Annotated in this window: 51 protein-coding genes (1 of these 51 only partly in view); 19 read left to right on the top strand and 32 right to left on the bottom strand. The window is 72.5% G+C overall.

The window, feature by feature from the left end; genetic code table 11:
- Positions 1-1,491: the 3' portion of an AAA family ATPase gene (locus AB0G28_RS34605; RefSeq protein ID WP_361099010.1), read on the top strand. Its footprint begins 1,332 nt before the window's first position; 1,491 of the gene's 2,823 nt are visible here — the last part of the coding sequence; its start codon lies off the left edge, out of view; the stop codon is at positions 1,489-1,491.
- A 210-nt stretch (positions 1,492-1,701) separates the two neighbouring features.
- Complete coding sequence (locus tag AB0G28_RS34600; RefSeq protein ID WP_361099007.1) at positions 1,702-2,940, top strand: SLC13 family permease; 1,239 nt, start codon at positions 1,702-1,704, stop codon at positions 2,938-2,940.
- A 7-nt stretch (positions 2,941-2,947) separates the two neighbouring features.
- Here the strand turns inward: AB0G28_RS34600 and AB0G28_RS34595 are convergent, their stop codons facing one another.
- The 4 genes from AB0G28_RS34595 to AB0G28_RS34580 form a co-directional block, all read right to left on the bottom strand.
- Positions 2,948-4,690 carry a hypothetical protein gene (locus tag AB0G28_RS34595; RefSeq protein WP_361099004.1) on the bottom strand — a complete coding sequence of 581 codons (1,743 nt, stop codon included), beginning with the start codon at positions 4,688-4,690 and terminating at the stop codon, positions 2,948-2,950.
- A gap of 198 nt (positions 4,691-4,888) precedes the next feature.
- Positions 4,889-6,025, bottom strand: a complete 1,137-nt coding sequence (locus AB0G28_RS34590) for a bifunctional RNase H/acid phosphatase (RefSeq protein WP_361099001.1) — start codon at positions 6,023-6,025, stop codon at positions 4,889-4,891.
- A complete protein-coding gene (locus AB0G28_RS34585; RefSeq protein WP_361098998.1) occupies positions 6,022-6,759 on the bottom strand; it encodes a C4-type zinc ribbon domain-containing protein in 738 nt (245 codons plus the stop codon). The genes AB0G28_RS34590 and AB0G28_RS34585 overlap by 4 nt, the downstream gene beginning before the upstream one ends.
- Positions 6,760-6,769: 10 nt before the next feature.
- Positions 6,770-7,633, bottom strand: coding sequence for a Nif3-like dinuclear metal center hexameric protein (locus AB0G28_RS34580; RefSeq protein WP_361098995.1), 864 nt, complete (start codon positions 7,631-7,633; stop codon positions 6,770-6,772).
- Between AB0G28_RS34580 and AB0G28_RS34575 the strand changes: the two genes are divergently transcribed.
- From AB0G28_RS34575 to AB0G28_RS34555, 5 genes are all read left to right on the top strand, one after another.
- Positions 7,632-8,198, top strand: coding sequence for a chorismate mutase (locus AB0G28_RS34575; protein WP_361098992.1), 567 nt, complete (start codon positions 7,632-7,634; stop codon positions 8,196-8,198). The genes AB0G28_RS34580 and AB0G28_RS34575 overlap by 2 nt on opposite strands.
- A gap of 292 nt (positions 8,199-8,490) precedes the next feature.
- A complete protein-coding gene (locus AB0G28_RS34570) occupies positions 8,491-8,952 on the top strand; it encodes a low molecular weight protein-tyrosine-phosphatase (RefSeq protein ID WP_361098989.1) in 462 nt (153 codons plus the stop codon).
- 82 nt (positions 8,953-9,034) lie between these two features.
- A complete protein-coding gene (locus AB0G28_RS34565; RefSeq protein ID WP_361098986.1) occupies positions 9,035-10,435 on the top strand; it encodes a ricin-type beta-trefoil lectin domain protein in 1,401 nt (466 codons plus the stop codon).
- Between the two features lie 96 nt (positions 10,436-10,531).
- Positions 10,532-11,368 (top strand): SURF1 family cytochrome oxidase biogenesis protein, encoded by an 837-nt coding sequence (locus AB0G28_RS34560; RefSeq protein WP_361098983.1) that lies wholly within the window; start codon positions 10,532-10,534, stop codon positions 11,366-11,368.
- A 50-nt stretch (positions 11,369-11,418) separates the two neighbouring features.
- On the top strand, positions 11,419-12,036 hold the full coding sequence (locus AB0G28_RS34555; RefSeq protein ID WP_361098980.1) for an FMN-binding negative transcriptional regulator: 618 nt from the start codon (positions 11,419-11,421) through the stop codon (positions 12,034-12,036).
- Between the two features lie 531 nt (positions 12,037-12,567).
- Here the strand turns inward: AB0G28_RS34555 and AB0G28_RS34550 are convergent.
- Both AB0G28_RS34550 and AB0G28_RS34545 read right to left on the bottom strand, forming a co-directional pair.
- On the bottom strand, positions 12,568-13,458 hold the full coding sequence (locus AB0G28_RS34550) for a cobalamin biosynthesis protein (RefSeq protein ID WP_361098977.1): 891 nt from the start codon (positions 13,456-13,458) through the stop codon (positions 12,568-12,570).
- A 41-nt stretch (positions 13,459-13,499) separates the two neighbouring features.
- On the bottom strand, positions 13,500-14,213 hold the full coding sequence (locus tag AB0G28_RS34545) for an FCD domain-containing protein (protein WP_361099062.1): 714 nt from the start codon (positions 14,211-14,213) through the stop codon (positions 13,500-13,502).
- A gap of 93 nt (positions 14,214-14,306) precedes the next feature.
- Between AB0G28_RS34545 and AB0G28_RS34540 the strand changes: the two genes are divergently transcribed.
- The 4 genes from AB0G28_RS34540 (at position 14,307) to AB0G28_RS34525 (ending at position 17,105) form a co-directional block, all read left to right on the top strand.
- Positions 14,307-14,804, top strand: a complete 498-nt coding sequence (locus AB0G28_RS34540; RefSeq protein ID WP_361098974.1) for a gluconokinase — start codon at positions 14,307-14,309, stop codon at positions 14,802-14,804.
- Positions 14,801-16,168, top strand: coding sequence for a gluconate:H+ symporter (locus AB0G28_RS34535; protein WP_361098971.1), 1,368 nt, complete (start codon positions 14,801-14,803; stop codon positions 16,166-16,168). The genes AB0G28_RS34540 and AB0G28_RS34535 overlap by 4 nt, the downstream gene beginning before the upstream one ends.
- An 86-nt stretch (positions 16,169-16,254) precedes the next feature.
- A complete protein-coding gene (locus tag AB0G28_RS34530) occupies positions 16,255-16,596 on the top strand; it encodes a metalloregulator ArsR/SmtB family transcription factor (RefSeq protein WP_361098968.1) in 342 nt (113 codons plus the stop codon).
- The gene (locus tag AB0G28_RS34525; RefSeq protein ID WP_361098965.1) at positions 16,593-17,105 is read left to right on the top strand and encodes an SRPBCC domain-containing protein; all 513 of its coding nucleotides are present in this window, start codon (positions 16,593-16,595) and stop codon (positions 17,103-17,105) included. The genes AB0G28_RS34530 and AB0G28_RS34525 overlap by 4 nt, the downstream gene beginning before the upstream one ends.
- Before the next feature lie 45 nt (positions 17,106-17,150).
- On the opposite strand, the gene AB0G28_RS34520 is transcribed toward AB0G28_RS34525, so the two are convergent.
- The 6 genes from AB0G28_RS34520 to AB0G28_RS34495 form a co-directional block, all read right to left on the bottom strand.
- Positions 17,151-18,119 carry a BadF/BadG/BcrA/BcrD ATPase family protein gene (locus AB0G28_RS34520; RefSeq protein ID WP_361098962.1) on the bottom strand — a complete coding sequence of 323 codons (969 nt, stop codon included), beginning with the start codon at positions 18,117-18,119 and terminating at the stop codon, positions 17,151-17,153.
- Positions 18,116-19,381, bottom strand: coding sequence for a 6-phospho-beta-glucosidase (locus tag AB0G28_RS34515; protein WP_361098959.1), 1,266 nt, complete (start codon positions 19,379-19,381; stop codon positions 18,116-18,118). The genes AB0G28_RS34520 and AB0G28_RS34515 overlap by 4 nt, the downstream gene beginning before the upstream one ends.
- Positions 19,378-20,271, bottom strand: a complete 894-nt coding sequence (locus AB0G28_RS34510; RefSeq protein ID WP_361098956.1) for a carbohydrate ABC transporter permease — start codon at positions 20,269-20,271, stop codon at positions 19,378-19,380. The genes AB0G28_RS34515 and AB0G28_RS34510 overlap by 4 nt, the downstream gene beginning before the upstream one ends.
- A 70-nt stretch (positions 20,272-20,341) precedes the next feature.
- Positions 20,342-21,373 (bottom strand): sugar ABC transporter permease, encoded by a 1,032-nt coding sequence (locus AB0G28_RS34505; protein WP_361098953.1) that lies wholly within the window; start codon positions 21,371-21,373, stop codon positions 20,342-20,344.
- The gene (locus AB0G28_RS34500; protein WP_361098950.1) at positions 21,370-22,728 is read right to left on the bottom strand and encodes an extracellular solute-binding protein; all 1,359 of its coding nucleotides are present in this window, start codon (positions 22,726-22,728) and stop codon (positions 21,370-21,372) included. Before AB0G28_RS34500 ends, AB0G28_RS34505 begins: the two co-directional genes overlap by 4 nt.
- A gap of 11 nt (positions 22,729-22,739) precedes the next feature.
- Positions 22,740-23,951 carry an ROK family transcriptional regulator gene (locus tag AB0G28_RS34495; protein WP_361099059.1) on the bottom strand — a complete coding sequence of 404 codons (1,212 nt, stop codon included), beginning with the start codon at positions 23,949-23,951 and terminating at the stop codon, positions 22,740-22,742.
- Positions 23,952-24,439: 488 nt separating this feature from the next.
- On the opposite strand from AB0G28_RS34495, the gene AB0G28_RS34490 reads away from it, so the two are divergent.
- Entirely contained in the window at positions 24,440-24,649 is a 210-nt protein-coding gene (locus AB0G28_RS34490; RefSeq protein WP_361098947.1) for a hypothetical protein, read from the top strand.
- A 19-nt stretch (positions 24,650-24,668) separates the two neighbouring features.
- On the opposite strand, the gene nudC is transcribed toward AB0G28_RS34490, so the two are convergent.
- From nudC to AB0G28_RS34465, 5 genes are read right to left on the bottom strand one after another with little or no spacing between them, the layout of a single operon-like run.
- Entirely contained in the window at positions 24,669-25,688 is a 1,020-nt protein-coding gene (gene nudC / locus AB0G28_RS34485) for an NAD(+) diphosphatase (RefSeq protein ID WP_361098945.1), read from the bottom strand.
- Positions 25,688-27,067, bottom strand: coding sequence for a pitrilysin family protein (locus AB0G28_RS34480; RefSeq protein WP_361098942.1), 1,380 nt, complete (start codon positions 27,065-27,067; stop codon positions 25,688-25,690). The genes nudC and AB0G28_RS34480 overlap by 1 nt, the downstream gene beginning before the upstream one ends.
- Complete coding sequence (locus AB0G28_RS34475; RefSeq protein ID WP_361098939.1) at positions 27,064-28,356, bottom strand: pitrilysin family protein; 1,293 nt, start codon at positions 28,354-28,356, stop codon at positions 27,064-27,066. The genes AB0G28_RS34480 and AB0G28_RS34475 overlap by 4 nt, the downstream gene beginning before the upstream one ends.
- A 9-nt stretch (positions 28,357-28,365) precedes the next feature.
- Positions 28,366-29,913: a DUF2207 domain-containing protein gene (locus AB0G28_RS34470; RefSeq protein ID WP_361098936.1), complete on the bottom strand. Its 1,548-nt coding sequence runs from the start codon at positions 29,911-29,913 to the stop codon at positions 28,366-28,368.
- 47 nt (positions 29,914-29,960) lie between these two features.
- Positions 29,961-31,673, bottom strand: a complete 1,713-nt coding sequence (locus AB0G28_RS34465) for a DUF2207 domain-containing protein (RefSeq protein ID WP_361098933.1) — start codon at positions 31,671-31,673, stop codon at positions 29,961-29,963.
- A gap of 561 nt (positions 31,674-32,234) precedes the next feature.
- Between AB0G28_RS34465 and AB0G28_RS34460 the strand changes: the two genes are divergently transcribed.
- Positions 32,235-33,203 (top strand): neutral zinc metallopeptidase, encoded by a 969-nt coding sequence (locus AB0G28_RS34460; RefSeq protein ID WP_361098930.1) that lies wholly within the window; start codon positions 32,235-32,237, stop codon positions 33,201-33,203.
- A gap of 7 nt (positions 33,204-33,210) precedes the next feature.
- Here the strand turns inward: AB0G28_RS34460 and AB0G28_RS34455 are convergent, their stop codons facing one another.
- A complete protein-coding gene (locus tag AB0G28_RS34455; RefSeq protein ID WP_361098927.1) occupies positions 33,211-34,173 on the bottom strand; it encodes an RDD family protein in 963 nt (320 codons plus the stop codon).
- A 33-nt stretch (positions 34,174-34,206) separates the two neighbouring features.
- Between AB0G28_RS34455 and AB0G28_RS34450 the strand changes: the two genes are divergently transcribed.
- A complete protein-coding gene (locus AB0G28_RS34450; RefSeq protein ID WP_361098924.1) occupies positions 34,207-35,214 on the top strand; it encodes a stage II sporulation protein M in 1,008 nt (335 codons plus the stop codon).
- Between the two features lie 123 nt (positions 35,215-35,337).
- On the opposite strand, the gene AB0G28_RS34445 is transcribed toward AB0G28_RS34450, so the two are convergent.
- From AB0G28_RS34445 to AB0G28_RS34425, 5 genes are read right to left on the bottom strand one after another with little or no spacing between them, the layout of a single operon-like run.
- The gene (locus AB0G28_RS34445) at positions 35,338-36,630 is read right to left on the bottom strand and encodes a DUF58 domain-containing protein (protein WP_361098921.1); all 1,293 of its coding nucleotides are present in this window, start codon (positions 36,628-36,630) and stop codon (positions 35,338-35,340) included.
- A gap of 1 nt (position 36,631) precedes the next feature.
- The gene (locus AB0G28_RS34440) at positions 36,632-37,603 is read right to left on the bottom strand and encodes a MoxR family ATPase (RefSeq protein WP_361098918.1); all 972 of its coding nucleotides are present in this window, start codon (positions 37,601-37,603) and stop codon (positions 36,632-36,634) included.
- A complete protein-coding gene (locus AB0G28_RS34435; protein ID WP_361098915.1) occupies positions 37,600-38,739 on the bottom strand; it encodes a DUF4350 domain-containing protein in 1,140 nt (379 codons plus the stop codon). The genes AB0G28_RS34440 and AB0G28_RS34435 overlap by 4 nt, the downstream gene beginning before the upstream one ends.
- Positions 38,736-39,377 carry a DUF4129 domain-containing protein gene (locus AB0G28_RS34430; RefSeq protein ID WP_361098912.1) on the bottom strand — a complete coding sequence of 214 codons (642 nt, stop codon included), beginning with the start codon at positions 39,375-39,377 and terminating at the stop codon, positions 38,736-38,738. Before AB0G28_RS34430 ends, AB0G28_RS34435 begins: the two co-directional genes overlap by 4 nt.
- Complete coding sequence (locus AB0G28_RS34425) at positions 39,371-40,615, bottom strand: hypothetical protein (RefSeq protein ID WP_361098909.1); 1,245 nt, start codon at positions 40,613-40,615, stop codon at positions 39,371-39,373. Before AB0G28_RS34425 ends, AB0G28_RS34430 begins: the two co-directional genes overlap by 7 nt.
- Positions 40,616-40,865: 250 nt before the next feature.
- Here AB0G28_RS34425 and AB0G28_RS34420 point away from each other — a divergent pair, with 250 nt between their 5' ends.
- Positions 40,866-41,885 carry a neutral zinc metallopeptidase gene (locus AB0G28_RS34420; protein WP_361099056.1) on the top strand — a complete coding sequence of 340 codons (1,020 nt, stop codon included), beginning with the start codon at positions 40,866-40,868 and terminating at the stop codon, positions 41,883-41,885.
- On the opposite strand, the gene AB0G28_RS34415 is transcribed toward AB0G28_RS34420, so the two are convergent.
- The gene (locus AB0G28_RS34415) at positions 41,878-42,309 is read right to left on the bottom strand and encodes a hypothetical protein (RefSeq protein ID WP_361099053.1); all 432 of its coding nucleotides are present in this window, start codon (positions 42,307-42,309) and stop codon (positions 41,878-41,880) included. The genes AB0G28_RS34420 and AB0G28_RS34415 overlap by 8 nt on opposite strands.
- Before the next feature lie 88 nt (positions 42,310-42,397).
- Positions 42,398-43,480, bottom strand: a complete 1,083-nt coding sequence (locus tag AB0G28_RS34410) for a potassium channel family protein (protein WP_361098906.1) — start codon at positions 43,478-43,480, stop codon at positions 42,398-42,400.
- Positions 43,481-43,559: 79 nt separating this feature from the next.
- Here AB0G28_RS34410 and AB0G28_RS34405 point away from each other — a divergent pair, with 79 nt between their 5' ends.
- A complete protein-coding gene (locus AB0G28_RS34405; protein ID WP_361098903.1) occupies positions 43,560-43,934 on the top strand; it encodes a hypothetical protein in 375 nt (124 codons plus the stop codon).
- Positions 43,935-44,079: 145 nt separating this feature from the next.
- On the opposite strand, the gene AB0G28_RS34400 is transcribed toward AB0G28_RS34405, so the two are convergent.
- Together AB0G28_RS34400 and AB0G28_RS34395 are read right to left on the bottom strand one after the other, a co-directional pair.
- A complete protein-coding gene (locus AB0G28_RS34400; protein ID WP_361098900.1) occupies positions 44,080-47,328 on the bottom strand; it encodes an ATP-dependent DNA helicase in 3,249 nt (1,082 codons plus the stop codon).
- Between the two features lie 103 nt (positions 47,329-47,431).
- Positions 47,432-50,605 carry an ATP-dependent DNA helicase gene (locus tag AB0G28_RS34395; protein ID WP_361099050.1) on the bottom strand — a complete coding sequence of 1,058 codons (3,174 nt, stop codon included), beginning with the start codon at positions 50,603-50,605 and terminating at the stop codon, positions 47,432-47,434.
- Positions 50,606-50,767: 162 nt separating this feature from the next.
- Here AB0G28_RS34395 and AB0G28_RS34390 point away from each other — a divergent pair, with 162 nt between their 5' ends.
- On the top strand, positions 50,768-51,091 hold the full coding sequence (locus AB0G28_RS34390; RefSeq protein ID WP_361098896.1) for an MGMT family protein: 324 nt from the start codon (positions 50,768-50,770) through the stop codon (positions 51,089-51,091).
- A gap of 6 nt (positions 51,092-51,097) precedes the next feature.
- On the opposite strand, the gene AB0G28_RS34385 is transcribed toward AB0G28_RS34390, so the two are convergent.
- The 5 genes from AB0G28_RS34385 to AB0G28_RS34365 are packed head-to-tail and all read right to left on the bottom strand — an operon-like array spanning position 51,098 to position 55,683.
- A complete protein-coding gene (locus tag AB0G28_RS34385) occupies positions 51,098-52,207 on the bottom strand; it encodes a hypothetical protein (protein ID WP_361098893.1) in 1,110 nt (369 codons plus the stop codon).
- Positions 52,204-53,274, bottom strand: a complete 1,071-nt coding sequence (locus tag AB0G28_RS34380; protein WP_361098889.1) for a CU044_5270 family protein — start codon at positions 53,272-53,274, stop codon at positions 52,204-52,206. The genes AB0G28_RS34385 and AB0G28_RS34380 overlap by 4 nt, the downstream gene beginning before the upstream one ends.
- A complete protein-coding gene (locus tag AB0G28_RS34375; protein WP_361098886.1) occupies positions 53,271-53,873 on the bottom strand; it encodes an RNA polymerase sigma factor in 603 nt (200 codons plus the stop codon). Before AB0G28_RS34375 ends, AB0G28_RS34380 begins: the two co-directional genes overlap by 4 nt.
- A 27-nt stretch (positions 53,874-53,900) precedes the next feature.
- Complete coding sequence (locus tag AB0G28_RS34370; RefSeq protein ID WP_361098883.1) at positions 53,901-54,722, bottom strand: uroporphyrinogen-III synthase; 822 nt, start codon at positions 54,720-54,722, stop codon at positions 53,901-53,903.
- Complete coding sequence (locus AB0G28_RS34365; protein ID WP_361098880.1) at positions 54,715-55,683, bottom strand: YafY family protein; 969 nt, start codon at positions 55,681-55,683, stop codon at positions 54,715-54,717. The genes AB0G28_RS34370 and AB0G28_RS34365 overlap by 8 nt, the downstream gene beginning before the upstream one ends.
- 63 nt (positions 55,684-55,746) lie before the next feature.
- Here AB0G28_RS34365 and AB0G28_RS34360 point away from each other — a divergent pair, with 63 nt between their 5' ends.
- Entirely contained in the window at positions 55,747-56,142 is a 396-nt protein-coding gene (locus AB0G28_RS34360) for a DUF3224 domain-containing protein (protein ID WP_361098877.1), read from the top strand.
- Between the two features lie 9 nt (positions 56,143-56,151).
- Positions 56,152-57,255 carry a crosslink repair DNA glycosylase YcaQ family protein gene (locus AB0G28_RS34355; RefSeq protein ID WP_361098874.1) on the top strand — a complete coding sequence of 368 codons (1,104 nt, stop codon included), beginning with the start codon at positions 56,152-56,154 and terminating at the stop codon, positions 57,253-57,255.
- The last annotated feature ends 48 nt before the right edge of the window (positions 57,256-57,303 follow it).

The raw sequence follows: 57,303 nt of genomic DNA, 5'->3' as shown, positions 1-57,303 counted from the left end.
CGCGAGACCGCCGCGCACATCGCCTCGGCGATGCTGCTGTCGCTGTGCGGCGGCCAGGACGCCCGGCTCGGGATCAGCGCGGCGGGCCAGATCGCGGCGCGGCTCGACGCCGGCGGCCCCGACGCCGTCTGGCCGCTGCTGTGCATGACCTACCTCGCCGAAGCCGGGAGCAGGCTCGGCCCGCCGCCGGAGTTCCGCGACTTCGAAGAGCAGTGGGCGCCGCTGACCGACCCGGCGGCACAGCGGAGCCGCTCGGCGCTGCTGGCGCTCGACGCGGTCCGCAGCGGCGAGTCGGCGCAGGAGGCGGTCGGGCACTTCGCGGACGCGCTGAGCCAGGCCAAGGACTCCGCCGACCGGAACCCCCGGAGACCCGGCGGCGACGAAGGCGAGCTGTTCGAGCAGCACTACTTCTTCACGCTGGCCACCGCGGTGCTGGCGGACGAGCCGGCACACGTCGACCGGCTGTGCCGGGTCCTCGACGTCGAGCGCGAACCGTGGGACGTGCACGTGCCGCACGGCGCGCTGCCCACCCTGGCCCGCGGCATCGCGCTGCAGGCCAGCGGCGACCTGCAGCGGGCGAGCGTCCACTTCGAATCGCTGCTGCGCCGGTTCGACGAGCGCGGCGGGACGACGACGTGCCCGGTCGGCGTGCTGTGCGCGGCGAAGCTCGTCGAATGCTGGGTGGACCTCGGCCGGTTCGAGGCGGCGACGTCGCTGCTGGACCGGATGGACTTCGTCGCCAGCCAGGGCCTGTTCACCCACACGTACCTGCTGTACGCGCGGGGCCGCCTGCGCGTCGCGACGGGCTACACGCGCTTCGGTTTCGAGGACCTGCTCAGCTGCGGACGCCGGCTCGCGCACCACGGCATGCGGTTCCCGGGTTTCGTGCCGTGGCGCGCGCACGCGGCGCGGGCGGCGCTGGCCCTCGGCCAAGCCGATGACGCGGCGCGGCTGGCCGAAGAGGACATCAACGCCTCGGCCCGCTGGGGCGCGGCCCGCCCGCACGGCACGGCGTTGACGACGCTCGGGCTGGTCCGCGAGGACGACGAAGCGGAGCGCGCGCTGAGCAAGGCCATCACGACGCTGCGGTCGTCACCGGCCCGCCTGCAGCTGGCGACGGCCCTCACCGAGCTGGGCACGCTGCAGGCCCGGCACGGCCAGTCCGAAAAGGCGATCGAAACGCTGCGGCAGGCGGTCGAGCTGAGCGAGCACTGCGGAGCCCGGCCGCTGGCCCGCCGGGCGGCGGAGGAGCTGCGCTCGGCGCGGCGTGCGCTGACCCCGGCGAAGGACAACGAGCACGGCCTGACCCGCCAGGAGAACCGCATCGCGGTGATGGCGGCCCAGGGGTTGACCAACCGCGAAATCGCCACGGCGTTGCACCTGACGCGGCGGACGGTGGAGCTGCACCTGTCGGGGGCTTACCGGAAGCTCGGTATTCCGGGGCGCGCGGAGCTGGGTGGCGCGCTGGCGAAGTCGCAGCGGGGTAACTGAGTCCACTTCGGACGGTGAGTTGAGCCGCCCGCTCGCCGAAGTCGTCCTGAACGACTCGTTCAGGACGTCCGGCGACTTGAACGAGTCGTTCAGGACGTTCGACGAGCTGCGCGGGGTGAGCAGCGCGGCGGAATTGTCGGTGGTCGCCGGTAGAGTGGAAGACGGGGGGCGCCCCCGCGGGGTCGGTGCGGCCGCGGTTAGCGTGCACACGTGAACTTCTGGGCAGGCGCGGGAAGCCTGGTGCTCTTGGCCGGCGTGCTGCTCTTCGCGATCGTCCGGCCGCGGGGCTGGCCCGAAGCGGTCGCCGCCGTGCCGGCTGCCGGCGTCGCCTTGCTGCTGGGGCTCGTCCGGCCCGCCGCCGCGGCGCATCGGGCCGTGGAAATCCTGCCGACGCTGGGCTTTCTGGCCGCCATCCTCCTTTTGTCCTTTTTGGCCAGTGTCGACGGCGTCTTCACCTGGCTCGGCAGCCGGCTCGCCGAGGCGTGCCACGGGCGGCCGCGGCGGCTGCTCGTGCTGACCTTCGCCGCCGCGGCCGGGGTCACCGCCATCCTCAGCCTGGACGCCACCGTCGTGCTGCTCACCCCCGTCGTCCTCGCGACCGCGACGAGCCTGAAGCTGCCCGCCCGGCCGCACGTCTACGCGTGCGCGCACCTGGCCAACTCCGCGTCGACGCTGCTGCCGGTGTCCAACCTGACCAACCTCCTGGCCTTCGCCGCGTCGGGCCTGACGTTCGCCGGGTTCACCGCGCTCATGGCGCTGCCGTGGCTGGTCACCATCGCCATCGAACTGGTCGTCTTCCTGCGGTTCTTCGCCGTCGACCTCCGGCCGCGGGAAACCGCCGAGCCGACGCGGCACCAGGAGCCGCCGATCTTCGCGCTCGTCATCCTGGCGCTCACCCTCGTCGGCTTCGCCGTGGGGCAGCTCGGGCACGTCGAACCCGTGTGGATCGCCGCGCTCGCCGCGCTGATCCTCGGCGTGCGCGCGCTCGCGCAGGGCAAGATCCGGCCGTGGCAGCTGTTCACCGAGGCCGCGCCGCAGTTGTGCCTGTTCGTGCTGGGGCTCGCCGTCGTGGTCGAGGCCGTGTCGGAACACGTCCTCGGCGGCCTGCTGCGCGACCTCCTGCCGACGTCCACCGGCCTCGTCGACCTGCTGGTCGCGGCCGGGGTGGCGGCGCTGCTGGCCAACCTGGTCAACAACCTGCCGGCGACGCTGATCCTGCTGTCGGTGCTGGGCCCGCACCCCGCGCCGGGCGTGCTGCTGGCGGTGCTGCTCGGCGTCAACATCGGCCCGAACGCGAGCTACCTCGGTTCCCTGGCGACGCTGCTCTGGCGCCGCACCCTGCCGGAACACCCGTCGGCGAGGACATTCCACGCCCTCGGCGCCCTCACGACCCCGCTCTGCCTCGCCGCGGCGACCATCGCCCTTTGGCTCGGCCTCGGCCTGACGTAACCGGGACTCAGCCAGGCATCGAGATGGTCTGGCCGGGCTTCATCGTCGGGCCGCAGTCGTCCAGTGGGCCGCCGAAGCGGTCGGCCGCCACCTCGGGGATCGTCTTCGCCGCGTAGTCCTGGGCCGCCTTCAGCTTGGCCTGGTCGGTGACCGCGTCGCGGCGGACCCAGTCGCCGTTGCGGAGGCCCTCGATCGGGGAGCTGTAGATCAGCACGTAGTCGCGGTCGAGGCGCGGGTCCAGCGCGATGCCGTTGCCCGCCGCCCACGGACCCCACGAGTGGATGAACGTCGGCTTCACCGTGTCGAACACGTAGTCGCGCAGGCCCTGCAGGTCGTTGTCGTGCACCAGGTCGGCGATCGGCTTGTTGACCAGGCCCGCCATGTCGACCAGCTCGAGCCTGCTCGTCATCGACGAGCCGCCGAGGTCCGGCAGCAGCAGCGACGCCTTTTGCAGGCCGAGGATGTCGGCGTAGGTGTTGAAGCCGCGGCCGAAGCGGTCGGCCACCAGGCACGCCGTGATGTTCGGGTTCTTCGCGAACTTGTCCGCCGACGCCGCGAACCCGATGCCCGACGGGACGAACGCGCCCAGCAGGACCACGACCACACCGACGCGCAGCAACGCCCGCCGGTGGCGCAGCAGCTCGCCCGCCGACAGCGTGCCCGCGATGACCGCCAGCGGCCAGATCGGGCTGGCGAACCGGTGCTGGTACATCCAGTCGGCGACCATCACGCCGTACGCGACGATCCCGAGCCCGAGCGGCACCAGCAGCGCGATCAGCGGGCGCCGCCACGGCGCCTTGACCAGCGCGAACACGATCACCAGCGCGAGCACGACCACGCCCGCCCAGCCCGCGTAGCCGACCAGCTCGAACGGCCGCTTCACGGCGTCGAACCCGGGCAGGCCCTGCTGCTTCGCCACCGAAGGGTTGGCCAGCAGCCGGCCGAACTCCGCGTGCCGCCAGACGACGTACGCGCCGAACGGCACGGCGAACGCCGCCACCGACAGCAGCGCGAGCCGGAAGCTCTTCCAGAACAGCCCGGACCGCAGCAGGAACAGCGCCGCCAGCGGGTACGCGCCGGCGTAGATCAGCCCTTCCGGCCGGGTCAGCGCGGCGAAGGCCACGATGACACCCGCCCACAGCGCGACCTTCGGCGTCAGCAGCTTGTCCCGCTTCACCGAGACGAACAGCGTCACGCCGAGGGTGACGACCGCGAACGCGAACAGCGAGTTCTCGAGGCCGGACACGACCCAGATGACGTACGACGGGATCGTCGCCAGCGTCAGGCCGACGACCAGCGTCGCGAGCCAGGCGAAACGGGTGAAGATCTGCTTCGCCGCGATGTAGCAGGCGGTCAGGACGCCGCCGGTGAACAGCAGGCCCAGCGCCTTCGGGTACAGCACGTAGTCCGGGATGCCGAACAGCAGGCCGTGGTCGAACAGGCCCACGAGCTTGCCGACGCCGAGCAGCACCATCCACGTCGGGTCGGAGAAGCCCTCGACGGGCGGGGCGCCCGGCTGCAGCACCGGGCCGAGGCCGTCGGCGAAGCTGCGGGCGTAGGAGAACGTGATGGCGGCGTCGTCGACGATCCAGTGGCCGTAGCGGGTGGCGTGGACGGCGACCGCCGCGACGCCGGCGAGCACGGCCAGCACCGGGGCCAGGCGCGCGCCCCAGCCACGGGTGGTCGTGGCGACAGCCGGGTCCTCGGGGACGTCGCTCGGGGAGGTCTCGGTGAGTGCGCTAGCCGTCATGTCCTCGTCACTGTTCCGCCCGCAGGCTTCTGCCGGTGGGATACGCGCGAGCTGGCGCCCCCTTAGTGGACCCGGGAGCCGGGTCCGCCACCGCGGCGACGCGGTCGAGACACTGTAGCCAATACCCCATCCGGGGTCGGCCACGCGTCGGCATTGAGCGTGATCCACCCCACACTTCCCGGAAAATCTCAGCGCCGGTCAGGACAGGTGCGAGGTGTCGTTGACGAGCCGCACCGAAGCGTTCCCGTCCGGGTAGAACTCGACGATCGACAGCGACGCCAGGTCGAGGTGCAGCCGGAACAGCAGCTGCGGGCCCGCGTCGAGGCCCATCCGGAGCAGGGTCTTGATCGGCGTCACGTGGCTGACCAGCACCAACGTCCGGCCGCCGTGCTCGGCGATCAGCTCGTCGCGGGCCTTGCGGACCCGCCGGTGGACGACGTCGAAGCTCTCCCCGCCGGGCGGCGGGACCGAGCTGTCGCCGAGCCACGAACGGTGCAGTTCGGGGTCGCGGTCGGCCGCTTCGGCGAACGTCAGGCCTTCCCACTCGCCGAAGTCGGTCTCGATCAGGCCGGGGTGGGTCTCGACGCGGCCGCCGAGCGCGTCGGCGACGGCCTGCGCGGTCTGCTTCGTCCGGGTCAGCGGCGAGGAGATGATCGGGACGGCCTCGCCGTCGACGACGAGCCCGTCGGTCGCGGCCAGCCGCTTCGCCGCCGCCGCGGCCTGCGCCTGCCCGAGCTCGGTGAGCGGGACGTCGCCACGGCCGGAGTAACGGCGCAGCGCCGACATCTCGGTCTGGCCGTGGCGCAGCAGGAGCAGCCTGGTCGGGGTGCCCTGCGCGCCGGTCCAGGCGGTCGTCGCGCGGTCGGGTTTGCGCGTGGGCAGCTTCGGTTTCGCGGCGGTGCCGGGCCGGCCGGCGGCGGGCTTGCCGGTCGCCGCGTCCATGGCCTCGTTGGCGAGCCGGTCGGCGTGGGAGTTCTGCGCGCGCGGGATCCACTCGTACTGGACGCGGGAGAAGCCGGCGGCCAGCGCCTTGGCCCGCTCGGCCAGCGGCTGCATGTCCGCGTGCTTGATCTTCCAGCGCCCGGACATCTGCTCGACCACGAGCTTCGAGTCCATCCGGACGTCCACAGTGGACGCTCCGAGCTCGGCGGCGGCGGTCAGCCCGGCGATCAGCCCGTTGTACTCGGCGACGTTGTTGGTGACGACGCCGAGGCTTTCCTTGCGCTCGGCGAGGACGTCGCCGGTCTCCGCGTCACGGACCACCGCGCCGTACCCCGCGGGGCCCGGGTTGCCCCGGGAACCGCCGTCCGCTTCGACGATGACGTGCGAGGTCACAGACCCGACTCCATGGTCCGGACCAGGATCGCGCCGCAGTTCTCGCACTGGATGACGTCGTCCTCGGGCGCGCCCTTGATCTCGTTGACGGTGTTGCGGTCCAGCTCCAGCTGGCAGGCGCCGCAGCGGCGGGCCCGCAGCAGCGCGGCCCCGATGCCCTTGTGCTCGCGGACCCGCTCGTACAGCTTGAGCAGCGGCTCCGGGAAGCGCGGCACGAGCTTCGCGCGGTCTTCGTCGCGGCGCGCGCGGGTCGTGTCGAGGTCCTTGAACGCCTCGTCGCGGCGGGCGATCGCGGCGGCGACCTCGGCCTCGGCCTTGTCGACCTCGGCGCCGGTGCGCTGCGCGTCCAGGCCGAGGGCCTCGCGCTGCTCCATCAGCTCCAGCAGGTCGTCCTCGAGCGCGCTCTGCCGGCGTTCGAGCGACTGCAGCTCGTGCTCGATGTCGGTCATCTGCTTCGAGTTCACCGTGCCGGACGCGAGGAGCTTGCGGTCGCGGTCCTCGCGGGCGCGGACCGACTCGATCTCCTTCTCCTGGCGGGCGATCTCGCGGTCGAGGTCGGAGGCGGCGGTCTCCACCGACACGAGCGCGTCGCGGCGCTCGCGGACGGTCTTCTCCCCCGCGTCGATCTCGGCCAGCTCGGGCAGGGTGCGACGGCGGTGCGCGGTGCGCGAGAGCTCGGCGTCCACCTTGGCGAGCTCGAGCAACTGGCGCTGCACGGCGGGTTCGGCCTTCACGGTGCTCCTCTTAGCTAGATGTGCGCTCGGCGCGGACGTTCCACGGGTCGGTGCACCGCGTGGACACGTGAACGTCGACGTTACCCGCAAACGCCTCGGCCACGAGCGCCGAGGCTTGCCCGCACCAGGGCCATTCGCTGGCCCAGTGGGTCAGCCCGACCAGCGCGGGCACCGGGCCCCGGCCCGCGAGGTGCTCGCCCGCGGGGTGATGCCGCAGGTCGGCGGTGACGAAGGCGTCGGCACCGGCCTCGGTGGCCTGCTTCAGGTAGGAGTCCCCGGCACCGCCGGACACGGCGACGGTGCGGATCGGGCGGTCCTCGTCGCCGGCGCCGAGCACCCCGGGAACGGTCGCGGGCAGGGCGTCGGCGACGCGCTGGACGAACACCGCGAACGGCTCGGGCTCGGGCAGCTCGCCGAGGCGGCCGATGCCGGTGACGCCGTCGGCGTTCGGGGCGAGGGGCCCGGTCACGCGCAGCCCGATCGCCTGCGCGAGAGCGTCCGAGACGCCGGGGTCGGCGGAGTCGGCGTTGGTGTGCGCGCAGTAGAGGGCGATGCCTTCGCGGATCATCCGGTGCACCAGGGCGCCCTTGGCGGTGTCGGCGGGGACGCCGTGCACGCCGCGCAGCAGCAGCGGGTGGTGGGCGACGATCAGCTGCGCGCCGAGCTCCACGGCCTCGTCGACGGTCTCGGCGACCGGGTCGACGCAGAACAGCACGCGGCTCACGGGTTCGGCGGGATCGCCGCAGACGAGGCCGACGGCGTCCCACGACTCGGCGAGCGCGGGCGGGTAGGCCCGCTCGAGCACGGAGAGGACTTCGGAAATGGCGGAAGGCGCGGACACCCGGGGATCTTCGCATGTACCGTCCGGAACCATGCGCCTTCGGTCCTTGCTCGTCACGGTGACGGCGGTCCTCGCCGGCTCACTCCTCTTCGCGGTGCCCGCTTCGGCTTCGAACCCGACGTTGTGGCGGCTCACCGACCTCGCCGCCCAGCGCGTCGCGATCGCCGACCAGGTGGCCGCGGCCAAGTACGGCACGCCGTCGCCGATCGACGACCCGGCGCGCGAGCAGGCGATCTACGACTCGGTCACGGCACGGGCCCCTGGCCTCGGCCTCGACCCGGCGGACGCCGTTCGCTTCTTCCACGCCCAGATCGAGGCGAACAAGCTGGTGCAGCGCGGCCTCTACGCGCGCTGGGACGCGCACCCCGACCAGGCGCCGACGACCCGCCCCGACCTCGGGAAGATCCGCCCGGTGATCGACGGGCTGAACACGAGCCTGCTGACGGAGCTGGCGGCGACCATCCCGGCGCGGGCGGCGCGTTCGTGCCCGGTCGTGCAGCTGGTGACGGCCGGCGCCGCGGACGTCGTCCACCGGTTCGACGCGCTGCACGCACGCGCCCTCGGCGAAGCGACTTCGGCGACCTGCACGGCCGGTTAGGGGCTTGGGGGCGCCGCGGCGGCCTCGGGCCGCCGCGGGCGCCGGGGGCGGTCAGTTGCAGTTGCCGCAGCAGCCGCAACCCTGGCCGGTGCACTTCGAGCAGCACCCGTGCATGATCGCTCTCCTTCCGGTTCGCGTCCTCGCCCGATCGACGCTAAGTGCGCGGCGCGGACCGCGGATACCGCCGAGCGGGCGGGTGACCGGGTGAACCCGCTGGTTACGCTCGGGCGCGCGGGAATGGCGTTTCGCGGGCCTGGCCGGGCCTCGGCATCTCGGTGGTTACGCTCGGGGCGTGACGCACATCGTCTTCGTCTGTTCCGGCAACATCTGCCGCTCCCCGATGGCCGAGCTGGTGTTCCGGGCCCGGCTCGACGACGCCGGGCTCGGTGACGTCGTGCGCGTGACCAGCGCGGGCACCGGGCCGTGGCACGTCGGGGAGCCCGCCGACAAGCGGGCCCGCGCGACGCTCAAGGCGCACGGCTATCCGACCGCGCACGTCGCCTCCGAGGTGTCCGGCGAGGACCTCGCCGCCGATCTCCTGCTGGCCGCCGACGAGGGGCACGCGGAGTTCCTGCGGGCACGGGTCGATGACCCGGCGAAGGTGCGGCTGCTGCGGTCGTTCGACCCGTCGGCGCCCGAAGGCGCCGAGGTCCCGGACCCGTACTACGGCGGCGACGACGGCTTCGAAGACGTCCTCGGCATGATCGAGCGCTCGGTGCCCGGCTTGCTGGACTGGGTCCGCGCCCACGCGTGACCGGTGTCACAACCGGCCCGCGTACGGTTTTCCGGCACCCCGCGATACCCCTTCCGGCATCGTCATCGATGAGGGGAATCGCGTGCTCAAAAGAATTTCGGGTGTTTTCGCGCTCGTGACCGCGGCCGCCGCCGTGGCGGCCGCTCCGGCGGGAGCGATCACCGGGGGAAGTCAAGCCGCCGACGGGACGTACTCCTTCGCCGCCAAGGTGAACACCGCCGGCCGGGGCTGTACGGGCGTGCTCGTCGCGCCGCAGTGGGTGCTCACCGCGTCCACCTGCTTCGGCGACCCCGCGCCGGCGGGACCGCCGCCGTCGCCGTCCACCGTGACCGTCGGCGGGCGGACCGCGCCGATCACCACGCTCGTGCCGCGGACCGACCGGAACCTCGTCCTGGCCCGGCTCGACGCGCCCGTCTTCACCGTCGCGCCGGTGGCGCCGGCCACCAGCCCGGTGCGGACCGGCGAGGTGCTGCGGCTCGCCGGCTACGGCCGGACCGCGACCGAGTGGGTCCCGGACAAGCTGTCCACCGCGAACTTCACCGTGCAGTCGAGCACCGCGACGACGCTGGCCGTCACCGCCGTCACGGGTGACGCGACGACCTGCAAGGGCGACGCGGGCGGCCCGGCCCTGCGCGAGACCGGCGGCGGCACCGAACTGGTCGCGATCAACGCCACGTCGTGGCAGCACGGGTGCCTCGGGGAGACCGAGACACGCCAAGGCACCGTCGAAACCCGGCTCGACGACATCACGGACTGGATCCGCGCGCAGATCCCGCCGTACGCGATCCGCAACTTCAACGGCCTGTGCACCGGCGCGGGCGTCAGGGTGACGACCGCGGTCTGCGCACCGGACGCGGCCGGGCAGCGGTGGACCCTCCCCGGCGACGGCACCGTGCGCACCGCGGACGGCCTCTGCCTCGCCGTCTCCGGGACGGCGGTCGGGACCACCGCGTGCGCGGCCGTCCCGGAGCAGCAGTGGCGGTTCCCCGGCGACGGCACCCTGCGCACGGCGTCCGGCGCCTGCGCCGACATCGGCAGCAACGCGGCGGGCACGTCGCTGCTGGTCACCCCCTGCGTCGCCGGCAACCAGAGCCAGCTGTGGTTCCTCAAGGGCGACGGCACGCTGCGCAACCACAACGGCCTCTGCGCCGACCTGGGCTCCAACGCCGAGCAGACGCCGATCACGGTGGTGGCCTGCGGCGAGGGACTCGTCAGCCAGCGCTGGGGGCTGTCCGGCGGCGCGCTGACCAACACCAACCGCCTCTGCGCCGACCTGGGCTCCAACGACCCCGGCACGCGGGTGGTCATGGTCGCCTGCCAAGCGGGCAACGTCAGCCAGCAGTGGACCATGCCGGGTGACGGCACCCTGCGCAACCACAACGGCCTGTGCGCCGACCTGGGGTCCAACGACCCGGGGACGCGGGTGATCACGGCCGTCTGCGTCGCGGGGAACCCGAGCCAGCAGTGGCGGCTCGACCGCTGAGCCCGGTCGCCCGGCCCGGGCGGTTCGTCCCGGCCTCCGTCACACGCGACGGAGGTCGGCGAGCGGCCCGGGCCGGGCACGGCCTACCGTGGTGGGGTGCGGTTGCGGTTCCTGCTCCGGCCCGGGTGGCTGGCTCTGACGGCGGTGGTGTTCACCTTCGCCATCTGCTGCTTCACGCTCCTCGCGCCGTGGCAGTTCAGCCGCAACGCCGAGCGCGAGCAGCAGAACGCCGCGCTCGTGACGTCGTTCACGGCCGCACCGGTGCCGTTGGCGCAGCTGCTGCCGCCGGGGACCGAGCCCGGCCAGGGCACCGAATGGCACCTCGTCTCGATCACCGGCCAGTACCTGCCGGACAAGGAGGTCGTCGCGCGGCTGCGGACGGTCCAGGGTGAGGGCGCCTACGAGGTGCTGACGCCGCTGCGGACCACCGACGGCACGGTCGTGCTGATCGACCGCGGTTACGTCGGGCTCGACAGCAAGTCGGGCGTGCTGCCGTATGCGCCGCCGCCGGCCGGGACCGTGCAGGTGACCGCGCGGGCGCGGGCGGACGAGACCGACCCGAAGAACCGCGAGGCGTTCGCCGACGCCTCGACCGGCGGGAAGCTCCAGAGCTACGTCGTCGATTCGCGGGTCGTCGCGCGGGCGGGGAAGCTCGACATCCGGCCCGGGTACTTCCAGCTCGACGTCGGCCAGCCCGGCGTCATCGCGGCGTTGCCGCTGCCGCAGACCGACTCGGGGCCGTTCCTGTCGTACGCGCTGCAGTGGATCGCGTTCGGGACCATGGCGCTGCTCGGCTGGCTGTACTTCACGGTTCGCGAGCTGAAGCCGGGCGGAGCGCTGACCCAGCCCGGCGGCTCCGCTCCCGCGCGGCGGAAGTCCGTCGCGGAGATCCTGGCCGAGGACGAGTACGCGGAAAGTGGCCCTCAGAGATAGGCCGGAAATGGCCCTGTGATGAGGCCACTTGCCTCGCCGATACTCGGGTCATGTTGATCCACCCGTGGGACGCCGCCTCTTCCGACGCGGAGTGGCGTGAGTGGCTGTCCGCGAACGACTTCGGTCAGCTCATCGCCGGCGGCGCGGGCCGCGACCTGCCCGTGGTGACCCCGGCGCACTTCGCGTTCGACGGCGACCGCACGATCGTCACGCACCTGGCCCGCCCGAACCCGATCTGGCCCCTGCTGGAGGAGCACCCCCGGGCGCTGCTGACGGTGATCGGCGACTACACCTACATCCGCGCGGACTGGAACACGGCCGCGGATCCCGCCCACGGCGTGCCGACGTCGTACTACGCGACGGTGCAGCTCGAAGGAGACGTACGGCTGGTCGACGATCCGGCGTCGAAGGCGGCGTTGCTGGAGAAGCAGCTGCGGCACTTCGAGCCGGACGGCTCGCGGGCCCCGGTGAGCGCGACCGAGGCCCCCGATCGGCGGCTGCTGCCGGGAATCCGCGGGATCGAGTTCAAGATCACCGGGGTACGGGCGAAGTTCAAGTTCGGCGGGAACAAGGCGGCCGAGGACCGGGAGCGGATCGGGGCCCGGCTGGCGGAGCGCGGTGGGCCGCTGGACGAGGCGGCTTTGGCACAGCTGCGGCGGCGGGGCTGAGGGAGCGCGCCCTTCCCTGGCACAGTGCCGGCAAAGTCGCAGCGCCTTTTCTCAGATGCCTCACCGGCATGAAGTGCACGCTGAGGCATGACTTGCGCTCCACCCAGACCTCCCCCGCCGCCCCGATACGAAGCCAGTACACGGCCGGCAGTGCCGGGTCAAGGCACGCTTTCCCGCCTTGACGCGGTGCTGCCGGCCGTAGTCACAATCGGGCTTCGGGGTGGTGGGCCACTGAACTGCTGACCAAGGCGACCTGACGCAGCTCAGGCGCGCTGCGCCTCACGGCGTGACGGCTTTGCCGGAACCCCCACCCTCTCCGGGGTTCCGGCAAAGCCGATCGCTGCCGCGGTGCTCCGTGGTGGAAGTGGCGCTGTGAGCTGCCGGCCGGGTGTCGCGAATGACTCATTCGGGACGTGCGAGGTCCCCAATGACTCATTCGCGACCTTCGGCAGCGCGGCAGGCCTCGGCGACCAGCGTCGCAGCGGTCAAGGAGAGCGGGCCGGGACTCGGCGGCCGGAGGCAACACAAAGCTCAGCCAGAGCGGCGCCAAAGCCCCGCGACGACCGCCAGCACCACCGAAGTCACCCCGGCCAGCCAGCCGACGACCCGGGACAGCTCCACCGCCCGCGTCACGTGCCCCGCATCGGGATTCCGGCCCACGCCCAGCACCGGCAGCTCCGCCACCCCGTGCGGGTACACCGTCCGGCCGCCGACGCGGATCTCCAGTGCTCCCGCGAACGCCGCCTCCACGCGGCCCGCGTTCGGGCTCGGGTGGGCGATCGTGTCGCGGCGCCACGCCCGCCACGCGCCGCCCGCCGAGCCGCCCACCACCGGGGCCGCCAGGACCGTCAGGCCGGCCGCCACGCGGGTGGGGACCAGGTGGACCAGCTCGTCGAGGCGGTCGACCGCCCAGTGGCCGCGGCGTCCCGCGCGGGCCCGGCGCAGCAGGCTCACCGCTCGCGCGCCCACCAGGCCCGGCACGCCCGCCAGCGCGCCCCACACCAAGGGCGCGACCACGGCGTCGGACGTGTTCTCCGCCAACGTCTCCACCGAGGCCCGGGACAGCGCGATCGCGCCCAGCCCGTCCGCCACCCGCGGGTCCAGTTCGGACAGTGTCGAGCGCGCCGGCTCGAAGCGGCACTCCTCGAGGTCGCGGGCCAGCTCCGTGCCCTGCAGCGCCAGCCCGGCCGCGCCGAGGACCGCCCACGTCGTCACCGCCGTCGCCGTGGCCTGCACCAGCGGACGGCCTCGGCCCGCCCGCTCCAGCAGCGCCCCGCCCAGCACCGCCGCGCCGGCGACCAAGACGCCCGAGCGGGGCGGGAGACGGCGGAACGCCGTCACCGGGAGCCGCCGCCGGGGGTCGCCGATGGCGCCGTCGGCCGCCACACCCAGCACCAACCCGATCGCGCGTGCCGCGCTCACCCGTGCCCCCCGGGGTACGAAAGTCCAGTTCCGCACGGAGGCTACTCGACCTCGGGACCGCTCTCCGATACCAGGGCGGCGATCTCGTCGCGCGCCTGGACCACGATGTCGCGCATCGCCCGTTCCGCCCGGTCCGCGTCCCCGGCGGCCACCGCCGCGGCCACCTCGACGTGCAGCGCCACCGCCTCGGGCTGCGGCTCCGGCGGCATCAGGCCGTGCCCGGTCCGGCCGGTCAGCACCTCCGCGACCACCTCGGACAGCTGCCCGAACATCGGGTTCCGGGAAGCGGTGAGCAGCAGGTCGTGGAAGGCGATGTCGAACCCGAGGAACGCCGAGAGGTCGCGCGCGCGGGCCGTCCGCGCCAGCCGCTCCCCCAGCGCGCCCAGGCGGCCGCGCTCCTCCGGCGTCGCGCGCAAGGCCGCGAACCGCGCCGCGCACGGCTCGATCGCCGACCGCAGCTCGTTCAGCGTGGCCAGGGCCGCCGGGCGGGCCGGGCCGTCGAGCTGCCAGCGGATCAGCCGCGGGTCGTAGTGGTTCCACTCCGCCTGCTCCCGGACGATCACCCCGACCCGCCGCTTGCTGCTGGTCAGCCGCATCGTCTCGAGGACGCGGACGACTTCGCGGGCCACCGTCCGCGAAGCGCCGAAGCGCTCCTGCAGCTCTTCGGAGCGCAGCACCGTGCCCGGCACCAGCGCGCCGTTCGCGATCGCCGCGCCGAGGGCGTCCAGGACCTGCTCGTGTCTCACCTGATCAATCTAGCCGCCTGATTCGATTAAGTAGTACTTCATCTTGAATAAGTAGTACTTTTGAGTTTCACTCACCTGGGCACAACGAAGTGGGAGGTGCGGATGACCGTCATCGTGGTGATGGGGGTGTCAGGCTCCGGGAAGACGACGATCGGCACGGCGCTCGCCGAGGCCCTGGGCGTCGAATACGCCGAAGCGGACACGTTCCATCCGAAGGCCAACATCGACAAGATGACCGCCGGCACGCCGCTGACCGACGAAGACCGCGCGCCCTGGCTCGAAGCCATCGCCGGGTGGATCCGCGAACACCAGGCGACCGGCGGCGTCGTGACGTCGTCCGCACTCAAGCGTCGGTACCGCGACGTCCTGCGCGGCGGCGGCGACGTCTGGTTCGCCCACCTGCACGGCGACCGGACGCAGCTGGCCGAGCGCATGAAGACCCGCACCGGCCACTTCATGCCCGTGTCGCTGCTGGACTCCCAGCTCGCCGACCTCGAACCCCTCGAGCCGGACGAGGCCGGCGCCGTCTTCGACAACACCGGCGGCACCCCGGAAGAGATCACCGAAGCCGCGCTGACCGCCTTCCGGGAGCACGCGTGAACGCCGTCCTCGCCGCCGGCTGGACCGGCCACGACACCCGCCTGATCACCGCGACCCTCGTCGCGATCGCCGTCATCGTCGTGCTGATCACGAAGGTGAAGCTGCACCCGTTCCTGTCGCTGACGCTCGGTTCGCTCGTGCTCGGCCTGGCCGCCGGGTTGCCGATCACCGACGTGATCAAGAAGTTCTCCAACGGCGTCGGCAGCACGGTGGCGTCCGTCGGCATCCTGATCGCCCTCGGCGCGATGCTCGGCAAGCTGCTGGCCGACTCCGGCGGCGCCGACCAGATCGTCGACACCGTGCTCGGCAAGGCCCGCGGCGGCGCGCTGCCCTGGGCGATGGCGCTGGTCGCGGCGCTGATCGGGCTGCCGATGTTCTTCGAGATCGGGCTCGTCATGCTCATCCCGGTGGTGCTGCTCGCGGTCAAGCGCACCGGGAAACCGTTGATGCTGCTGGGAATTCCCGCGGTGGCCGGGCTTTCGGTGCTGCACGGCCTCGTCCCGCCGCACCCCGGCCCGCTCGCCGCGGCCGGCGCGTTGAACGCGAACGTCGGCGTCACGCTGGCGTTCGGCCTGCTCGTCGGCATCCCGACGCTGGTCGTCGCGGGCCCGCTGTTCGGCAAGGTCGCGGCGCGGCTGGTGCCGGACGCCGTGGCCCCCGAGCGGCTCATCCCCGAACGCGCCGACACGGACAAGCCGCGGCCGAGCTTCGCCGCGACGCTGACGACCGTGCTGCTGCCGGTCGTGCTGATGCTGGCGAAAGCGCTGTCGGACATCCTGCTGAGCACGAACAACCAGGCCCGGAAGATCTTCGACTTCGTCGGTGACCCGCTGATCGCGCTGCTCGCGGCCGTCCTGGTGGGCATGGTGCTGCTCGGCCGCCCGGCCGGGCTCGGTCGCGAAAAGCTGTCCACTGTGGTCGGTGACTCGCTCGGCCCGATCGCCGGGATCATCCTCATCGTCGGCGCGGGCGGCGGGTTCAAGCAGACCCTGGTCGACGCCGGCGTCGGCGACGTCATCACCGGCCTGGCCAAGGACGCGCACCTCTCGCCGCTGCTGCTCGGCTGGCTGGTCGCGGTGGCGATCCGGCTGGCGACGGGCTCGGCGACGGTCGCGACCGTGTCGGCGGCGGGCATCGTGGCACCCCTGGCCGCGGACATGGACCCGTCCCACAGCGCCCTGCTGGTCCTGGCGATCGGCGCCGGTTCGCTGTTCTTCTCGCACGTCAACGACGCCGGGTTCTGGCTGGTCAAGGAGTACTTCGGCCTGTCAGTCGGCCAGACGCTGAAGAGCTGGTCGGTGATGGAGACGCTCATCTCCGTGGTCGCGATCGCGCTGATCCTGCCACTCTCCCTGGTGGTCTAGGTCAAGGTCCGTGAAGGCCTCCTTACCGGCGCTAAGAGCCGGGAAGGAGGCCTTCACGGCTTTGGGGACCGTTGACATGTGACCTTTTGGTCACCTATCGTCGGGGCGTGCAAGACGACCTGGTGTTCAAGGCGCTGGCGGATCCGACCCGCCGGTTCCTGCTCGACCTGCTCTTCGAGCGTGACGGCCGCACGCTCACCGAGCTGGAGACCCAGGTGGAGATGACCCGCTTCGGCGTCATGAAGCACCTGAAACTCCTGGAAGAAGCCGGGCTCGTCGTCGCACGCAAGGAAGGCCGCGAGAAGCGGCACTTCCTCAACCCCGTCCCGATCCGCCAGATCCACGACCGGTGGATCGACAAGTACACCGAGCGTCACGTCACCGCGCTGCTCGACCTCAAGAACGAGCTGGAAGGCGAAGAACCATGACGAACACCGTGCAGGTCTACCGCGTCTACATCAAGGCTTCCCCGGAGCGCGTCTGGGACGCCATCACGAAGCCCGAGTGGACGCAGAAGTACGGCTACACCGGGCTGGCCGACTACGACCTGCGGCCCGGCGGCAAGCACCGCACCCGCCCGACGCAGCCGTTCATCGACGCCGGGATGACCGGCGACCTCGTCGACGGTGAAGTCCTCGAGGTGGATCCGCCACGCAAGCTGGTCGTCACCTGGAAGCTGCTGATGGCCCCGGAGGACGTCGCCGCCGAGCCCTACACGACGCTCACCTACGAGATCGAGGAGTCCAAGACCGCGGGCACCCGGCTGACCGTGACCCACGACGTCACCGGCGCCCCCGCGACCGCCGCGATGGTCAGCGGCGCGCTCGAGCGGCTGGACGCGCCACCGAACGAGAACGCCGGTGGCGGCTGGGCCTGGATCCTGTCGGACCTCAAGTCGCTGCTGGAGACCGGCGAGACGATCGTCCCGGCGCCCTGAAGGGGGCCGGCGGGACCTGCTTCGAGGCAGGTCCCGCCGGGGGCCTCAGGCGCGCTGGGTCGCCGCCTTCAACGCCGCCTTCGCGGCCTCGGTGGCACCCAGCGTGTCCAGTCCGAACAACGCCGCGCCGACCACGGGGTTCACGTCGACGACGCGGACCACCGCGCGCGGCGCGACCTTGAGGCACCGGCGCTCGATCTCCGCGATCACCGGCGCGCCGACCCCGGTCAGCACGCCGCCGCCGAGGACGATCTCCGGAGCGTCCCCGGTGAGGTCCAGCTTCCGGAGGATCACCGCCGCGAACACGCTGACCTCCTCGACGAACCGCGTGACGATGTCCTGCGCGACCTCGTCGCCCGCCGCGGCCACCTCGAACAGCAGCGGGCACAGGCCGTGGATCGATGCGGCGTCGATCTCCCCGAAGTGCAGGCCCTGGACGACGTCGAGCAGCGCCGGCCGCCCGAAGTACGCCGCCACCGCGGGCATCAGGGCCGTCCGCGGGCCGCGGCCGTCCTCGGCGCGCACGGCCCACCACAGGGCCTCTTCGCCGAGCCGGTAGCCGCCGCCCCAGTCGCCGGAGATCTTGCCCAGCGCGGGAAAGCGGTGCACGCGACCGTCCGGGCCGACGCCGGCGCCGTTGATCCCGGCCCCGCAGACGACCGCGACGCCCACCCCCGCGCTGCCCGCCCGCAGCAGCGCGAGGGTGTCGTTGCCGACCGTCAGGGTGTCGCTCCAGCCGCGAGCGGACAATGCCGCGTGCAGCGTCTCCTCCTCGCGCGGGAAGTCCAGCCCGGCCAGGTACGCGGAGGTGTGCACGGCGGACGGCCGCGACCCGAACGCGGGATACGCCGCCAGCACCAGTTCTTCCAGCGCCGCAACGCATCCCGCGACGCCGATGTTCTGCGGCGACGCGCCGGGGCCGCGTGACGACCCCAGCACCACGCCGTCTTCCGAGACCACCAGGACCTCGGTCTTGCTGTTGCCGCCGTCGATCGCGATGACTGCAGGCTTCATCCGCGGGCCCACGGCAGGTACTCGCGGTTGATCTGCACCAGCGAATCGGCGAGGGTGTCGGCCTTGCTGTACTGGCCGACCAGCGGGTGCGCCAGCAGGGCGTCGGCGACGCGGTCGCGGCCGCCCTTCAGCGCCGCCTCCAACGCGAGGAATTCGTACGCCGTCGTCGCGGAAATCAAGCCGGAGAAGTTCGGCTCGACCGGCGGCTGCGGGATCGGCGTCGTACCTTTCGAGTCCACAATGGACCGAGCTTCGATGACGGCATCGTCCGGCAGGAACGGAAAGGTCCCGTCGTTGCGGACGTTCACCACGTGCTCCTCGGCCGGACCGCCCGCGGTCAGCGCGTGCACCAGCTGCACGGCGGCTTCCGAGTAGTACGCCCCGCCGCGCTTTTCGAGGGACTCCGGCTTGGTCACCTGCTCCGGATCGAGGTAGATCTTCAGGAGTTCTTCCTCGACGTCGGAGACGACGTCCGCGCGCGGCCGCTCGGTGCGCTGCTTGGTGACCTGCTCGTCGTGCGCGTAGAAGTACTTCAAGTAGTACGACGGCACGACGTTCATCCGCCGCAGCCACTTCTCCGGCACGCTGACCTCGTGGGACAGGTACTCCAGGTGCTCGTCCAGCAGCTCGGGCAACCGGTCGACGCCGTCGACGAGGGCACCGCGCTCCCAGCTCAGGTGGTTGAGCCCGGTGTGGACGAGCTTGACGTCGTCCGCGCCGACACCGAGCAGGCGGCCGAACTGCCGCTGCAGGTTGATGGCGACGTTGCACAGCCCGACCGCGCGGTGGCCCTCGTTGAGCAGGGCACGGGTGACGATGCCGACCGGGTTGGTGAAGTTGACGATCCACGTGTCGTCGCCGGCGATCTTGCGGACGCGGTCGGCGATGTCCAGCACCACCGGCACCGTGCGCAGCGCCTTCGCCAGCCCGCCCGCGCCGGTCGTCTCCTGGCCGACGCAGCCGCAGGCGTGCGGGAACGTCTCGTCCGAGCGCCGCGCCCGCTGCCCGCCGACGCGCAGCTGGATCAGCACGGCGGAAGCGCCGTCGACGCCCTCCTCGAGCGACTGCGTGGTGTGCACCCGCGCCGGGTGGCCGGCGTGGTCGAGGAGGCGCTGGCTGAACCCGCCGACCGCTTCGACGCGGTAGGCGTCCGGGTCGACCAGCACGATCTCGTCGACGTCCAAAGTGGACCGGCGGCCGGCGATCCCGTCGATCAGCTCCGGCGTGTAGGTGGACCCGCCACCGACGACTGCCAGTTTCATCCCTTGACCCCCGTGAATGTGATGCCCTTGACGAACGACTTCTGCGCGAACACGAACAGCACGATCACCGGCGCCATGATCAGCGCGGTCGCCGCCATCGTCATGTTCCATTCGACGTGGTGCATGCCGCGGAAGGACGCGATCGCCAGCGAAAGCGGCCAGTGGTCCTGGTTCTCGCCGGTGTAGAGCAGCGGGCCGAAGTAGTCGTTCCAGGTGAACAGGAAGCAGAACATCGCGGTGGCCGCGATCCCGGGCTTGGCCATCGGGATGAGCACCCGGTACATCGCCTGGAACTCGTTGCAGCCGTCGATCTTCGCCGCTTCGATGTAGTCCTTCGGAATGGTGAGGAAGAACTGCCGCAGCAGGAAGATCGAGAACGCGTCGAAGAAGAAGTACGGCACGATCAGCGGCACCAGCGTGCCGGTGAGGCCGAGCCGCACCCACAGGTCGTACAGCGGGACGACGGTGACCTGCGGCGGCAGCAGCATCGCGGCCACGGTCAGCATGAAGAACAGGTTCTGCCCGCGCCACCGCAGTTTCGCCAGGCCATAGGCCGCCGGGATCGCCGACAGCAGCGCGCCCGCCGTCGCCAAAGCCGAATACAGCAGGCTGTTGCCGAAGTATTCGAGCAGCGGTGCCTTCTGGAACACCTTGACGAAGTTCTCGAAGTGCCATTCGCTCGGCCACAGGCTCGCCGTCATCGCCTGGTCGCTCGCCATCACCGCGGTGAGGAACACGAACAGGATCGGCAGCATGAAGATCACACCCATGGCGATACCGACCGAGTGCAGCGCGATGAACGACAGCCGCTTGTCCCAGTTGCGCTTGAACCGCACGCGGGGCGGCACGGACACCGGCGGCTTGCGCGCGGTGTCGGACAGCGTGATCATGCCCCCACTCCATTCATGCGGGACACCCGCACCCGGTCGGGGTCATGAACAGGCTGTCGCGAGGGTATGTTCATGCCCCCTCCTCCTGATGCTGGGTCTTCCGCAACTGCCGCACGAGAATCCAGGTGAAGCCCGACGACACGATGAACAGCAGCACCGCCATCGCCGCCGCGTAACCCATGTTGAAGTAGCGGAAGCCCTGGACGTACAGCCAGATCGGGTAGGTCAGCGTCGAGTTCTGGGGTGCGCCGATGAGCTTCGAGTTGCCCGCGACGTCGGCTGTGCCGGCGCTTGCCGAAGCGGCGACGATCGCCTGCGTGAAGAACTGCAGGGCGTAGATGATCGAGTTGACCACGCCGAACAGCAGCACCGGCGAGATCGACGGCAGCGTGACGTGCCAGAACCGGCGGACCGGGCCGGCGCCGTCGAGCTCGGCGGCCTCGTACTGCTCGGTCGGGACGTCGAGCAGGGCGGCCAGGATGATGATCATCAGCTCGCCCGAGCCCCACAGGGCCAGCAGCGTCAGCGCGGGCTTCGACATCGCCGGGCTGTTGAACCAGAGCCCGCCGTCGATGCCGACGAGCCGCAGGAACCGGTTGACCGGGCCGAACTCCGGGTTGAACACGAAGACGAAGGCCAGCGTCGCCGCCGCGGGCGGGGCGAGCGTCGGCAGGTAGCAGAGCGTCCGGACCAGGCCGACGCCCGACTTCAGCCGCGAGATCACCGACGCGATGCCGAGGGAGAACACCACCCGGCAGACCGTCAGGACGACCACCAGCCACAACGTGTTGTACGCGGCCGTGCCGACCAGCGGCTCGGTGGTGAACATCCGGACGTAGTTGTCGAAGCCGATGAACTGCGGCGGGTTGATCAGGTCGTAGCGGGTGAAGGAGTAGTAGACCGTGGCGATCAGCGGGTAGCCGAAGAAGATCAGGAACCCGAGGAACGCCGGGGCCATGAAGAACAGGACGGTCCGGCGGCGCTTGGCCCGGCGGGCCCCCGCCCGCACCTTCGCAGGTGCGGCCGGGGTCCCATCGGTTTTCGCGGCGAGGGTGCGGGTCGAGGGACTCTTTACCGCCGAGACCCCATCGGACAGAGTCATCCGCCCGCGCCCTTCTGCTTGAGCTCGTCGTTGATCTGCGCGTCGACCTTGGCCAGGCCGGCGGTCAGGTCGGGTACCGAGCCGGCCTGCCACTTCTCGGCGAAGTCGTTGACCGCCTTGAGGTGCGCGTCGCCGATCGGGGTGGTCTGGTTGGCGACCAGCTTGCCGCTGTCGTAGATGTCGAGGAACGTCTTGAACTGCGGCTGCAGGTCCAGCCGCGGCGAGGTCAGCGACGCCTTGGTGCTGGGCACGTTCTTCAGGCCGTTGGCCATGTCCACCAGGGTGTCGGTGTCCAGGGTGACCTGCTTGATGAGCTCCCACGCGGCGCCGGGGTTCTTGGCGCCCTTGGGGATCGCGATGATCGTGCCGGTGGTGAAGCCGCCGCCGTAGTGGTCGGCCATCGTGTCGAGCACCGGGAACGGCGCGGTCTGGTACTTGACGTCGGGCGCCTGGTCCTTGAGGAAGGCGGTGCGGAACTCGCCGTCGATTATCATGGCGAGCTTGCCCTTGTGGAAGCCGTGGTCGGCGGAGTACTCGTCGCCGAGGCCGGCCTTGAACTTCTCGACCTTGTCGTGGCCGCCGTAGAAGTCGATGAGCTTCTTCTGGAACTCGAACATCGCCTTCCAGCCGGGGTTGGTGGCGAGGTCGGACTTGCCGTCCGGGCCGAGGAAGGGCGCTCCGAAGTACTGCGCCCAGTACTGGGCCTGGTTGGCGTAGAACGGCATCGAGGGCAGGAAGCCGGCGACCTTGATCGAACCGTCCGGGTTGAACTCGGTGAGCTTCTTGGCGTCCTCGAACAGCTCCGACATCGTCTTCGGCGGCGAAGTGACGCCCTTCGCCGCGAACATGTCGGTGTTGTAGTACATCCCGTAGACGTCGGCGAGCATCGGCATCGCGCACCGCTTGCCCTGGTACTCGGTGTAGTTGCGGACGGCGTCCGGGATCTGGTTCAGGTCGATCTTGTCGCGGTCGAGGTAGGGCTTGAGGTCCTGGAAGCTGCCGGTGGAGCACCAGGCGCCGAGGTTGTCGGTGTAGAAGGAGATCGCGACGTCGGGTGGATTGCCGCCGCGGATCGACTGCGTGAGCTTGTCGTCGTCCTGGTTGCCCTCGTGCTTGATCTCGATGTTCGGGAACTTCGCCTTGAGCTTGTTGAGGCCCGCGGTGACCACGCCGTACTCGCGGTCGGTGAACTTGGAGTACACGGTGAGCGTGAGCTTGTCGTCCTTGCCGGGCGCGGCCGCGGCGTCCTTTGTGGATGGTGCGGCGGCACCGGAACAGGCGCTGGCCAGCAGGACGGACGCCGCGGCGGCGACCGCCAACAGCGAGCCACGGCGGATCCGGGTGGTAGGGGGCATGGCCCTCCTCCTCATCGGTTGGGGCTACTCGGGCGGGGACGGGTGCTTCCGGCCTCGGGCCTGCGCGACCCGAGGAGCGTGGGGGTGACGACGCCGAAGACGTCGACCCGGGTGGTGGCCAGCGCGGACTGCAGCGCACCGGCGCGGACGGCGTTGCCCTGCACCGACGCGCAGCCGACGGGCGTGCGCGGCAGGACCAGTTCGTGCAGCTTCTCCTGCACCAGGGCGGCGAATTCGGCCCCGCCGGCGCGGCTGGTGTCGCCGCAGAGCAGGACGAGCTGCGGGTCGGCGACCGCGACGAGGTTGGCGACACCGCCGGCGACCCTTCTCGCCAGGTCGTCCAGGAAGGGATGGCCCTTTTCGGCTTTTCCGACGGCCTCCCAGGCGGTGCCGGCCTGGATGCCGTGGGCGGCGGCGAGGCGGCAGATGGCGGGCGAGTCGACGAGGTTGCCGAAACGGGCACCGGCCTCCGGCCAGACGTCACCGGTGTCCACTGTGGCCGGATCGGGCACGCGCATCCAGTCGATCTCGCCGCCCCCGCCGGTGGCGCCGCGCAGCAGCCGCCGTCCGATGACGACGGCGCCGCCGACGCCTTCGGACAGCCAGACCATGACGAAGTCGTCGACGTCCTGGGCCATCCCGGCGGTCATCTCCTCGACGGCGACCAGGTTGACGTCGTTCTCGATGAGGACGTCGACGCCGAGTTCGTCGCTGAGCTTCTGCGGAACGTCGAAGCCCAGCCAGCCGGGGATGTGCGGAGCCGAGGAGAGCAGGCCGGTCCGCGGATCGAACGCCCCCTGCGCGCCGATCACGACGTGGGCCAGGTCGGTTCGCTGGATTCCGGCTTGCCCGGCGACGTGGTTGAGGGCTTCGCCGAAGGTCCCGACGACATCGGCCCCTTCGTGCACGGGCAGCGGCGTCCGGTACTCGGCGAGCACGACCCCGGCGACGTCCGCGACGACGAAGTCGGCGACGTGCGGAGTGAGATCGACGGCGGCGACGAAGGCGAGGCTGCCGTTGGCGGCCCAGAGCTGGGCCCGCGGTCCCCGGCCACCGCCCCGCACACCGGCCTTGACGACGAGGTCGTCCTGCTCGAGCCGGGTGATGAGCTGCGCGGTGGCGGGCTTGGACAGTCCGATGGCGAGCTCGAGTTCGGCACGCGTGAGGGGCCCTTCGCGAAGAAGGACCTCGATCGCGGCGCGATCGTTGATCTCGCGCAGCATCCGCGGGCTACCGGCTCGCACTCGTCCCTCCGGACTTAATTAGGATACTTTACAGACGGTTTCCGGGGACTGTAGTGAGCCGAAGCACAGCCGTCAACGGGCTGGGGAAACGGCCGGGTAACGCTTGGGGCCGCGCTGGGCCACCTGGCGGAAACACCGGTGAACGACTTCCGCCGGTCGTCCCGGGCCTGGTCAGCGGATTTCCGCTTGCCCAGCGAGGGATGCTGGTGGCATGGACGTCGTGGCGCAGCGGGTGCGGACCACCTGGACCAAGCGGTCCCGGGGCGGCCCGGCGGCTTCGGCGCGCAACCGCGTGCCGATCGCCTTCCCCCTGCCGGCGGAGGCGGGACTCCACGAGGTGGATGTCGACGAGTCGACCGGCTTCTCGCCACGGTTCGCGGTGCGCCCGCTCGCCGAGCTGGACGGCGTCAAGCTCCGGGAGGTGGACGGCGAGCTGTCGGTGCTGGTGCTCCCGTCACCGGGGGGGGGTGCCGCGGCGGGCCTGGCGACCGCAGCCGGTCCGGCTCCGGCCGGGCGAGTGGCTGCGCTGGCAGTTCAACCTGCGGTTCGGCTCGACCTTCTCGAGCGGGAGGGCCTGGAGCTACCGGCTGGAGACGCTCAACCTGGCGTACGGCGGCCACCCGGACTTCTCGGGCAAGCCGACCCGCACGGTGATCGAGCGCGGTGACCTGCGATGACCGCTCGGCGGCTTTGGACTCAGGCTTCCGCGTCCGCCCAGGCCTTGAGCATCACGCGGGCGATGGACGAGTTCCCCGGCAGGATGATCTCCGCAGCCCCATCCGCGATGGGCGTCGGCTTCGAGCCCTCACCCCGCACCGAGCTGTTCGCGAACGCCTCCCGCACCTCGGCCCGCGACACCCACAACGCCTCTTCGATCTCACCATCCGCCGGCACCAGAGGCGCGAAACGATCCGCCCGGGCCGTGAAGCCCAGCATGATCGACCGCGGGAACGGCCACGGCTGGCTCCCGAGGTACCGGACGTCCGAGACGGCCGCGCCCACCTCTTCGCGGATCTCGCGGACGACGCAGCTCTCCAGCGCCTCCCCCGCCTCGACGAACCCGGCCAGCACCGAGTACCGCCCGGCGGGCCAGATCGGCTGACGCGCCAGCAGCACGTGCGAACCGTTCGTCCCCTCGAGCGAGTGGACCAGGCAGATCACCGCCGGGTCCGTGCGCGGGTACTCCTCGCGCCCGCACCCGGTGCACTTGCTCGCCCAGCCGAACTGGACCAGCTCCGTCGCACTGCCGCACCGCGTGCAGAACTTGGCCTGACGACGCCAGAACCGCAACGCCTGTGCCGTCGTGAAGAGCCCGGCCGACGTGTCGTCCAGCAGGTCTCCGTACCCACGCAGCTCGACCCAGACCTCGCCGTCCGCGCGCGGGACCTCCTCGACGAAACCCCAGCTGCCCGCCATCTTCACGGTGTCGGCCGAACCCGACGGGCCGCCCGGCAACGACCAGTAGTCGACGTCCTGCCACTCGCCCAGGAACACCGCCTCCGCCGGCGGGGCCGTGCCGAAGTCGATCGCCTTGCGGAACGCCAGCGTCGCCGTGCCTTCGACGACCGGGGTGCGCCCGGTGTCGTCCAGGAGGACGACCCGGGCGTCGGCCCAGCGCGACGACAGCCGCGAAGGGTTGGTGCGCAAGCCCTCCTGGCGGTCCACTGTGGACCGGGACAGGGTGGGCAGGGCACCGAGGGTGAACGGGACGGACATCAGGCCGGCTCGCCCACGACGACGTCGCCGAGGGCCAGCAGCTTGCGTTCGAGCACCGCCGCGTCACCGACCACCACGCCCGTGAACCGCTTGGGCGCGAAGTACTTCAACGCCGCTTCCGCGACATCCTCGGCCGTCACCGCGGCGACGCGCGCCGGGTGCTCGAGCAGCCACTCCAGGCCCAGCCCGGTCGAAGCCAGCGCCAGCACCTGCCCGGCCAGCCCGGCCTGCGACGACGTCGACGTCAGCAGCGAGCCGATCGCGTACTGCCGCACCGACTCCAGCTCGTCGCCCGACGGCGGGACCTGGCCCAAGCGACCGAGCTCGTAGCGGGTCTCCAGCAGCGCCGGCGCCGTCGCGTCGGTCGCGGTGTCCGCGTCGACGTTGACCACCGCCGTGCCGTCGGTGAACTCGAACCCGGAGTGCGCGGAGTAGGTGTACCCCTTGTTCTCGCGGATGTTCTCCACCAGCCGCGACGAGAAGTACCCGCCGTAGGCGAGGTTCGCCAGCTGCAGCGCGGCATACCCCGGGTCGGTGCGCGGCACGGTCTGCGCCGACAGCCGGATCTGCGACTGCACCGCGCCCGCGCGCGGCACCAGCAGCACGCTCGGCCCGGTCAGCTCCGGCAGCGGCGGCAGCCGGACGGCGGAGCGGTCCGACGCCCAGCCGCCGAGCACCTTCTCCAGATCGCCGAGCACGCCGGCCGGGTCCAGGTCGCCGACGAGCACCAGCACCGAGCCGCGCGGCAGCACCGACGCCTGGTGCAGCGCACGGACCTGCTCGGGCGTCACGACGGCGACGTCTTCGGCCTTCGGGACCTCGCGGGTCGCCGGGTGGTCGCCGTAGCGGTGCTTCTGCAGGGCCTCGCGCGCGATCGTGCGCGGCTGGGTCCGCGAGACGGCGATCCGCTCGACCAGCCGCTCCTTCTCGCGGGCGATCTCCTCGTCGGCGTACGTCGCTCCGGTGAGGACGTCACCGAGGACGTCGAGGAACGTCGGCAGCTTGTCGGCCAGCGCGGACCCGGTCAGCACCAGGCGTTCCGGGTCGACGCCGGCGCCGATGTCGCCGCCGATGAGCGCCAGCTCGGTGTCGATCTCGATGCGGTTGCGGCGCGCGGTGCCGGTCAGGATCGTCTCGGCGAGCACCTCGGCGGTCGCCGGGTGCAGCGCGTCGTCGCCCGCGAACGGGATCCACAGCCGCGCCTCGACCAGCGGCACGGTCGCCTTGCGCACGGCCAGCACCCGCAGGCCGTTCGACAGCTCGGTGTCCACATGGGACAGGTCGGCGGCGGCCCGCTGCTCGCCGAGCGGCGGGAGCGGCCGCGGACCCCGCGCGGTGCGGCCGATCTCCTCGGCGCTGCGGTGCGTTGCAGAAGTCACTGCTCGTTGTTCCCTTCCGAAGCGGGCTTGACCACCAGCACGGCGCGCGCGTCCGGGCGCAGCGCCTTCGCCGCCGCCGAAACGGCTTCCGAGGTGACGGCGGACATGCGGTCCGCGAGCTTGTACACCAGCGACGCGTCGCCGTAGAGCAGCTCGAACGAGCCGAGCGCGAGGGTCCGGGACACCAGCCTGTCGTGCTCGGAGTGCAGGCTCGCCGTCCACCGGGCGGTGACCTTGCGCAGCTCCTCCTCGCTCGGCGGGTTCTCGGCGAGCTTCTCCAGCTCGTCGTCCAGCGCGGCGAGCACCCGTTCGCGAGGCACCTCGTGCGGGTGGATCAGGGTGATGGTGAACGTGTCGGGGTCGCGGGCCTCGAACGGCCCGAACAGCCCGGCGCCGGCGCCGATGTCGACCACCAGGGGCTCGCGGTGCACGAGCCGCTGCTGCAGGCGCGAGCCGTCGCCGTCGGTGAGCACCCCGGCGAGCACCAGGTAGGCCAGGTAGCCGTCGACGTCGTTGATCGGGTCCGGCATCCGGTAGCCGATGCCGAGCGCGGGCAGCGGGGCGTGCGGGTCTTCGACCTCGCCGCGCAGCTCGGTGGTGGGCAGCGGCTCGGCGAACGACGGCCGCTGCGGCGCCGGCCGGTGCGGGACGTCGCCGAAGTGCTCCTCGATCAGCTTCTTGGCGTTGCCGATCTCGAAGTCACCGGCCACCGTGAGGACGGCGTTCGCCGGCGAGTAGTAGGTGTCGAAGAACGCCGCGCAGTCGTCGACCGTGGCGCTTTCGAGGTCCTCGAAGCCGCCGTAGCCGTTGTGCGCGTTGGGGAACGTCGAGTACAGCACCGGCGGCAGGGTGATCCACGGGAACCCGCCGTAGGGCCGGTTCAGCACGTTGAGCCGGATCTCCTCCTTGACGACGTCGATCTGGTTCGCCAGGTTCTCCGCCGTCAGCTTGGGCGCGCGCATCCGGTCGGCTTCGAGGAACAGCGCACGCTCGAGCGCGGCGCTCGGGAGCACCTCGAAGTAGTCGGTGTAGTCGGGGTGGGTGGACCCGTTGAAGGTCCCGCCACTGGACTGCACGTGCCGGAAGTGGGCGAGTTTCTCCAGGCTCTCGGAGCCCTGGAACATCAGGTGCTCGAAGAGGTGCGCGAAACCGGTGCGCCCCTCCGGCTCGGAACGGAAACCCACGTCGTAGTGCACGCTGACGCCGACCACCGGCGCGGTCGCGTCGGGGGCGAGAACCACCCGCAGACCGTTGTCGAGGGTGTATCGGACGAGCTCGGGATCGGCCATGGCCCCACCCTACGACGGGTCGGCACCCGCGTGCGTCCCGACCGGCGAGTGAGAACGGGCGTGCTGCTCCACGGCGTCGAGGAGACGGCCGCGCCGGGCGGCGGCGAAGGTGCCCGCCAGCGCGGTCGCGAAGGATCCGGCCTGGTCAGGGGTGACGTCGCCGTCGTGCCAGTACACCGGCGGCGGGTTCTTGAGCCCGTCGAAGGCCGCGACCCACGGCGCCAGTTCGCCCAGAGCGAGCGCGTACGGCAGGCCGCGGGAGAAGACGAGCTCGCGCTGCGGCTTCGTCAGCTCCTTGGGCTTGGCCGACGCGAGCTTCTCCGCGACGCCGCGCAGGCGCCGCGCGACGTCGGCGCCCGCCCGCCGGCGCGCGGGCAGGGCGGCCGAGGCGACGACGGCCGCGATCCCGGCGAGCACGACCATGACGCCGAGCTGGGCGTAACCCACCGTCAGCGCGAGCAGGACGGTGAGGAACACGCCGTAGCCGACCACCCGGAACCCGGCGCGGCGGAGCCGTCCGGGACGGCGCAGCCAGCCGCGGCCCGTGAGATCGGCGGCCAGCGCGGCCCGCGGCACCTCGACGTGCCGCTGCCGCAGTTCGGCGAGGGTCACCGATTCCCCGGGCAGGACGGTTTCGAACACGGCGCGCTCGAAGGCCGTGAGGTGCTCGTCGGGTGGGTTGCGGCGGGTCAGCCGGGAGCCGTCGCTCACCCAGAGGTAGTTGCGGACGGCGAGGTCGAGCACGGTCGCGGCCAGGTCGGCGGGTCCGGCGCGGCCGTACAGGAGGACGCCGGCGTGGCCCGGCAGCACGCCTTCCGGCGACGCGAACTCGCCCGTAGCTTTCACGTGAAAGCTCCCACCTGGGGCCCGAGCTTTCACGTGAAAGCTCCGGCGACGGGCGAGACCGACCAGGACGGCGGTGAGCAGCAGGAGCGCGCCGAAGGCAGCCCAGGCCCAGCCGACCGGGGCGGTGAGCACGAACGCGCCGGCGACCGTCTTGGCCGGGACCAGGACCTCGTTGTCGGGAACGGTGCCGGCGGGCAGCTCGACGGTCGCCGTCATCCGCTGGCCCGCGGCGAGGTCCTGCTGGCTGAACCGGGTCAGCCCGGCGTGGTCGATCTGCGCGGCCCCGCACGAGAAGTCGGAGTCCGGCGGCCCGGCGAGGCAGTCGACGGCCGTCGGGATCTTCGGCGCCGCGAAGGACGCGCGGACGAACTTCAGCTCGGTGCTCCAGCCGCCGGCCAGCTCCCAGGTGACCCGGCTCCCGGCGACCGCACCGTCCACTGTGTACCGGACGATCGACGTGCCCGCGGTGAGGTGGACGGTGAAGGCGTCCTGGTCGACGTTCGCCGTCCCGGCGCCTTCGAGCACGACGTCGCGGACGCCGTAGACGCGGTCGCGGTGGTGCGGCGCCGGAACGCGCAACGCGACCCGGCGGTCCATGGTCTCCCCTTGCGGCACCGAAATCGCTTCGGCGACCGACAAAGAGCCGTCGCGCTGCACCTTGAGCTGGATCTCGGCGCTCTGCGCCACGGTCGGCAGCGGCGGCTGGTCCACGGGAGCCGCGGCTAGGAAGAGCGCGAGTACGGCCTCGGCGAACACGGTCAGCGCGTCGCGGCGGCGCGGCCGGACTCGGTGAGCAGCCCGTCCAGCGCGGTCAGGAAGGACGGGAAGTGCGTGCCGAACCGGCGCAGGTCGGGCTCGGCTTCCATGCCGCCGTACCAGTACAGCCCGGCCGTGCCGTCGGACGCCGGGTTGAGCGCGGCGAAGGCGCCGAGCCAGCGTTCGGTGTCGCCCAGCACCACCGCGTACGGCAGCGACCGGGAGAACACCAGCTCGCGGTCGGCGGGCGGGATGTCCTCGGCCCTGGCGGTGTGCAGGTAGTCGAGCAGGCCCCGGACCTGACCGACCAGCGCCCGGCCGCGCGCGGTGCGGGACGGCAGCAGCGCGGCCGCCGCGGCGACGGCGAGCCCGGCCAGGGCGACGGCGACGCCGAGCAGCGCGTCGCCGACGGTGAAGGTGAGCACGGCGGTGACGACCAGGCCGAGCGCGAAGATCCCGGCACCGAGCCAGGTCAGCCGCCCGCGCGCGGTGTCCGGGCGCCGGGAGAACCAGCGCTTGGTGACGACGTCGGCGTACATCGCGTCGCTGATCCGGCGCAGGTCGAGCCCGCCATGGGCGCGCAGCTGCGACACCAGCACGCTGTCGGTGCCCGCCGGCAGCAGGGTTTCGCAGACGGCGCGCTCGAAGTCGTGCAGGTGCTCGTCCGGCGGGTTGCGGCGGGCGATCTGCCAGTCGTGGCCGGGGACTTCGGCGAGCCAGAGGTAGTTGCGGACGGCCAGGTCCACCACGGTGGCACTGATGTCGACGACGTCGACGGTCTCGTCGACGACCGTGCCGACCTGCCCGGGCAGCACGCCGTCCGGGCTGGCGAAGAAGACGCGGTCGCCGTCGCGCAGGAGGACTTCGACCGGGCCGGTGGCGGTGAGGAGAGCGCCGGCGTCCTGCTTGCGGCGCCGCTGGACGAAGATCCCGCCGGCGACGAGGAGGACGAGCAGGACGGCGAAGGCGATTCCGGTCGGCGGCGTCAGCGCGAAGGCGTTGGCGAGCAGGCCGATGTCGGCGAACACGGCGTTGGCCGGGGTGGTGTTCGCGGGCAGGCCGACGAGGAGGTCGACGCGGTCGCCCGGCCGGACGTCGTTCTGTTCGAGCCGCACCACGCCGGTGTGGTCCAGCTCGGCGAGGGTGCAGCGCTGGCTCGAGCCGAGCGGGCCGGCGAAACAGTCCACAGGGGACAATTGGGGCGACGGGGCGAGGAACGACGCGGTGAGCTTGTCCAGCGGCGCGTCGAAGCCGCTCGCGACCTGCCAGCGGGCCTGCTGGCGGCCGCTCTGGTCGGCGATGGCACCGTCCACTGTGTACGTGACGGCGGAGGCGCCGCCGGCGAAGGTGAGGACAAGCTGATCGCCGGTCAGTTGGCTCGTGGCGGCGCCTTCGGTCTTGACGTCGCGGATGTGGAAGACGCGGTCCTGGTCGTCGCTCGCGGGGACCTTGAGCGGGACGCGCGAGGTGAGCTGCTTGCCGCCGGGAACGGTGACGTGTTCGGTGACGGACAGGGTGCCGTCACGGAGGACTTTCAGGGCGACGTCGGCGACGGTGCCCTCCGCCGGCTGGACGCCCTGCCCGGTGAGCAGCTGCGGTTTCTTGGCCTGGTCGGCGGGCAGGCCGGGAAGGACGGGCCCGGCGGAGGGCCCGTCATCGGCAAGGGCGGTCCCGGACGGAACCAGCACGGCCACGGCGACGGCGGCCGCTGTCACCCATTTCCTCGACACAGCACCACACCCTAGAGCACCCGATCTATGCTGACGCCCGGAACGGCGCGATCGGCGCGGGTACGCCGGTCGGTTCAGGGGAGGGGTTCCTTTTCGATGACGCACGGCCCGCAGGGTCCTGGTTCACCGGGTCCCGGTCCGCACGACCCGCGCCGTCCGCTGCCGCCGCCCGGGAGGCCGCCGCTTCCGCCGCCGGCCGCGCGGCCGCTGCCGGGGCCGGGGCCGGGTGGTGGGCCTGGGCAGTCCGGGTGGCCGAATCGGGCGCCCGGCGGGCCGCACGGCCCCGGCGCTCCCGGGCAGAGCGGCCACCAACCGCACCAATCCCCTGCCGCTTGGCCAGGCGGAGGCCCGCAGGGCTTCCCAGCTCCACCAACCGGCACACCGCCGTTCGGCTACCCCGCCCCGCCGCCCGGGCGGGCTCCGCTGCCACCTCCGGCGGCCGCCGCCCCGCCCGTCTTCACCCCCCACTACGCCGGGCCGCCTTCCTTCGGTCCGCGCTTCGCTCCCGGCTACACCCCCTACGTCGCCAAGAAGTCGAATGCCGGCGTGATCGTCGCCGTGGCGATCGTCGCCATCGTCGCCGTCGCCGGTGGGCTGATCGCCGCCGTCGCGCTGAGCGGTGGCCAGTCGCGGCACGTCGCCGACGCCGGTTACTCCAGCACCTACCCGACCACCCCGGAAGAGACCACCGAAGCGACCACCACCACGTCGTCGACCTCCGAAACGACCACCGCCCGCACCTCCGAGCGCGAAACGCCGACGTCGCAGACCCCGTCCGGGCCTCGCTCGGTCGTGGCCACCGGCGACAACCCGCTGTTCGGCGGCGCCGACTACGGCCTGCAGAACATCCCGTGCTCCCTGAGCCGCTGGGCGGCCGACCAGAGCAGCGCCACCCGGTTCTTCCAGTCCGGCATCGGCTGCCTCGACGCGGTGTGGTCACGCATGCTCGGCGCGCTGAACCTGCCGTTCCGGACGCCGAACCTGGCCGTGCCCCAGTCGCTCTCGGAATCGTCGACGCCGTGCGGCAGCGGCGGCACGACGACCGGCGTCACGCCGTTCTACTGCCCGTCGAACAACACGATCTACCTGCCGATGGACCGCATCGAGATCGACGTGTGGGGCAACCACCCCGGCCCGTACCTGTCGATCCTGGCCCACGAATACGGCCACCACGTGCAGAACCTGGCCGGCATCACCGAGGCGTTCGGCGAGCAGCGCTACGACGCGGGCGCCGACTCGGCGGCGGGCCTGGAGCTGTCACGGCGCATGGAACTCGAGGCGCAGTGCTTCTCGGGGATGTTCCTCGGCTCGTCGTCCATCTCCGGCGGCTCGGTCGACCGCAACATCTACAACGAAGCCTGGAACTCCCAGGACCGCGGCGACGACTACGCCCGCAACGGCAAGCGCGACCACGGCAGCGCCAAACACAACATCTCCTGGTGGCAGCACGGTGCCACCAAGAACCGGAACCAGCAGTGCAACACCTGGCTCTCCGCCTCGGCGGACGTCTCGTAATCCGGGGTCAGCTCGGCGGGGTGAACGGGTTTTCCGGCGCCGGCGACTCCGGCACGGCCGAATGCGGAGGCGCGGGCTGAACCGGGTGTGGCTGCGCCGGGTAACCCCAGCCCGGCGGAGGCGTGTGCGGCGCCGCGTAACCCCCGCCCGTGGCAGGAGCCTGACTTACCGGGTAACCCCAAGCAGGCGGCTGACCCGCGGCGTAAGCCTGGAACGCCCGCGCGTGATCACGGTTGCGCCGCTCGGCCAGCACCGCCGCCAGAAACGCCCACGGCGGCACCCCCGGCGGGACCGGCGTCCCCAGCGCGTCGCCGACCTGCTGCGCCAGCCCCCAGCCCAGCGCGTGCGACGCTTCCGGCCGCAGCTGGCCGAACCGGCCGAGGAACTGACGGCTCGCCAGGGCGAGGTCGTCCGGGAGCCGGGTCAGGTCGAGCTGGGCCGCCCAGCCTTCGAGGCCCGGGGGCATCGCGATCGCCGGGTAGCTCGCGCTTTCCGGCACCCGCTCGCGGATCACCAGCGTCCCGGCCAGGAAGTCGCCGACGCGGCGGCCGTCGGACGAGCACAGCGACACGATCACCGCGACCGCGCCGAACAGCCCGAGCGTCCAGAAGTCCACGATGAACCCGGCGAGCCCGCGCACCAGCGCGTGCCGGAACCGGATCGGGCCGCCGTCGACGCGCACCACGCGCAGCCCCACCGCCAGCTTGCCCAGCGACCGGCCGCGCGAGAGCGTCTCGAACACCACCGGGTAGCCGACCATGACCAGCACCAGGAGCACCAGGAGGATGGCCGTGCCGAGCGCTTCGTCGATGTCCGGCAGCGCGATCACGAGCACCATGAACGAACCGAACAGCAGGACGAACTGGACGAGCACGTCCAACGCCATCGCCAGGGCCCGGCTGGCGAGCTTGGCGACGCGCAGGTCCAGGACGACGGCTTCGCCGGTGACCAGCTCGGATTCCTCGTGCACGCCGCCCAGGGTAACGACGGATAGGGTGGTCGCGTGGATGTGGACGTCTTCGTCGCGGCGCACGCGGCGGAGTGGAACCGGCTCGGCGAGCTGACGCGCCGCGGCGGCAAGCTGACCGGGCCCGAAGCCGACGAACTCGTGACGCTCTACCAGCGGACCGCGACGCACCTGTCGATCGTCCGTTCGGTCGCGCCGGACCCGGCGCTGATCGGGCGGCTGTCCGGATTGGTCGCGCGGGGCCGCTCGGCGGTCTCCGGGTCGCACAACCCGGCCTGGCGCGAGGTCGCGCTGTTCTTCACGCGCCGGTTCCCCGCCGCGGTGTACCTCTCGCGGCGCTGGTGGATCCCGGCCGCGCTGGCGTCCGTCGCGGTGATGGCCGTGATCGCCGTCTGGGTTTCACGCGACCCGAACGTGCGCGCGGCGATCGGCACGCCGGACGAGCTGAACGCGCTCACCAAGCCCGGCGGCGAGGCCGAGACCTACTACTCGACCAGCCCGGCGGCGTCGTTCGCGGCGCAGGTGTGGACGAACAACGCGTGGGTGACGGCGACCTGCCTGTTCCTCGGCGTCGCACTGGGCCTGCCGGTGATCGGCGCGCTCTGGCTGAACTCGCTCAACGCCGGCGTCATCATCGGCGCGATGAGCGCGGCGGGCCGCGGCGACGTGATGATCGGCCTCCTGCTGCCCCACGGCCTCCTGGAGCTGACGGCGGTGTTCGTCGCGGCGGGCACCGGCCTGCGGCTCGGCTGGACGGTCATCGACCCCGGCCGCCGCTCCCGCACGAAAGCGCTGGCCGAGCAGGGCCGGTCGGTGGTGGTCATGGCGCTGGGGCTGGCGTGCGTGCTGTTCGTCTCGGGCGTGATCGAGGCGTTCGTGACACCGTCGGGCTGGCGGACGTGGGTCCGCGTCGGCATCGGCGTGCTGGTGGAAGTGGCGTTCCTGACCTACGTCTTCACGCTCGGCCGCCGCGCCGCGAAGGACGGCGAGGTCGGCGACCTCGACGCGCGCGACGCCGGAGACGCCCTGCCCGAGTCCGCCTAACGGTCGACACGCGTGATCAGGAAGCCGACACGCGTGATTGAGGGGACGACACGGCGACGCCCGCTCGTGTCGACCCTCCAATCACGCGTGTCGACCTTCCCAGCACGCGTGTCGGCTCTTCCTTCACAAACGGCCCGCGGCTTTCAACGCCAGGTAGCGGTCCGCCAGCGCCGGCGGCAGCTCCTCCGGGACCGCGTCCACCACGCCGACCCCGTGCCGCGCGAGGCGTTCGGTGACGCGCAGGCGCTCGGCCACCGTCCGCGAGGCCGATGCCGCGTCGTAGACCGCTTCCGCGTCCTCGCGGCCCGCCAGCATCTCCGCCACCCGCGGGTCCGCCACCGACGCCACGATCAGCTCGTGCCGCGCGGTCAGCGAGCTCAGCACCGGGAACAGCCCTTCCTCCAGCGGCGCCGCGTCCAGCCCCGTCAGCAGGACCACCAGAGCACGACGGCGAGTTCGCCGGAGCACCTCCGCGACCATCCCCCGCGCGTCCGTCTCGATCAGCGACGGCTCCAGCGGCGCCATTGCGTTCACCAGCGACGTCAGCAAAGCCGCCCCCGACGAGCCCTGCACCGCCGCTCGCAGCCGCCGGTCGTAGGCCAGCAGGTCGACGCGGTCGCCGGCCCGGGAAGCCAGTGCCGCCAGCAGCAACGCCGCGTCCATCGCCGCGTCCAAGCGCGGTGCGTCGCCCACGCGGCCCGCCGAAACGCGGCCGGTGTCGAGCACCAGCACCACGTGCCGATCGCGCTCCGGACGCCACGTCCGGACCATGACGTCCGCCGCCCGCGCGGTCGCCCGCCAGTCGATCGACCGGACGTCGTCGCCGATGACGTACTCGCGCAGGGAGTCGAACTCCGTGCCCTGGCCGCGGATCAGCACCGCGTTGCGGCCGTCGAGCTGCTGCAGCCGCGCCAGCCGCGACGGCAGGTGCTTGCGGCTGTGGAACGGCGGCAGCACGCGCACGGTCCACGGCACTTCGTGCGAACCCTGCCGCGCGGCCAGTCCCAGCGGCCCGACCGACCGGACCGTCACCCTCGCCGCCGTCCGGTCGCCGCGCCGGGTCGGCCGCAACGCCGTCACCAAGGCCCGCCGCTCCCCTGGCGGGACGCGCAAAGAGTGCCGGTCAAGAGCGCCCGCCGACGGCGGCCACGCGTCCCGCAGCTGCCCGCGCACCGTGCGGCGGCCGGGGTTGGCCACCAGCAACGTCACCTCGCACGGCTCGCCCAGCCGCACCGACGTGTCGCCGGAGCGCGAAAACCGCAGCGGGCGAACGCTTCCGGCCAGCACGAGATCGACGACGACCAGCACCAGCAGGACCCCGCCCACCGCGAGGATCCCGGCGTCCGACGGCACGAGCAGCCCGACCACCAGCGCGCCGAACAGCGCCAGCAGCCCGAGCCTTCCGGTGACGGCCATGTCAGCGCGGCACGGGCACGGACGCGAGCACGCGGTCCAGCACGCCGTCCGCGGTGACGCCCTCCAGCTCGGCCTCCGGCCGGACGTCCAGGCGGTGCCGCAAAGCGGGGCGCGCCAAGGCTTTCACGTCGTCGGGGGTCGCGTAGTCGCGTCCGGCGAGCCACGCCCAGGCGCGGGTCACCGCCAGCAACGCCGTCGCCCCGCGCGGCGAGACGCCGATCCGCACCGACGGCAGCTGCCGCGTCGCCCGGCACAGGTCGACGACGTACGCGATCACCTCGGGCCCGACGGTCACCCGCGCCACGGCTTCCCGCGCCGCCGCGAGTTCCGAAGCGCCCGCGACGGACTTGAGCCCCACCGCGGCCAGGTTGCGCGGGTCGAAACCCTGCGCGTGCCGCAGCAGGATGCCGATTTCGTCCTCACGCGACGGCGTCGGCATGGTCAGCTTCAGGAGGAACCGGTCCAGCTGCGCCTCCGGCAGCGGGTACGTGCCTTCGTACTCCACCGGGTTCTGCGTGGCGATCACGATGAACGGGTCCGGCAGCGGCCGCGACTTGCCGTCGATCGAGACCTGCCGCTCCTCCATCGCCTCCAGCAGCGACGACTGCGTCTTCGGCGGCGTCCGGTTGATCTCGTCGGCGAGCAGCAGGTTCGTGAACACCGGCCCCTCGCGGAAGGAGAACTCGCCGCTGTGCGCGTCGTAGACGATCGAGCCGGTGACGTCGCCGGGCATCAGGTCCGGCGTGAACTGCACGCGCGTGGTCTCCAGGTCCAGCGCCGCGGCCAGCGCCCGCACCAGCAGCGTCTTCGCCACGCCGGGGACGCCTTCGAGCAGCACGTGCCCCCGGCACAGCAGCGCCAAGATCAGCCCGGTGACCGCGGCGTCGTTGCCGACGACGGCCTTGCCGACCTCGGCGCGCAGCGCGATCAGCGCGTCACGGGCCCCGGTCGCGTTCTCGGTAGCGCTGCTCAAGTTCGTCCTGCCTCTCGTTCCACCCTGTCCAGTTCACCGGCCAGCCGGACCAGCGCCGGGTCGTCCGGCACCGGCGGGCCGTACAGCACCGCGCCCACGTCGTTCGCCGCGCGTCCGGTGCGCGCGCTCACCGCGGCCACCAGCGCCTGCGCGTCGGCGTCGCGGGGCAGGCCCAGCGTCGTCCGCAGCCTGGTCCGCGCCGCTTCCCGGAGCGTCTCACCCGCGTGCCCGGCCGCTTTCGCCCGCCGGTACAGCCGGGCGCGGCCCTCGGCGGTTTCGGCCGCGCGGACCACGATCGGCAGCGGCTCGGTGACCACCGGGCCGAGGCGCCGCGCCCGCCACAACGCCAGCAGCGCGACGGCGATGAACGCCTGCGCGGTGCCGTAGTACCAGCCGTCCGGGATCAGGTCGAAGAACGACCTGCGGGAGTCGTCCAGCCCCGGGTCGTCCGCCGACGGCAGGTACCAGACGAGCTTCGGGTGCGCCCCGAGCAAGCGCAGCGACAGCGCCGCGTTGCCCTCTTCGGCGAGCCGCGCGTTGGTCAGCGGTGCCGGCGAACCGAGCAGCGTCGTCGTGCCACCCGCGTCGGCGAGCTGCAGCAGCGTGCCGCCGCCGTCCTCGCCGGGGTAGCACGAACGCGCGCCGGGCGCCGAGTAGCCGGCCCCGCCCAGCGTGACGGTGCCCGCCGCGACCGCGGCGGCGACCGTGCACTGCGGGCTCAGCACGGCGGTGTCGCTCTGGCCCGCCTTCCGCACCAGCGGCAGCGAGTCGTGCAGCGTCCGCTCCCCCGGCGTCACCAGGACGACGTCCGCGGCCCGCTCCCGCAACGCGTCGAGCCGCTTCGCCGGGACCAGGTCCGGCCGGGTGACGAGCAGCGTGGCGCCTTCGCCGATCTGGTCGTCCGCTTCGGCCATGGTGTGCGCGGTCCGGACGTCGACGCCCTGGTCCCGCAGGAGTTTCCAGAGCGCGTGCGCGCCGTCCGGTTCGTAGGAGCCGGGTTCGAGCGTGCCGCGTGTCTGGTCCCCTCGGCCGAGCAGGAGCAGGGCGCCGGCGGCGAAGACCAGGGCGACGAGGGCGAGCGGGACGCGCGCGCCGCGCCAGATCCGGCGCAAGTCCGGCGAAACGGAGGTGGTCACGAGCCCGCCACGGCGACCGGCCGTTCACGGCGACAGCGTTCGTCCAGCTCGGTCAGCGCGCGATACGCCGCTTCGGTGCCTTCGCGGCCGCCGTAGTGGACGTCGTCGAAGAGCCGCGCGCCCTGCCGCAGCTCGTCGGCGACGTTCGGCAGCAGCACCCCGGCCTCGGCGGCGGCTTCGTCGGCCGTCCGGCCCGAGCGGACGTCGAGCAGCGCGCGTTCCTCCAAGGCCCGCACGACGGCGCGGAAACGGTCTCGGACGGCATCGCCGTACCGGCCCGCGGCCGCGGCTTCGGTCGCCGAGCGACGGTAGTCGTCGGCGCTCTGCCGTTTCCCGCCGAAGACCACCCGGTCGGCGCGGGACGCGCGGGCGACCTTGCCGGTGCGCAGCCGGATCACGACGCCGAGCCCGATCAGCAGGACGACGAGCAGCAGCAGCCCGAAGGCACCACCGGGCACCACCGAAGACACGCCGTTCAGCAGCTTTTCCACCTGCTCGCCGAGCCACTGCACGGCTTCCTGCAGGAAGCTCGGCCGCGCGTCCCGGTACTTCGGGTCGGACAGCTCCTGGGCCGCCGCGCGCCGCGCCGAGTCCCGGTCGATGTCGACCGGGACATCCGTGAGCAGCGACGTCACCATGCCTGCGGCGGCTGGACCCCGGCCGCGCGCGCCAGCTCGATGTCCATGCCCTCGCGGCGCATCCGCTGGTCGAGGTAGACGATCACGGTGACCAGCGTGGCGAACGGGATCGCGATCGTCCCGGAGACGATCTGCCCGGCCGACTGCAGCAGCAGGTCGCCGGTGCTCGGCACGTACACCTTGCCCGGGTTCAGGAACTGGCTGAACAGGCCGGCGCCGGCGTTGAACGGCAGCTGGATGATGCTTTCGAAGAACGACTGGATGATGTAGGCCAGCAGGAGGATCCCGAACACGCGCCAGAACGCGCCGGAGACGAGCTTGACCGACCGGGAGAACGCCTGCTTGAACGTCCCGCGTTCGAGCACCAGCGCCGGGGCCACCAGCGCCCAGAACACCCAGGCGAGCACACCGGGGATGATGCAGAGCATCAGCCCGACCGTGGTGCCCACCGCGTAGACGACCGCCACGCCGAACAGCGGCAGCAGCCGCGGCTGCACCTCGCGCCACGCGATCGCGAAGGAGACTTCGCGGCCCAGCGCGGCCTTGCCCATCACCGCGGCCATCAGGCCGGTGGTGACCGTCATCAGCAGCGCCGAGACCAGCGCGGCCGGGATGGCGACGACGAAGACGTCGCCGAGCGTGCCGAGCAGGGCCCGCTGCACCTCCGCCGGGGTCGCGCCGGGGCCGAGGTCGGCCGTCGAAGCGAGGTTCTGCAGGTCCGCGAACAGGAACTTCTGCGTGAGGAACGTGAGCCCGGCCGTGAGCACCGCCATCACCGCGCCGATGCCCAGCACGAGCAGCGGGTGACGGCGGATCGCGGTGATCGCGCCGTCGAGGATGTCGCCGATGTTGAGCGGCCGCAGCGCGATCACGCCGGGTTTGCCCAGTCCGTGCGGGCTCCACGGCTTCTGCGCGTACTGCGGGCCGCCGGAGTACGGCTGTCCCGGCGGCGGTCCCGGCGCCTGCCAGCCGGGCGGCGGCGTGGCCTGCGGGCCGGGTGCCTGCCAGCCGGGCGGTGGCGTGGCCTCCGGGCCCGGTGCCTGCGCTTGCCAGCCGGGCGGCGGAGTCGCCGAAGAGTCCGGCGGCTGCCACCCCCGCGGCGGCGTCGCCGGTGACGCGGCGTGATCTTCGGGCGGCTTCGGTTCACCCGATCCAGGGGCCGGAGCCTGGGGAGTCCCCTGACTCGGTGTCGGCGTGTCGGCGCCCTCTCCGCCGGGCGCGCCACCGGTGTCTGTCATCGAAGCCCCTCGCCTGCAGTACCTGCTTGACCACACTCTCTCAGAGCCCGTCACACCCGGCCAGACCTGGGGTGACGTCCGCGCGCCGTGACCGCGCGAGCACGGATGGGTGCGAGAGGGCCCATTCCCCCGATATGCTGAACGGCGGATCGGGTACCCCCGGTCCGTACCGAGACCCTTCGGGACTGCCTAGATGACGCAACCGCCCCACGGCCAGGTACCGCCTCGCGGAACCGTCCAGCCGCCGCCGGTGCCGGATGCGCAACCGGATCTCCCGTGGCTGGGCCGCCCCCACACCGTGGCCGCCCCACGGCGCCGTTCGCCGGCGGCGGTGATCGGCGTGTGCCTCGGCGCCGTGGCCGTCCTCGTGCTCGGCCTGGTCGCGATCGTGGCGCTCAACCGCACCCAGGCACCGCTGGCCAACGCGAACTTCCGCGACGCGCCGACGTCCCAGGACCTCCCGCCGCAGCTGCCCGGCGGCGCGGCGGGGCCGGCGTCCGCGCCGCCGAGTCCCTCGGCCACGCTGTCGGCGCCCAGCGCGACCGGCCCGCAGAAGATCCTCAAGCTCGCCGACCACCCGATCCTGCAGGACCCCAACGCCGGTCTGCAGAACCGCGTCTGCAACCTCCCGGCCTGGCAGAGCACGCAGGACGGCGCGGAAGCGTTCTTCACCGCCGCCAGCAAGTGCCTGGACGCCGCGTGGGGCCCGTTCCTCGAGGCCTACCACCTGCCGTTCACGCCGCCGGCCCTGCACTTCCCGACCGGCGCGAGCTTCGAGACCGAGTGCGGCACCATCCAGGTCGGCATCGCGACCGCCGCGTACTACTGCGAAAACAACCTGTACGTCCCGTTCCGCGGTCTGCAGACCGACCAGTACGGCAACAACCCCGGCGTCTACCTGGCCCTGTTCGCCCACGAGTACGGCCACCACGTCCAGGAGGTCGCCGGGCTGATGGACGCGGCCTGGCAGAAGATCTACGAGGCCGGCCAGAACAGCCCGGCCGGGCTCGAAATGTCGCGGCGCAAGGAACTGCAGGCCCAGTGCTTCTCGGGGATGTTCCTCGGCGCGCACGTCGACCAGGGCGGCACGATCACCCGCGACATGTACAACAAGGCCTGGAACGACCAGGAGACCCGCGGCGACAACACCTCCCGCAGCCACGACCACGGGACGAACGCGCACTACGCGTCCTGGTGGCGGGCGGGCGCGACGAGCAACCGGATCGCCGACTGCAACACGTTCGCGGCGCCGTCGTCCGAGGTCAGCTGACCTTTGCGGCGGGGGTCTTGGGTCGCAGCGGGATGCTCAGCCACAGGTAGACGAACATCCCGCCGGAGAAGCAGGCGAACACCAGCAGCGCGAGGCCGACCGGGCGCCGCGCGTCGGACGAGCCCATCGACGTGTCCGCGGCGGTGACGGTGACCGTGCCCTGGTCCGGCAGCACGTCCGGCACGACGACCTCGACGCGCTCGCCCTGACCGTGCCCGCAGCCGTTCAGCTTGCCCTCGTGGGCCTTCCCGGCGACGGTGAACTTGACGGTCTCGACGGCGTCCGGCTTGTCGCACGGCGCCGGCTTGGTCACCTCGGCCTGGACCGGCGCGCCGACGGCGTCGTTCGTGACGCCCAGGAGGCCGGGTCCGGCCAGCCAGGCGAGCAGCACGACGAGCACGCCCGCCGCGGCGGGGATCGCCACCGTGGGCCACTTCAGGGCGAGGGATCGCGGGGGCACTTCGCCATGGTTCCAGATCCCGCGGGCAAAACCCAGGTGCCCTGGTCGGACGTCAGCGTCCCGCTATTTTGTCCGCCGGCGTCACTTTCTTGACGTACAGGAGCTTGTCGCCGGGCTCGATGGCGTCGGCCTGCGGGGCGTCGACGCGGTAGAGGACGCCGTCGCGGACCACGCCGAGGACGATGTCCGGCAGGTGCCGCGGCGACCCGCCCTCCTCCGACGGCTCGACCGGCCGCTCGGCGATCGCCAGGCCCGATTCGGGGGTGAGCAGGTCCTCCATGATGTCGACGACCAGCGGCGTCGACGTCGCCATGCCGAGCAGCCGCCCGGCCGTCTCGCTGGAGACGACGACCTGGTTGGCGCCCGACTGCTTGAGCAGGTGGACGTTCTCCGCCTCCCGCACCGACGCGACGATGTGCGCCTTGGGCGCGAGTTCGCGCGCGGTGAGCGTGACGAGCACCGCCGTGTCGTCCCGGTTCGGCGCGACGACGACCGCGCGGGCGTGCTGCACCGCGGCGACGCGCAGGACGTCGGACCGGGTGGCCGAGCCGTGCACGGCGACGAGGCCGAGCGCGCTGGCCGCGTCGAGGGCCTGCTGGTCGGTGTCGACGACGACGATCTGGCCCGGGGCGATGTTCTCGTCGCCGAGCAGCGCGTTGACGGCGGACCGGCCCTTGGTGCCGAACCCGACGACGACCGTGTGGTCGCGCACCTTCGTCCTCCACTTCTGGATCTTGAACGCCTGGCGGGAGCGCTCGGTGAGCACTTCCAGGGTGGTCCCGACCAGGACGATGAGGAAGAGCACCCGCAGCGGCGTGATCACCAGGACGTTCACCAGCCGGGCGGACGCCGTGGCCGGCGCGATGTCGCCGTAGCCGGTCGTCGACAGCGAGACGGTGGCGTAGTACAGGCTGTCGAGCAGGGACAGGCCGTCGCCGTTGGCGTCGCGGTAGCCGTCGCGGTCGACGTAGACGATGATCACCGTGGCCAGCAGCGCGAGCAGGGCGCCGATGATCCGCTTGACGATCGAGCGGAGCGGGCTGACCGTCAGCTCGGGCATCCGCAGGACGCCGACGAGCTCGTGGTCGGGCCGATCGGTGAGACTGCCCAGCGGCAACCGTTTGAGGGCCTTCATGCTGGCTCGTGTCGAGCGTCACTCACGCCCGGAGGATAGCCGAACCGGACACCGCGCCGCCGCGTGAAACGATGAGTTCATGGCAATCTCGCAACGGCCCGCCCACTTCCTCGCCGGACTGCTGGCCGTCGGCGGCCTCATGCACTTCGTGAAGCCGAAGCCGTACGACGCCCAGATCCCCGCGTCGCTCCCGGGCTCCCCGCGGGCCTGGACCTACGCCTCCGGCGTCGCGGAAATCGGCGTCGCCGCCGCGATCGCCGCACCGCGCACCCGCCGCCTCGGCGGCCTGGCCGCGGCGTGGCTGTTCGTCGGCATCTTCCCGGCGAACGTGAAGATGGCCGTCGACGCGCAGCGCAAGCAGGCCCCGGCGAAGTTCCGCGCGATCACCCTCGGCCGCCTCCCCCTGCAATGGCCCCTGGTCACCTGGGCCTTGAAGGTCCGCGACAACGCCTGACTCGCGTGATTGAAGCGCCAACTCGCGTGATTGGGGAGTCAACTCGCGTGATTGAAGGGTCGACACGACGCTGAGCCCAAGGCCCGCCGTGTCGTCCCTCCGATCACGCATGTCGGCTTCCCAATCACGCGTGTCGGCTCTGTGATCACGCCTCGGGGAGGTTGCGGAGGAGGTTGCGGAGGCCTTCGGCGTCCAGGAGGTCGGCCGGGCGGATCGTGCGGTTCGCGCGGACGTAGTGGAATGCCGCGCGGACCTGCTCCACCGGGACGTTCTTCAGGGCTGCCCAGGCCATGCGGTAGGCCGCCAGCTGGACCGACAACGCCGGGAGGCGGGACTCCGGCGGGACCGCGCCGGTTTTCCAGTCGACGACCGTCCAGCCGCCGTCGGGGTCGGCGAAGACCGCGTCCATGCGGCCGCGCAGGGTGATGCCTTCGACGTCGGCCGAGAACGTCACCTCCGCCGCCACCGGGACCCGCGGTGCCCACTCGCTCTTCTCGAACTCCGCCCGGAGTTCCTCGAAGTCCGCGTCGGGTGCCTCGCCGAAGTCCGCCGCGCCCGGGAGTTCGTCGATCTCGATGAGCTGGTCGCCGGCGAACCGGCGTTCCAGCCAGCCGTGGAACTCCGTGCCCCGGCGGGCGAAGCTGTTGGGCTCCACCGGAAGCGGCCGCCGCAGGTCCGCCGCCAGCTTCCCGGCGTCGTCGGCCAGGGCGACCAGCTGGCTCACCGAAAGCCGCGAAGGCAGCGGGACGCGTTTGACGTGGTCGTCCTTGCGCGCCCACTCTTCCAGCAGGACGTCGGTGTCGGTCAGCCAGCCGTCCGGATCGTCCTCTTCGGACTCCTCGGCCTCCTCGGTTCCGGGCGGTGACGCGAGTGCCTCGGACACCAGCTCCACCCCGGTCTGCATCCCGGTGCGCCGGTCGGCCAAGGGATCCACCGGCCACCGGGACGCCCGCGAGTCCGACACCAGCGGGTTTTCGTCGTCCTTGGCCGGCTCCGGCGCCCACTCGGCGAGCTGCCCGACGCCGGTTTCCCGCAGCACATCGGCGATCTCCGTCAGGAACTCCGACGGCCCCTTCGCCCGGCTGCTGCTTTCGTTCCACCAGTGCCCGGACACGATCAGCGCGTGCTCGGACCGCGTCAGCGCGACGTAGCAGAGCCGCCGCTCCTCCGCCTGCTCCCGCTCGACGAACCCGGCTTCGTGCAGCTCGAGTCCTTCTTGGACTTCCTTGCGGTCGTACCCCTCGGCGATCCGCAGTTCCGGCAGGTCCGCGGCGTCACCCCGCAACGCGGCGGGCAGCGACGTCGCCGTCCGCAGCCACGACGACGACCGCCGCCGTCCCGGGAACACCTCGTGCACCAGGTGCGGGACGGCGACGACCTCCCACTCGAGCCCCTTCGCCGAGTGCACGGTGAGCACCTGCACCCGATCCGGGACGACCTCGACCTCGCCCGGCGTGAGCCCGTCCTCGGCGTGCGCGGCGGTGTTCAGGTAGTCCACAAAGGACAGCAACGTCGCGGTCGGCGCCGTCTCGGCGTAGTCGGCGACGACCTCGGCGAACGCGTCCAGGTGCGCCCGTCCCGCGGATCCCGGACGCGCCAACGACTCCACGTCCAGCAGCATCGTGCGCTCGACGTCGGCGACCAGCTCCGGCAGCGACTGGTCGAGCCGCCGCCGCAGCGCGGCCAGCTCCCAGCCGATCCGCCGGATGCGCTTGTAGCCCTCTTCCGAATACCGGGCGGGGTCCCCGGGCTCGTCGATCGCGTCGATCAGCCCCGCCTGCTCGACGCGTTCCACGACCAGCTCGGGCGTGTCCGGCTTCTCGGGGCTGGACAGCTCCCCGGCCCGCCGCCACAGCGCGGCGACGTCGGCGGCCCCGAGCCGCCAGCGCGCGCCGGTCAGCAGCCGGGCCGCCGCGCTGCCGGACAGCGGGTCCGCGAGCACTTTCAACGTCGAGACGAGGTCGGCGACCTCGGGTTCGTCCAGGAGCCCGCCGAGGCCGACGACCTCGACCGGCAGCCCGCGCGCCCGCAGTTCGGCGGCGATCGGGGCCATGTCCGCGCGGCGCCGCACCAGCACCGCGGCGGTCGGCGGTTTCCCGGCCTGCTCCTGGTGGGCGTACCAGCGCCGGGCGAGCGCGTCGGCCACCCACGCGCGTTCGGCGCGGATGTCCGGCAGCAGCGCGCACGCGATGTCCGCGGGGCCGGCGCCCTCGCGGGCCCGCAGCCGTTCGACGCCGAGGCCGCGGGCCCGCAGCGGTTCGGCGATCGCGTTGGCGAGGTCCAGGACTTCGGGCGGGTTGCGGAAACTGGTCAGCAGCCCGAACTCGTGCGCGGGGACGAGCCGTTCGCCGTCGAAGCGCGGGAAGTCCGTGGTGAACCGGGGCAGGTTGGCCGCGCTGGCGCCGCGCCAGCCGTAGATCGCCTGCGCGGGGTCGCCGACCGCGGTGACCGGCATCGGCGGGTTTTCGACGCCGCCGAACAGCGCCCGCAGCAGCACGCGCTGGGCGTGCCCGGTGTCCTGGTATTCGTCGAGCAGCACCGCGCCGAAGCGCTCACGCTCGCCGCGGACGACCGACGGGTACCCACTGGCGAGCTGCGCGGCGAGCGACATCTGGTCGGCGAAGTCGAGCGCGCCTTCGTTGCGCTTGCGGCGGTGGTACTCCTCGACCAGCGGCAGCAGCGCGAGCCGGAAGTGCTGCGCCGCCATGACTTCGGTGAGCTTCTGCGGCAGCGCGGCCCGCTGCCCCTTGACGCGCGGCGCGTTCTCGATGACGCGGCACATCCACGTCGTGTACTCGGCGAGCTGTTCGGTGGAGATCAGGTGCTCGCCGAGCTCGCCGGCCAGCTGCAGGACGTCCGCCGTCACCGTCGGCGGGACGCGGTCGGTGTCGAGCTCATTGTCCCATGTGGACACAACGCGGTGCGCGATCTGCCACGAGGACGTCTCGGAAAGCAGCCGGACGCCGGGTTGCACGGGCAGCCGAAGGCCGTGCTCGGAGAGCAACCGTCCGGCGTAGGCGTGGTAAGTGAGGACGGTGGGTTCGCCGGCGACCACAGTGGATCGCAGGCCGCCGGTGGGGTCGAGGCGATCGAGCAGCCCGGAGCCGGCGAGCCGCCGCAGCCGCGCGCGGACGCGTTCGCCGAGCTGGCGCGCGGCCTTGCGGGTGAAGGTGAGGCCGAGGACGCGGTCGGGGCTGACGATGCCGTTGGCGACGAGCCAGACGACGCGCGCGGCCATGGTTTCGGTCTTGCCCGCCCCGGCCCCGGCGACGACGAGCGACGGTTCGACCGGCGCGGCGATGACGATGGCCTGCTCAGGCGTCGGCCGGTGCAGCCCGAGCGCGTCGGCGAGCTCAGCCGGCTCGACAGGATTGGCAACCAGAAGCGGGCTCACGGACGCACCCCACCGCGGCGCAGCGATGCCGCGAATGACTCATTCGGGGCTTCGGAGGTCCCGAATGAGTCATTCGCGACACCGGGGCGACGGCTCGAGCGAGTCACGGGCCCGGCACCTGCCGTCCCTCGGGGCGCAGCGGGCAGCAGCCGCGGGCCGGGCAGCGGTCGCAGTCCGGGTTCTCCTGGGCCTGGTAGTCCGGGCCCGTCGCCGACTCCGCGGCGCCGCGCACCAGGTCCAGCCACTGCTTCCCGCCCACTTCGTCGAGCGGCGGCTGGGCCCGTTCGGTCGACCCGGTCTTGTTGTTGGCCTTCGCCACGTACACCAGCCGCGCGCCGCCTGGCGCGTTGCGGCCCTCGATCGCCCCGAGCAGCACCGCCAGCTGGTACGCCGCCAGCTGCGGGTGCGCCTCGGCCTCCGCGCCGGACACCGGGACCTTGCCCGTCTTGATGTCGACGATCACCGGCCGCCCCTCGCTGTCGAGCTCGACCCGGTCGACGCGCCCGCGCAGCAGCACCCGGACGTCGTCCTCACCGCCGACCGGCAGCTCGACCTCGATGTCCTGCTCGACGCCGGCTTCCTTCAGCTCCGCGCGGCTCTGCTCCAGCCACGTCGTGAAGTTCCGCAGCATCTGCTCGACGCGCCGCCGCTCGCGCCGGGAGAACCACGGCGCTCCCGCGTCGACGCGCACCCAGGCCTCGTCCAGAGCGGCCTGCAGCTCGGGGCCGGTGCTGCCGGACGCCACCGCCTGCGCCAGCCCGTGCACCAGCGTCCCCGTCACCGCCGCCAGCTGGGCCGGGTCGCTGCCGCCGTGCCGCTCGATCATCCAGCGCAGCGGGCACTTCGTCAGGATTTCCACTGTGGAGGGTGAGATCCGGATCAGGTCGCCCGGCGGGTGCACCGGCTCGTCGCTGGACGCCGGGAGCAGGCCGTACCACGTCGACGGGTGCGCGCCGGGCACGCGAGCGTCGGCCAGCCGCGCCAGCTGCTTCGCCGCACGGCGTCGGCGCGCGGGGTCGGCCTTGTCGTCGCAGACGACCTCGCGCAGCTCCCCCACCAGCTCGGCGAGCACGAGCGACCGGCCCGGCGGCTTCATCCGCGAGTCGAGGCCGCCGTCGTCGGCGCCGTTCTCCTCCAGGTCGTCGAGGAACCGCGACGGCTGCTCGTCCTCCCCCGACACCGCCGTGACCAGCAGCGTCCGCTTCGCCCGGCTCATCGCGACGTAGAACAGGCGCCGCTCCTCGGCGAGGATCGGCGCGGTCTGGGAGACGGCGTCGTCGTCGACCCCGGCCATCAGGTCCTTCAGCCGCTCCACCCCGAGCACCGACCCGCGCAGCCGCAGGTCCGGCCACGCCCCTTCCTGGACGCCGGCGACCGCGACGACCGTCCACTCGCGACCGGCGGCGGAGTGGGCGGTGAGCAGCGAGACACCGTCGGAGGGGACGGCGGCCGGCGCCAGCGTGTCGCCCGCGATCCGTTGTGCACCAAGGTAATCCGCGAACGAAGCGACGCTCGCGCGGGGCAGCCGGTCGACGTACCGGCCGGCCGCGTCGAACAGCGCCACGACGGCGTCGAGATCACGGTCGGCCTGCGCGCCCAGCGATCCGCCGCGCTCGGCCTGCTTGAGCAGCTTCTCCTCCAGCCCGCTTTCCCGCCACAGCTGCCACAGCACCTGCTCGACGCCGTCGCCGCGGGCCACGGCCTGGTGCGTGACGCGCAACAGGCCGCCGACGCGCCGCACCGGCTCGGCCTCGGCGTCGGCCAGCCCGGCGAGGATGTCCCCACCCCGCAACGCTTCCACGAGCAGTTCGTCGCTCGACCGCTGCCCGCCGCCGGCCAGTTCCAGCCGGCGCAGGCCGCGCCGCAACCGGCGCAGCGCCAAGGGATCCGCGCCGCCGAGCGCCGACGACAGCAGCATTTCGGCGAGGTCGACGTCGAGGAGTTCCGGGGAAGGCGCGAGCTTCAGCACGGCCAGCAACGGCCGCACCGCCGGCTGCCGGGCCAGCGGCAGCTCCTCGGTGGCCGACCCGATCGGGACGCCGGCGGCGCGCAAAGCCCGTTGCAGCACCAGGAAAGTCCGTGCCGGCGACCGGACGAGCACGGCGATCTCCGACCACGGCACGCCGTCGACGAGGTGGGCGCGGCGGAGCTGGTCGGCGATCCAGCTCGCCTCGGCGGCCGGCGTCGGCATCACGCGGACACGAACGGTCCCGCCGGTCGCTCCGCGAGGCGGGACGATCTTGCGGTGCGATGACGCGCCGGGCAGCGTCGCGCCGATCTTCGCCACCGCCAGGCGGACCGCCGGGGCGAGCCGGTGGGCCGTCGTGAGCGTGACGGTCCGGCTGCCGTCCGGATCGGCGTCGGCGAACAGGCTCGCGTCGGCACCGCGGAACGAGAACACGTTCTGGTCGGGGTCGCCGGCCACGACGAACTCGGCGGCGGTGTGCCCGATCACCCGGACCAGGCTGGTCTGCAGCGGGTCGAGGTGGTGGGCGTCGTCGACGAACAGGTGCCGCACGCGCGTGCGCTCGCGTTCGCGCAGCTCGTCGTCGTCCTCCAGGGCGAGCAGCGCGGAGGTGACCAGCTCGGCGGCGTCCAGCGCGGGCGCGCTCGCCACGCCGAGTGCGTTGCCGCCCGCGCCCTGCAGCTGCGTGACCTCTTCGTACTGCGCCCAGAACTGCCCGGCGGCGACCCATTCCTCGCGGCCGCGGCGGCGGCCCAGCTCGGCGAGGTCCTCCGGCCCGAGCCCGCGCTCGGCGGCCCGCATCAGCAGGTCGCGCAGCTCTTCGGCGAAACCGGGGACCATCAGGGCGGGCCGCAGCTGCTCCGGCCAGTACTCGGCGCCTTCGTCGAGGTCACCGGCCAGCAGCTCGCGGACGACGACGTCCTGTTCGGCACCGGCGAGCAGCCGGGGTGGCGGGACCTCTTCGGCGATCGCTTCGAGCCGCAGCAGCGAATAGGCGTAGGAGTGCACGGTGCGCACGAGCGGTTCCCGGACGGTCCGGGGCAGCGGCCGCGCCTGGTCGGGGTCGGCGGTGAGCCGCCGCGTGATGTCGGCGCGCAGCGCGTCGGCCGCCTTGCGGGAGGTGGTGAGGACGAGCACGCTCTCCGGATCGGCGCCCTCGGCGATCCGGCGGGTGGCGGCCGAGGCCAGCAGCGACGTCTTGCCGGTGCCGGGGCCGCCGAGCACGCGGAGGAACCCACCGGGTGCGGAGAGCACGCGCCGGGCGCCGTCGTCCCAGGTGAACATGGGTGCGTCCGGGATCGGCGGGCGCACCAGCCGCGCGTCCGCCTGCGCCGTTCGCCTCCCGTTCACCCCGCGATGGAACCACGCCCGCTCCCCCGGGTGGTGCACCGGCACGCTTGACAACGGTGAAGGACGCGCTCGGTGCGGCAGGCGGCCACCGAAAGTGTCGTACCTGTACGGCACAGTGTCGGTATGGACGACGTTCTGCACGAGCGCGTGCGGGAAATCATCGAGTCCGTGCCGCCCGGCACGGTCGCGACGTACGGCGACATCGCGGCGCTCGCCGGCGCACCGTCACCGCGGATGGTCGGCGCGATCCTGGCCGAGGACGGGCACGACCTGCCGTGGCACCGGATCCTGCGCGCGAACGGCACCCCGGCGCCGCACCTGGTCCACGACCAGCTCGAACGGCTGCGCGCGGAAGGCGTGCTGGCGGACGGCCAGCGCGTCGACCTGCGGAAGTACCGCTGGAAACCGGACGGAGAGGAGGACGACAGCCCCGAGGGACTGTTCTGAGCCGGCTCAGGAGAGCCTCGCCACCAGCGGCGCGGGGACACCCTGCTGAGCACCGTTCATGGCGCCGGTGGTCCAGAGCGTTCCGGTACCCGGCACCCGCGTGAGCCCGAACAAGGTGGCGCCGGCGGCGTCCGGCACGGCCGCGCGCCGCCATTGACCGTCGATTCCCCGGCGGAGGGCGTACGCGTGGGTGTCGCCGGCCTCGTCGTACTGGTAGCCCACGGCCCACACCTCGCGGCCCACGGTCGTCACCGCGTTGAGCTGGCCGCGCTCGTCGGGGGTCCGCTCGATCACCGCGCCCCACGGCGTCAGGCGGAAGACCAGGGGCTTGCGGTTGAGGGCGCCGTCGGTGGTCGAATCGCCCACTGCCCGGACCTGCCCGTCCGACACCGTGAGGGCCTGCACCCTCGCCTGCCCCAGGCCGGCGGTGGACGGCAGGGCGATCCGGCGCCAGGCCACGCCGTTCCAGTGCAGGACCAGGGGCGCCACACCGTCGCCGTCCGCCACCACACCGGCCGCCCACACGTCGGCCGGGCCGCTCGCCGCGACCGCGAACAGGTCGCCGTCGACGAGGTCCGCCGGAAGGGGCGTCGACTTCCAGCGGACGCCGTCCCAGTGCCGGGCCATCGGCCTGGTGTGCTCGCCGTCGGCGGTGGAGCCGACGGCCCACGCGTCGGAATCGCCGATGGCCGCCACGCCGTACAGGTGCTGGTCGAGGCCGGGATCGTCGCCGGCGGGCACGGGCGACCACGCCTTCCCGTCCCAGCGTTCGATCAGCGAGCTCGTCCGGCCGTGCGACCACGAGTCGCCCACGGCCCAGACCCGGCCGGGTGCCGCGGCGGCGATCGCGTTCAAGCGGCCGGTCCGGCCGTCGGCCAGCGGCGGGACCGGCACCCGCGACCACGCCTTCCCGTTCCAGTGCCAGGTCCGCGGCTGGAAGGTGACAGTGGGCCTGCCGTCGACGATCTCCTGGTCGACGGCGAATCCGGCGGTCCAGACGTCGTGCGCGGACAGCGCCGTCGTCGCCACCAGGTTGCCCGGCTCCGGCGTGAGCGGGACGACTTCCCAGCCCGGGGTCACGGCCAGGGTCGCGGCCAGCAGGATTTCGGTGATCACAGGTCCCCCAGGTGTTCGACGATCTTCTGGTTCTTGGTGACGGAGTAGACAACGGTGCCGGGCGCCATGCCGTCGAGCGCGGCCGTCGTCACCATGCGGTACCCGAGCGTGCGGGAGGTCGCCGGATCGATGACGATCTCCGTGCGCTTTCCGTCGTGGGTGTGGGCGATCGCGACGCCCGGACGGCCGGCCAGGTCGACCCGGCCGGGGATCCGCTCCACCCCCGGCACCCGGGCGAGCGCCTGGTACAGGGCGACGCGCAGGCCGGGCGGGAGCAGGGCGTCGGTCGTGGTGGCCAGTGCGGCACCCGCCTTGAAGACCTGCCGGTCGGCGTCCGTCCCCTTCGCGTCCACCGAAGCCCGCAGCACCGCCAGCAACCCGCCGGGGTCGGTCGGCAGCGACGCCAGGTAGGCGGGCGTGGGATTGGCCAGGCCGGGCGGGGACGGCGCCTCCGCCAGCTTGGGGTGGCTCGACGGCTCGTAGGTGGACGTCGTGACCTTGGTGTAGTCCGCGCCGTACCGGGCCAGCTTCGCCGCGTCCGCCGGTGTGAGGGGACGCGCGTTGAGGCCGCGGGTCAGGCGCATCAGCTTCGGCGCCGTGCCTTCGCCCACCACGCTCCACCGCTCTGTCACGTCTTCGGTGACGTAGTGGGCCGGGCCGTCCGGTCCGGTCGCGGACTGCACCGACACGGAGCGATCCGCGGTGTAGAGGTAGCCGCCGCCGTCGCGGAGGTCGAGCGGCTCGGCGTTCGCGACCCGCCGGACGATCAGGTCCACGGTCGCGGAGACGCTGCCGGCCGCGGTGATGGCCTCGGCACCGGCGTCGGGACCGGCCGGGGTCGCCGAAGGAGCCGGGGGCGGGCTCTCCGGCCAGAGGGCGATCGTGGTGGCTGCCACCACCGAAGCCGCGACGGCCACGGACACCCCGCGCAGGCGGGCGGGCCTCCTCGCGGCGGCCGTCCTGGCCAGGACCGCCCCGCGGATCCTGGCCAGATCGGCGGGATCCGGCCGGGGCCCGGCGTGGTGGTAGTGCCGCAGCGCCGCGTCGACGACGTCGTGCTCGGTCATGCCGGTCCTTCCAAGGTCGTGATGCCCAGCTCGAGCAGGGCGGCCCGCAGCCGCGTCCTCGCCCGGTTGAGCCGGGACATGACCGTGCCGATGGGGATGTCCAGCGCGGTCGCGATGTCGGCGTAGGTCAGGCCGGCGGCGTACAGGTAGAGCACGTCACGCTGGCGGCGGGAGATCTTGTCCAGCTCGCCGGCCAGCGCCCGGACCGCGGTGTCGGCGTCCGCGCGGGCGACGGCGCGTTCGGCCGCCCCCTCCGCGGCTGCCTCGCCGTGCTGCCGGACCAGCTTGCGGTGCCGGGCTTCGGTGGCCCGGTACCGGCGCAGCACGTTGGTGGCGATGCCGTACAGCCACGGCAGCGCGCTCGGCTGGGCCGGGTCGAACCGGCCCCGGCGCTCGTAGGCGATGGCGAAGGTGTCGGACACCGCGTCGTCCACGGCTTCCGTGCCGACGCGCCGGGCGCAGTACCGGTAGATCTCCCTGGCGTACCGGTCGAAGACCGTGCCGAAGTCGGTTCGCGTCCCGGCGAGCAGCACCGCGTCGGCCGGCGGGTCCGACCCGGGCGAGCGGGCCGAAGAGGAGGAATCGGGAACTGTTCGCACACTCCCTCTTCCGGGCCCGGCGCGAATCTATTCCGCCGCCCGGCTCCCGAGGTTCGTGACCAGCAGCTTCACCAGGGCACCCAGCCGCTGCCGCTCCGGCTGCAGCGTCTCGACGCCCGCTGCTTCCAGCGGTGCCGCCGTCACCGGCCCCACGCACGCGCACACCAGCGGCCCGCGCATCGCGGCCAGCAGCTCGTCGTACTGCCCGTAGGACCGGGCCAGCGTCAGGAAGTTGGCCGCCGCCGGGGCGCTCGTGAACGCCAGTGCGCCCAGCTCGCCGGCGATGGCCGCGTCGATCAGGTCGTGCACCGGGCGCACGTCCGGCGGGGAGAACCACCGGTACGGCTGCACCTCGACCAGCGAAGCACCCGCGTCCACCAGCGGGGCCGTGTGCTGGGGCAGCGGCGTCCCGTGCAGCTGGACGGCGACCCGCGCGCCGCCGAGGTCCGTGGCCGCCGCCACCGCGCTGAACAACTCGGCGTTCGACTCCGACTCGGCCGAAAAGGACTCGCGCAGCCCGGCGCCGCGGACCGCGCCGACCGCCTTCGGGCCGCGGGCGTAGATCCGGGACTCGCCCAAAGCCGCCAGCAGGCGGTCACGCAGGCCCCAGCCCTCCGCCGCGCCGAGCCAGCCGCGGAAGCCCGCGCCCGTCGTGACCACCGTGAACGCCACCGGCGCGGCGAGCACGGCTTCGGTGCCCGCCCGCAGCTCGGGGTCGCTGTCCAGGGGCACGATGGTGATCGTCGGCGCGTGCCGGACCTCGGCGCCGGAGCGTTCGAGGGCCGCGATGAACTCGCCGGCCCGGCGTTCGGCCGTGACGCCGATGGCGATCCCGCTCAGCTCACCCATAGAACGCGCCCATCTCCTCGATCGCTTCCGCCAGCTCCGCCCGCAGGTCCGCCGGTGCGAGGACCTCCAGGTGCGGCCCGAAGCGCAGCAGCTCGCCGATGGCCGGTTCGCCCGGCTCCACCGGCAGCTCCACGGTGAGCCAGCCGTCCGCGTCGGGCTCGTCGCGGCACTCGCGCAGGGCGCGGGCACCGACAGAACCTGCGTAGAACGGTACGAGAGCCTGCGCGCGCGGTGACAGCCGCACCACCGCCACGCGCGGGAACATCCGGCGTTCGAACTGCTCGGACCACTCCTGCCAGTACTTCGCGAGGTCGAACCCGGCGGGCCGCTCGAACACCTCGCCGAGGTCGGTCAGCTCCAGCACCCGCGAGATCCGGTAGGTCCGGTCGGTGCCTTCGCAGCGGCCGGCGAGGTACCAGTTGCCCGCCTTGAGGATCAGGCCCAGCGGCTCGATCTCGCGCTCGACGACGCGCTGCCCCCACCGTTCGTAGCGGATCCGGATCCGGTGCGACGACCAGACGGCGTCGGCTACGGCGGACAGCGTCGGCAGGCTCTCGATGCCCCGGTGCCAGCCGGGGACGTCCAGGTAGAACCGCTCGGCGACGCGTCCGGCCCGGTCTCGCAGCTCCGCCGGCAACGCGGCGTACAGCTTGAGCTGCGCGGCGGCGAGGACCGTGCCGAGCCCCAGCTCGGCCGCGGCCACGGGCAGCCCGGCCAGCGACAGCGACTGGGCCTCTTCTTCGGTCATCCCGGTGAGCCGGGTCCGGTAGCCGTCGACCAGCCGGTAGCCGCCGGTCCGGCCGCGGTCGGCGTACACCGGGACGCCGGACGCCGACAGCGCGTCGATGTCCCGGTAGACCGTGCGCACCGAGACCTCGAGCTCCTCCGCGAGCTCCTCGGCCGTCATCCGGCCGCGGTTCTGCAGCAGCAGGAGGACGGTCAGGAGGCGGCTCGCGCGCATGGTCCTCAGTTTGACAGAAATACCTGACACAAGCTGACAGGTAAGCCCGGCAGGGTGGTCCCCATGAACGCATTCACCATGAAGAACTGGGACGAGAAGATCGTCAGCGGGACCGAAGGTGGCCCCCGGGTGGCGTACGCGCACGCCACGATGGCGTACGACGGCGTCATCGAGGGTGAATCGATCTGCGACCTTCTGCTGTACTACGCGGGCGAAGGCTACGAGAGCGGCGCGACGACGTCGCCGAGCTTCGAGCGCTTCGAGGGCAGGATCGAGGGTCGCGAAGGGACGTTCGTCGTGCGGCACGAGTACACGTTCGACGCTCACGGCATCGCCTCGACGTTCACCGTCGTCCCCGGCTCGGGCACCGGCGCGCTGGCCGGGCTCACCGGGAACGGCACCGTCGGCGGCGCGATGGGCGAGGAGAAAATGGGGTACACGTTCGAGTACGCGTTCTAGGAGGCGCAAGTGGACCGTCGCCAGGTACTCGCCTACCGCATCGCCGAGCACGGCCTGCACCGCACGGCGCGCGACGCGGCCGAACTGGCCGTCGTCCGGGCCGGGCTGCAGGACAGCATGCGCGACACGGCGTTGCTCGCCCTGGTGGCCCGGCTCGAAGGCACGGTGTCCCTCGAGGACGACGACCGCCTCGTCCTGGCCTGGACGTTGCGCGGCGCACCGCACTACCACCTGCGTTCGGACCTGCCCGAGGTGATCAGCGCCCTGGTGCCCTTGGACGACGCGGACGCGCAGGCCCGGATGCTATGGCAGCGCAAGGAAATGGCGGCGACGGGCCTGGCGGCGCGCGAAGTGGTGTTCACGACGGCGGCGGCCATCCGCAAGGTCGTCACGGAACCGATGACGAAGGGCGCTGTTTCGGGAGCGGTGACGAAAGTCCTGCCGCCGTCGTTCTCACGGTGGTGCCGGGGGTGCAACGCGACGCACATCCAGGAGCAGCTGATGCGCATCGCGACCCCGCACGGCGGCGTCCGCCTGGTGGCGGGAGCGACTCCGGCGACGCTGGCCCCGCTGGAGGGCCGCGGCCGGCTGCGGAAGACCCCGGACCCGGCCGCGGCGACCGCGGTGATCGAGCGGTACCTGGCCCTCAACGGCCCGGCGACCGCGGGTGAAGCGGCGGAGTACGCCGGGACGGCCCGGGCGGTGGTGGACCGGACGTGGCCACCGGACCTGGCGTCGGTGAAGGTGGAGGGCAAGACCCGCTTCCTGCCCGCGGACCGCCTCCCGGCACTGGAGAACCCGCCGGAGCCGGACGTGGTGCGGCTGCTGCCACCGCTGGACCCGTTCATCCAGGCGCGCGACAAGGCCCTGCTGGTCCCGGACCCGGCGCGGCGCAAGGAGGTCTGGAAGATGCTGGGCAACCCGGGCGTCCTCCTGGCGGACGGCGACATCGCCGGGACGTGGCGTACGAAGGGCAGCGGGGCGAAGCTGACGTTCACGGTGACGGCGTTCGACCCGCTGCGCCCGGCGGTCCGGGAGGAAGCGGAGGCCGAGGCGGCGCGGGTGGCTGAGGCGCGGGGGTTCGAGAAGCACGCGGTCACCTGGGTGGGCTGAGGCTCAAGCGCCCCAATGTGGCGTTCGGTGCGTTGGACGCACCGAACG

This window comes from Amycolatopsis sp. NPDC021455 (genome assembly GCF_040640995.1).
Classification (GTDB): domain Bacteria; phylum Actinomycetota; class Actinomycetes; order Mycobacteriales; family Pseudonocardiaceae; genus Amycolatopsis.
The sequence above is the reverse complement of the archived record's forward strand: the minus strand, read 5'-3'. Positions and strand labels throughout refer to the sequence as shown.

What these genes read in the sequence shown, in the direction of transcription:
- AB0G28_RS34475 (WP_361098939.1), bottom strand. Translation starts at nt 28,356, where the DNA reads ATGGCCGATCCCGAGCTCGTCCGATACACCCTCGACAACGGTCTGCGG.
- AB0G28_RS34370 (WP_361098883.1), bottom strand. Translation starts at nt 54,722, where the DNA reads ATGGGTGAGCTGAGCGGGATCGCCATCGGCGTCACGGCCGAACGCCGG.
- AB0G28_RS34580 (WP_361098995.1), bottom strand. Translation starts at nt 7,633, where the DNA reads ATGGTTCCGGACGGTACATGCGAAGATCCCCGGGTGTCCGCGCCTTCC.
- AB0G28_RS34410 (WP_361098906.1), bottom strand. Translation starts at nt 43,480, where the DNA reads ATGAAGGCCCTCAAACGGTTGCCGCTGGGCAGTCTCACCGATCGGCCC.
- AB0G28_RS34380 (WP_361098889.1), bottom strand. Translation starts at nt 53,274, where the DNA reads ATGACCGAGCACGACGTCGTCGACGCGGCGCTGCGGCACTACCACCAC.
- AB0G28_RS34595 (WP_361099004.1), bottom strand. Translation starts at nt 4,690, where the DNA reads ATGACGGCTAGCGCACTCACCGAGACCTCCCCGAGCGACGTCCCCGAG.
- AB0G28_RS34425 (WP_361098909.1), bottom strand. Translation starts at nt 40,615, where the DNA reads ATGACAGACACCGGTGGCGCGCCCGGCGGAGAGGGCGCCGACACGCCG.
- AB0G28_RS34540 (WP_361098974.1), top strand. Translation starts at nt 14,307, where the DNA reads ATGACCGTCATCGTGGTGATGGGGGTGTCAGGCTCCGGGAAGACGACG.
- AB0G28_RS34575 (WP_361098992.1), top strand. Translation starts at nt 7,632, where the DNA reads ATGCGCCTTCGGTCCTTGCTCGTCACGGTGACGGCGGTCCTCGCCGGC.
- AB0G28_RS34430 (WP_361098912.1), bottom strand. Translation starts at nt 39,377, where the DNA reads ATGGTGACGTCGCTGCTCACGGATGTCCCGGTCGACATCGACCGGGAC.
- AB0G28_RS34515 (WP_361098959.1), bottom strand. Translation starts at nt 19,381, where the DNA reads ATGAAACTGGCAGTCGTCGGTGGCGGGTCCACCTACACGCCGGAGCTG.
- AB0G28_RS34365 (WP_361098880.1), bottom strand. Translation starts at nt 55,683, where the DNA reads ATGCGCGCGAGCCGCCTCCTGACCGTCCTCCTGCTGCTGCAGAACCGC.
- AB0G28_RS34405 (WP_361098903.1), top strand. Translation starts at nt 43,560, where the DNA reads ATGGCAATCTCGCAACGGCCCGCCCACTTCCTCGCCGGACTGCTGGCC.
- AB0G28_RS34500 (WP_361098950.1), bottom strand. Translation starts at nt 22,728, where the DNA reads ATGCCCCCTACCACCCGGATCCGCCGTGGCTCGCTGTTGGCGGTCGCC.
- AB0G28_RS34390 (WP_361098896.1), top strand. Translation starts at nt 50,768, where the DNA reads ATGGACGACGTTCTGCACGAGCGCGTGCGGGAAATCATCGAGTCCGTG.
- AB0G28_RS34495 (WP_361099059.1), bottom strand. Translation starts at nt 23,951, where the DNA reads ATGCTGCGCGAGATCAACGATCGCGCCGCGATCGAGGTCCTTCTTCGC.
- nudC (WP_361098945.1), bottom strand. Translation starts at nt 25,688, where the DNA reads ATGTCCGTCCCGTTCACCCTCGGTGCCCTGCCCACCCTGTCCCGGTCC.
- AB0G28_RS34360 (WP_361098877.1), top strand. Translation starts at nt 55,747, where the DNA reads ATGAACGCATTCACCATGAAGAACTGGGACGAGAAGATCGTCAGCGGG.
- AB0G28_RS34505 (WP_361098953.1), bottom strand. Translation starts at nt 21,373, where the DNA reads ATGACTCTGTCCGATGGGGTCTCGGCGGTAAAGAGTCCCTCGACCCGC.
- AB0G28_RS34445 (WP_361098921.1), bottom strand. Translation starts at nt 36,630, where the DNA reads ATGGCCGTCACCGGAAGGCTCGGGCTGCTGGCGCTGTTCGGCGCGCTG.
- AB0G28_RS34520 (WP_361098962.1), bottom strand. Translation starts at nt 18,119, where the DNA reads ATGAAGCCTGCAGTCATCGCGATCGACGGCGGCAACAGCAAGACCGAG.
- AB0G28_RS34555 (WP_361098980.1), top strand. Translation starts at nt 11,419, where the DNA reads ATGTTGATCCACCCGTGGGACGCCGCCTCTTCCGACGCGGAGTGGCGT.
- AB0G28_RS34525 (WP_361098965.1), top strand. Translation starts at nt 16,593, where the DNA reads ATGACGAACACCGTGCAGGTCTACCGCGTCTACATCAAGGCTTCCCCG.
- AB0G28_RS34510 (WP_361098956.1), bottom strand. Translation starts at nt 20,271, where the DNA reads ATGATCACGCTGTCCGACACCGCGCGCAAGCCGCCGGTGTCCGTGCCG.